The sequence below is a fragment of the Novosphingobium sp. B 225 genome, from assembly GCF_002198665.1.
Classification (GTDB): Bacteria; Pseudomonadota; Alphaproteobacteria; order Sphingomonadales; family Sphingomonadaceae; genus Novosphingobium.
In genome coordinates this window covers 1-46,649 of the sequence record NZ_MWLM01000066.1, presented here as the reverse complement: position 1 = coordinate 46,649, position 46,649 = coordinate 1, and the positions used below count along the sequence as shown (strand labels likewise).

Annotated in this window: 40 protein-coding genes and 1 pseudogene; 19 read left to right on the top strand and 22 right to left on the bottom strand. The window is 64.4% G+C overall.

Translation table 11 applies throughout. The features are described from left to right. The 11 genes from MNBBLIKP_RS14725 to MNBBLIKP_RS14675 all read right to left on the bottom strand — a co-directional run. Window positions 1–671, bottom strand: a 671-nt coding sequence (locus tag MNBBLIKP_RS14725) for a 4-hydroxybenzoate octaprenyltransferase (RefSeq protein WP_088311028.1), incomplete at its 3' end; no start/stop codon positions are given. Between the two features lie 318 nt (window positions 672–989). Beyond that, window positions 990–2,099 carry a ThuA domain-containing protein gene (locus tag MNBBLIKP_RS14720; protein WP_088311027.1) on the bottom strand — a complete coding sequence of 370 codons (1,110 nt, stop codon included), beginning with the start codon at window positions 2,097–2,099 and terminating at the stop codon, window positions 990–992. After that, window positions 2,099–3,790, bottom strand: coding sequence for a GMC oxidoreductase (locus MNBBLIKP_RS14715; protein WP_088311026.1), 1,692 nt, complete (start codon window positions 3,788–3,790; stop codon window positions 2,099–2,101). Before MNBBLIKP_RS14715 ends, MNBBLIKP_RS14720 begins: the two co-directional genes overlap by 1 nt. 1 nt (window position 3,791) lies before the next feature. Then, the gene (locus MNBBLIKP_RS14710) at window positions 3,792–4,409 is read right to left on the bottom strand and encodes a gluconate 2-dehydrogenase subunit 3 family protein (RefSeq protein ID WP_088311025.1); all 618 of its coding nucleotides are present in this window, start codon (window positions 4,407–4,409) and stop codon (window positions 3,792–3,794) included. Beyond that, window positions 4,409–5,266 carry a sugar phosphate isomerase/epimerase family protein gene (locus tag MNBBLIKP_RS14705; RefSeq protein WP_088311024.1) on the bottom strand — a complete coding sequence of 286 codons (858 nt, stop codon included), beginning with the start codon at window positions 5,264–5,266 and terminating at the stop codon, window positions 4,409–4,411. The genes MNBBLIKP_RS14710 and MNBBLIKP_RS14705 overlap by 1 nt, the downstream gene beginning before the upstream one ends. Next, window positions 5,263–6,552, bottom strand: coding sequence for an MFS transporter (locus tag MNBBLIKP_RS14700; protein WP_088311023.1), 1,290 nt, complete (start codon window positions 6,550–6,552; stop codon window positions 5,263–5,265). The genes MNBBLIKP_RS14705 and MNBBLIKP_RS14700 overlap by 4 nt, the downstream gene beginning before the upstream one ends. Window positions 6,553–6,678: 126 nt before the next feature. Then, window positions 6,679–10,014: a glycosyl hydrolase gene (locus MNBBLIKP_RS14695; RefSeq protein ID WP_088311022.1), complete on the bottom strand. Its 3,336-nt coding sequence runs from the start codon at window positions 10,012–10,014 to the stop codon at window positions 6,679–6,681. Between the two features lie 147 nt (window positions 10,015–10,161). Next, window positions 10,162–11,085, bottom strand: a complete 924-nt coding sequence (locus tag MNBBLIKP_RS14690; RefSeq protein WP_140420619.1) for an alpha/beta hydrolase — start codon at window positions 11,083–11,085, stop codon at window positions 10,162–10,164. Window positions 11,086–11,211: 126 nt separating this feature from the next. After that, window positions 11,212–13,578, bottom strand: coding sequence for a TonB-dependent receptor (locus MNBBLIKP_RS14685; RefSeq protein ID WP_088311021.1), 2,367 nt, complete (start codon window positions 13,576–13,578; stop codon window positions 11,212–11,214). A gap of 186 nt (window positions 13,579–13,764) precedes the next feature. Next, the gene (locus tag MNBBLIKP_RS14680; protein WP_088311020.1) at window positions 13,765–14,925 is read right to left on the bottom strand and encodes an alpha/beta hydrolase family protein; all 1,161 of its coding nucleotides are present in this window, start codon (window positions 14,923–14,925) and stop codon (window positions 13,765–13,767) included. Window positions 14,926–14,928: 3 nt separating this feature from the next. Then, complete coding sequence (locus tag MNBBLIKP_RS14675; protein WP_088311019.1) at window positions 14,929–15,831, bottom strand: VOC family protein; 903 nt, start codon at window positions 15,829–15,831, stop codon at window positions 14,929–14,931. A 261-nt stretch (window positions 15,832–16,092) separates the two neighbouring features. Here MNBBLIKP_RS14675 and MNBBLIKP_RS14670 point away from each other — a divergent pair, with 261 nt between their 5' ends. The 3 genes from MNBBLIKP_RS14670 to MNBBLIKP_RS14660 are packed head-to-tail and all read left to right on the top strand — an operon-like array spanning window position 16,093 to window position 21,565. Further along, entirely contained in the window at window positions 16,093–17,415 is a 1,323-nt protein-coding gene (locus MNBBLIKP_RS14670) for an MFS transporter (RefSeq protein ID WP_088311030.1), read from the top strand. Window positions 17,416–17,454: 39 nt separating this feature from the next. Continuing rightward, window positions 17,455–17,892 carry a hypothetical protein gene (locus MNBBLIKP_RS14665; RefSeq protein ID WP_088311018.1) on the top strand — a complete coding sequence of 146 codons (438 nt, stop codon included), beginning with the start codon at window positions 17,455–17,457 and terminating at the stop codon, window positions 17,890–17,892. 4 nt (window positions 17,893–17,896) lie between these two features. After that, window positions 17,897–21,565 carry a DUF4132 domain-containing protein gene (locus MNBBLIKP_RS14660; protein WP_088311017.1) on the top strand — a complete coding sequence of 1,223 codons (3,669 nt, stop codon included), beginning with the start codon at window positions 17,897–17,899 and terminating at the stop codon, window positions 21,563–21,565. A gap of 100 nt (window positions 21,566–21,665) precedes the next feature. Here MNBBLIKP_RS14660 and MNBBLIKP_RS14655 read toward each other — a convergent pair whose 3' ends face one another. Then, on the bottom strand, window positions 21,666–22,439 hold the full coding sequence (locus MNBBLIKP_RS14655) for a TIM barrel protein (protein WP_088311016.1): 774 nt from the start codon (window positions 22,437–22,439) through the stop codon (window positions 21,666–21,668). A gap of 2 nt (window positions 22,440–22,441) precedes the next feature. Then, window positions 22,442–22,840: a hypothetical protein gene (locus MNBBLIKP_RS14650; protein WP_140420618.1), complete on the bottom strand. Its 399-nt coding sequence runs from the start codon at window positions 22,838–22,840 to the stop codon at window positions 22,442–22,444. 242 nt (window positions 22,841–23,082) lie between these two features. Here MNBBLIKP_RS14650 and MNBBLIKP_RS14645 point away from each other — a divergent pair, with 242 nt between their 5' ends. Beyond that, window positions 23,083–24,096, top strand: coding sequence for a sugar phosphate isomerase/epimerase family protein (locus tag MNBBLIKP_RS14645; RefSeq protein ID WP_088311014.1), 1,014 nt, complete (start codon window positions 23,083–23,085; stop codon window positions 24,094–24,096). Window positions 24,097–24,210: 114 nt separating this feature from the next. Continuing rightward, complete coding sequence (locus tag MNBBLIKP_RS14640; protein WP_088311013.1) at window positions 24,211–24,588, top strand: C-glycoside deglycosidase beta subunit domain-containing protein; 378 nt, start codon at window positions 24,211–24,213, stop codon at window positions 24,586–24,588. Between the two features lie 121 nt (window positions 24,589–24,709). On the opposite strand, the gene MNBBLIKP_RS14635 is transcribed toward MNBBLIKP_RS14640, so the two are convergent. The 4 genes from MNBBLIKP_RS14635 to MNBBLIKP_RS14620 all read right to left on the bottom strand — a co-directional run bounded on the left by MNBBLIKP_RS14635 (window position 24,710) and on the right by MNBBLIKP_RS14620 (window position 29,067). Beyond that, window positions 24,710–25,708, bottom strand: a complete 999-nt coding sequence (locus tag MNBBLIKP_RS14635; RefSeq protein WP_088311012.1) for an aromatic ring-hydroxylating dioxygenase subunit alpha — start codon at window positions 25,706–25,708, stop codon at window positions 24,710–24,712. A 221-nt stretch (window positions 25,709–25,929) separates the two neighbouring features. Further along, the gene (locus MNBBLIKP_RS14630; protein ID WP_088311011.1) at window positions 25,930–26,889 is read right to left on the bottom strand and encodes a sugar phosphate isomerase/epimerase family protein; all 960 of its coding nucleotides are present in this window, start codon (window positions 26,887–26,889) and stop codon (window positions 25,930–25,932) included. Further along, window positions 26,886–27,941, bottom strand: coding sequence for a sugar phosphate isomerase/epimerase family protein (locus MNBBLIKP_RS14625; protein WP_088311010.1), 1,056 nt, complete (start codon window positions 27,939–27,941; stop codon window positions 26,886–26,888). Before MNBBLIKP_RS14625 ends, MNBBLIKP_RS14630 begins: the two co-directional genes overlap by 4 nt. A 10-nt stretch (window positions 27,942–27,951) precedes the next feature. Then, entirely contained in the window at window positions 27,952–29,067 is a 1,116-nt protein-coding gene (locus tag MNBBLIKP_RS14620) for a Gfo/Idh/MocA family protein (protein ID WP_176399785.1), read from the bottom strand. A 94-nt stretch (window positions 29,068–29,161) separates the two neighbouring features. Here MNBBLIKP_RS14620 and MNBBLIKP_RS14615 point away from each other — a divergent pair, with 94 nt between their 5' ends. From MNBBLIKP_RS14615 to MNBBLIKP_RS14605, 3 genes are all read left to right on the top strand, one after another. Further along, window positions 29,162–30,358, top strand: coding sequence for an MFS transporter (locus MNBBLIKP_RS14615; RefSeq protein WP_088311008.1), 1,197 nt, complete (start codon window positions 29,162–29,164; stop codon window positions 30,356–30,358). A gap of 91 nt (window positions 30,359–30,449) precedes the next feature. Next, window positions 30,450–31,124 (top strand): TetR/AcrR family transcriptional regulator, encoded by a 675-nt coding sequence (locus tag MNBBLIKP_RS14610; protein ID WP_088311007.1) that lies wholly within the window; start codon window positions 30,450–30,452, stop codon window positions 31,122–31,124. Window positions 31,125–31,129: 5 nt separating this feature from the next. Continuing rightward, on the top strand, window positions 31,130–31,996 hold the full coding sequence (locus MNBBLIKP_RS14605) for an alpha/beta hydrolase (protein ID WP_140420617.1): 867 nt from the start codon (window positions 31,130–31,132) through the stop codon (window positions 31,994–31,996). 177 nt (window positions 31,997–32,173) lie between these two features. On the opposite strand, the gene MNBBLIKP_RS14600 is transcribed toward MNBBLIKP_RS14605, so the two are convergent. After that, complete coding sequence (locus tag MNBBLIKP_RS14600; RefSeq protein ID WP_088311005.1) at window positions 32,174–33,169, bottom strand: sugar phosphate isomerase/epimerase family protein; 996 nt, start codon at window positions 33,167–33,169, stop codon at window positions 32,174–32,176. A gap of 14 nt (window positions 33,170–33,183) precedes the next feature. Further along, window positions 33,184–33,564, bottom strand: coding sequence for a C-glycoside deglycosidase beta subunit domain-containing protein (locus MNBBLIKP_RS14595; protein WP_088311004.1), 381 nt, complete (start codon window positions 33,562–33,564; stop codon window positions 33,184–33,186). A 121-nt stretch (window positions 33,565–33,685) separates the two neighbouring features. On the opposite strand from MNBBLIKP_RS14595, the gene MNBBLIKP_RS14590 reads away from it, so the two are divergent. From MNBBLIKP_RS14590 to MNBBLIKP_RS14580, 3 genes are all read left to right on the top strand, one after another. Further along, complete coding sequence (locus tag MNBBLIKP_RS14590; protein ID WP_088311003.1) at window positions 33,686–35,308, top strand: GMC family oxidoreductase; 1,623 nt, start codon at window positions 33,686–33,688, stop codon at window positions 35,306–35,308. A 101-nt stretch (window positions 35,309–35,409) separates the two neighbouring features. Further along, window positions 35,410–36,603 carry an MFS transporter gene (locus MNBBLIKP_RS14585; RefSeq protein WP_088311002.1) on the top strand — a complete coding sequence of 398 codons (1,194 nt, stop codon included), beginning with the start codon at window positions 35,410–35,412 and terminating at the stop codon, window positions 36,601–36,603. Beyond that, window positions 36,596–37,297, top strand: coding sequence for an SDR family NAD(P)-dependent oxidoreductase (locus MNBBLIKP_RS14580; RefSeq protein WP_088311001.1), 702 nt, complete (start codon window positions 36,596–36,598; stop codon window positions 37,295–37,297). Before MNBBLIKP_RS14585 ends, MNBBLIKP_RS14580 begins: the two co-directional genes overlap by 8 nt. 170 nt (window positions 37,298–37,467) lie before the next feature. On the opposite strand, the gene MNBBLIKP_RS14575 is transcribed toward MNBBLIKP_RS14580, so the two are convergent. From MNBBLIKP_RS14575 to MNBBLIKP_RS14565, 3 genes are read right to left on the bottom strand one after another with little or no spacing between them, the layout of a single operon-like run. Continuing rightward, window positions 37,468–38,217 carry an SDR family NAD(P)-dependent oxidoreductase gene (locus MNBBLIKP_RS14575; RefSeq protein WP_088311000.1) on the bottom strand — a complete coding sequence of 250 codons (750 nt, stop codon included), beginning with the start codon at window positions 38,215–38,217 and terminating at the stop codon, window positions 37,468–37,470. Further along, window positions 38,217–38,723: a cupin domain-containing protein gene (locus MNBBLIKP_RS14570; protein ID WP_088310999.1), complete on the bottom strand. Its 507-nt coding sequence runs from the start codon at window positions 38,721–38,723 to the stop codon at window positions 38,217–38,219. Before MNBBLIKP_RS14570 ends, MNBBLIKP_RS14575 begins: the two co-directional genes overlap by 1 nt. Further along, window positions 38,720–39,664, bottom strand: coding sequence for a fumarylacetoacetate hydrolase family protein (locus tag MNBBLIKP_RS14565; RefSeq protein WP_088311029.1), 945 nt, complete (start codon window positions 39,662–39,664; stop codon window positions 38,720–38,722). Before MNBBLIKP_RS14565 ends, MNBBLIKP_RS14570 begins: the two co-directional genes overlap by 4 nt. Window positions 39,665–39,827: 163 nt before the next feature. Between MNBBLIKP_RS14565 and hisD the strand changes: the two genes are divergently transcribed. The 8 genes and pseudogenes from hisD to MNBBLIKP_RS14525 form a co-directional block, all read left to right on the top strand. Beyond that, window positions 39,828–41,159, top strand: a complete 1,332-nt coding sequence (gene hisD, locus MNBBLIKP_RS14560) for a histidinol dehydrogenase (RefSeq protein ID WP_088310998.1) — start codon at window positions 39,828–39,830, stop codon at window positions 41,157–41,159. Further along, window positions 41,156–41,914, top strand: coding sequence for an SDR family NAD(P)-dependent oxidoreductase (locus MNBBLIKP_RS14555; RefSeq protein ID WP_088310997.1), 759 nt, complete (start codon window positions 41,156–41,158; stop codon window positions 41,912–41,914). Before hisD ends, MNBBLIKP_RS14555 begins: the two co-directional genes overlap by 4 nt. Before the next feature lie 20 nt (window positions 41,915–41,934). Then, complete coding sequence (locus tag MNBBLIKP_RS14550) at window positions 41,935–42,735, top strand: cyclase family protein (RefSeq protein ID WP_088310996.1); 801 nt, start codon at window positions 41,935–41,937, stop codon at window positions 42,733–42,735. A 5-nt stretch (window positions 42,736–42,740) separates the two neighbouring features. Then, window positions 42,741–43,925: a cytochrome P450 gene (locus tag MNBBLIKP_RS14545; RefSeq protein ID WP_217896698.1), complete on the top strand. Its 1,185-nt coding sequence runs from the start codon at window positions 42,741–42,743 to the stop codon at window positions 43,923–43,925. A 14-nt stretch (window positions 43,926–43,939) separates the two neighbouring features. Beyond that, window positions 43,940–44,983: an aromatic ring-hydroxylating dioxygenase subunit alpha gene (locus tag MNBBLIKP_RS14540; protein WP_176399784.1), complete on the top strand. Its 1,044-nt coding sequence runs from the start codon at window positions 43,940–43,942 to the stop codon at window positions 44,981–44,983. Beyond that, entirely contained in the window at window positions 44,976–45,380 is a 405-nt protein-coding gene (locus tag MNBBLIKP_RS14535; RefSeq protein WP_088310993.1) for a VOC family protein, read from the top strand. Before MNBBLIKP_RS14540 ends, MNBBLIKP_RS14535 begins: the two co-directional genes overlap by 8 nt. Window positions 45,381–45,470: 90 nt before the next feature. Continuing rightward, on the top strand, window positions 45,471–46,115 hold the full coding sequence (locus tag MNBBLIKP_RS14530; protein ID WP_088310992.1) for an O-methyltransferase: 645 nt from the start codon (window positions 45,471–45,473) through the stop codon (window positions 46,113–46,115). Further along, window positions 46,088–46,649, top strand: a pseudogene (locus tag MNBBLIKP_RS14525) (nucleoside hydrolase); the annotation flags it as partial. The gene MNBBLIKP_RS14530 and the pseudogene MNBBLIKP_RS14525, both read left to right, overlap by 28 nt.

The following is a 46,649-nucleotide window of genomic DNA, read 5'->3' as shown; positions in this document are numbered from 1 at the left end:
CCCCGCACCCGCCCGCCCAGTGACAATGCAGAGGAGCCGATCCCGACCATGGCATCATCCTCGCGGTCCTGGCAGGCGTAGATCGTGTCATAGCCGATGCACCACAGCACTGCCCCGGCATAGAGCGCGGCCAGCACGTCCAGCCGGTCACCGCGCAGCGCGATCCATCCCACCGGCGCGCCCCAGGTGAAGACCAGCCCCAGCCAGACCTGCGGCCAGCCGGTGATCCGCTTCATGAAAGGATAGGCCGCGACCAGAGCCAGACTGCCCAGGGCGACCAGTTGCGCCTGCCAGCGCAGCTGCAACAGCACCGCCAGCCCGATCAGGCACAGCGCCAGCAGCCAGACCCACGCTGCGCGCTTGCTTACCGCGCCGCTTGCCACCGGGCGAGCCATGGTGCGGGCGACTTGCCGGTCCAGATCGGCATCGACAATATCGTTATAGACGCAGCCCGCGCCGCGCATCGCGATCGAGCCCAGCAGCAGCCAGCCCAGCAGGCCCCAGCGCCCCTCTCCCCCGGCCAGCAGCAGACCCCAGGCGGCGGGCCAGAACAGCAGCCACCAGCCAATCGGCCGGTCAAACCGGGCCAGCAGCGCAAAGTTACGCAGCGGCTGGGGTAGCCGCGCGACCAGCCCCTTGTGCTCCGAATCGGGGACCACCGCGCCCTCCATCGTTCAGCTGACTCCCGCCCGGACTGAACGACTGGACACACTGGACACGGTCCTGTGAAAATTTGTCACGCTGCGAAACACGGTGCCATGCTGGCCTGAAACGGTAGAGAAAATGGCGCGGATCATGTCCCGTCCATGCCACATTGCGGGCTTGTAGGACAGCGCTCAACATCGCGGGGAACGAGCCAATCCCGATCCCGCTCATCCTAAGCCTGTCGAAGGACCCTCGCGCGCACGCAGCCTCTCCGCAACAGGCGGGTGCTTCGACAAGCTCAGCATGAGCGGTCTTTTGAGCGTGTGACTAAGTACGCACGCGCCCTACCGGCAGTCCCCCTTGCCCGCCGCCCAGGCAATCGCATCACGCATCAGCGTGACGTTCTGGTCCTGTGCATAGGTCGCAGGCAGGTGTCCGATTGCGGAGTAGAACATCCGGCCCTTGCCCAGACACTGCGTCCAGGCGAGCGGGTGATCTGCGCCCATGTCCAGCGGTTCACCGAACCGGCTCACCCGGGTATAGGTGCTTTCATCCAGCGTCAGCAGCACATTCGCGCCCACCGCGCGCGGGTTGGTCTTGAAGGAATACCACTCATCGGTCATCCGCCACTCGGCCGGCAGATTCGCCGCCAGCGGGTGCTGCTTGTTCACCGCGATCCGGGCTTCCTGGAATTGCGGGTCCATCGGGTGCCCGGCAAAGCGCGCGCCGATCAGCTTGTCGGGATACCAATCCCAGAAATAGACCGGATCGCCCGCGCTGCCGTGCAGGCCGACAAAGCCGCCGCCGCTCTGCAGGAACTGCTGGAACGCCTTGCGCTGGCCCAGCGTCAGCACGTCGCCCGAAATGTTGTTCCAGATCACCGCATCGAACTGCGCCAATGTTCTGGCATTGAACGCCCCGCCCTTGTCAGTCACCGCCATCCGCCAGCCTTGGCGCTTGGCCATCGCGGTCAGGGCATCGCGCGCGGCGTTGACCGAAGGTTCGTCACGAAAGCCATTGATCTTGTCGAACAGCAACAGGCGCGGCCCCTTGCCCTTCGGCACAGTCAGCTTCGGCACCACACTGTCGTAGCGTTCACAGCGCGCGACTTTGTCGGCACCGGTTACCGGGATCGTGCGCAATTTCGCATCGAGCGCGGGGAGCTTGGACAGATCACCCCCAACGAAGGCCAATGCTTCCTTGATTGTCAGAATCGCAGCAAAAGTAGGGGCCTTGGTGCCAACAAAGATCGGCGGACCCTGGGTCGGATCCTTGCCGGTCACGTCCTGCACCGCCTGCTTCGCTGCCGGATTGAGCAGCAAGTCCACGAATGGCGTATCGATCGAATAGGGCGCATCGCGCAGCGGGCAATCGAGCAACGGCGCACCCTTGGCCTGGGCCATGCCGGGCAGAGCCAGCGCGGCGGCGGCGGCGAGAACGAACGAACGCAGCATCACAGCTGTCCTTCCTTGAGCAACTGCACCGCATGATCCGCCGCGCGGGCCGACAGCGCCATATAGGTCAGCGACGGGTTCTGGCACCCGGACGAGGTCATTGCCGAACCATCAGTGATGAACAGGTTGGCCACTTCGTGCGCCTGGTTGAACTTGTTCAGCACCGAGGTTTTGGGATCGAGCCCCATCCGCGCGCTGCCCATTTCGTGGATGCCAAGCCCCGGGGTGGCCGGTTCCTTGGTTTGCAGGATCACCTGTCCGCCGGCTGCTTCCAGCATGGCGCGGGCATCGTCGAAGATGTGCTTGATCATCGCCTTTTCATTGGGGCCGATCGCATATTCGACATGGGGAACGGGAATCCCCCACTTGTCCTTGCGCGTGGCGTGCAAGGTCATGCGGTTGTCCGGATTGGGCAAGACTTCGCCAAACCCGGCGATCATGGCCGTCCAGGGGCCCAGGGTATGGGCGCGGGCCTTGATTTCGGTGCCAACCACGCCGGGCTGGAGCGCCATCTGCCGCCAGCCGACGCGTGAAACGCCGCCCTGATAGCCAAAGCCGCGCACATAGCCGTCCGCCGCTTCGGTAACGTTGCGGAAGCGCGGGATGTAGATCCCGGTCGGGCGGCGGCCATGGTAATAACTGTCTTCCGGCCCGGGGAATGCCGCCACCGTGGCCAGCCCGTACATATGATCCATCAGATTGCGGCCAACCTGATCGGAACCATTGGCCAGCCCACGCGGGTTGGCCTCGTTGGCGGAATTGAGCAGGACCTGCGCCGAACCCAGCGTGGAAGCGTTGAGGAAAAACAGCTTCGCTTCGTAGGTACGCCCTTCATTGGTCTTGGCATCGATCACTTTGACCGAGGTGATCCGCCCGGTCTTGGGGTCCTGCACCAGCGAATGGACAATTGCATCAGTCACGATCGTCAGGTTGCCGGTGCGCTGCGCGGCGGGCAATGATGAGGTGAGGCTTGAATGCATCGCCCCGAACCGGCAGCCACGCTCGCAGATCGAACGCGCCTGACAGCTGGTGCGGCCCAGTTCTTCATGCTGCGGCTGCGCCTTGGACAGATTGGCAACCCGGCCCGAGATCACCTTGCGGCCGGGGAATTTCTGTTCGACCGAGGCTTTGAACTGCTTTTCGGCATCGTTGAGTTCGAAGGCGGGCAGGAATTTGCCATCGGGCAATTGTTCCAGCCCCTCATTCGAACCGGCAACGCCGATAAACTCTTCGATATGATCGTACCAGGGCTTGAGATCGGCATAGCGGATCGGCCAATCGACCCCGTGCCCGTCCTTGGCATTGGCGCCGAAATCGATGTCCGACAGGCGATATGTCTGCCGCCCCCACATTACTGACCGCCCGCCCAGGTGATCGCCCTTGATCCACGCGAACGGCTTGTCTTCGGGTGTGGACAGCGGCTGCTCGCTGTCTTTCGCGAAGAACTTGCTCGTAGCCGCACCAAAGGCATAGCACATCGACTGCATCGGCCAGTGTTCGGCCACTTCGGCTTCCGGCATCTGGTTGTTGTTGGGCAATTCCCACGGCATCAGGTGATCCATGTAATCCTTGGCCGGATCGATCATCTTGCCGCGTTCGATCACCAGCACTTTCAGGCCGCGTTCGGTAAGTTCCTTGGCGGCGATCCCGCCGCTCATCCCCGAACCGATTACAATTGCATCGAATGCCATGTCAGAATGCTCCGAAAGTGACGGCAGGTCTGGTTTTTGGGGTGACCTTGACCGAACTGGTCCAGCCGCCGGGGACGTGTTCGTAGGCCAGCTCGGTCGTCAGCGCGGCCTGGGTGGTGTAATAGGTCACCGCCGTCAGCTCCTTGAGCTTGTGATAGCCATTGTCGGCCACAGACACGGGTGGAACGAAGGGGTTGCCCTTGGGCGCATCGGAAGGCGGCGGCACTTCGACCAATGCGGCCTTGTCATGCGCGGCCAGAAAGGTCTGGCGCTCAGCCGGGGTCAGTTCGGTGAAGCCTTTCTCCTTGGCCTTGCGCGCGCCCGCATCGATCCGGTCGAGTGCGCCGGTCAGGGCCTCGCGGGTCTCGTCCGAAGCCCAGTCATGATACATCTGGGTCAGCACCTTGGGCACGCCCGCCGCGACCGCGCCGGGGGTGTCGGTCTGCGGGATCAGGGTATCGGCAAAGGCGGTCAGCAGCTTGAAATGCTCGGCAGACAGTTCCTTCCAGGCGGCGGAACCGCCCAGCTCCTTGCATCCGGGCAATGCGCTCGCCCCCAGCAGTACCAGCGCCCGGGCCATCAGGCCGCGCCGGTCCATCGCCAGCAATTCTTGCATCATCACTCTCCCTCCCAGCACGACCGGATATACCGGTGGCCTTCGCTGTAAACTTCCTGTTCCGAGGCGAACAACGGCCGCCAGATCCGGGTTGCGGCGGCCAGATCGGGCACCGATCCGCCGAACGCCTCGATCGTCAGCCACTCGTCGTAACCCAGCGCCTTGAGCGCGTGGATCGTCTCGGCAATCCGCGCCTGCCCCTTGCCGGGGACCCCGCGATCGTTCTCGCTGATGTGGACGTGCTTCAGCTGGCCCCGGTTCCACGCGGCGGTCACGGCGGCCACGCTGTCGCGCTCCTCGATATGGGCGTGGAACGTATCGAAATGGATGCCGATGCCCGGCTCGCCCAGCAGGTCGAGATAGGCGCTGGCCTGATCGACGGTGTTGAGCATGTAGCATTCAAACCGGTTGAGCACTTCGAGGGCGCAAGTCAGTCCGGCGGCCTGCGCGCGCGGAACGATCCGGCGGTGGACCTCTGCGCAGCGTTCCAGCTCGCCCTGGCTCGCGCCCGTGCCGCTGAACACGCCGAGCGGCTGATACCATGGCCCGGCCAGCACCTCTGCCCCCAGCGCCGCGCAGCAATCGACCACGCGGGCAAGGTGATCATGCCCGGCCTGCCGCGCGGCGCGATCGGTGCTGGTGGGATCGTGCGCGGGGTCGGGGATGGTGGTCGTGACGGTGCGCGCCAGCCCCAGATCGTCCAGCAGCTTGCCCAGCCGCGCGTAGTGGCCGGGATCGGAAGCGTCGAAAATCGGCACCTCGACCCCGTCGAACCCGGTTTCCTTGAGCGCGCGGAATTGCGGCGCAAGCTCTTCGGTGACGTGCCCGGTCCACAGCAGCAGGTTGATGCCGACTTTCATTTGGTCTTGCGGCCCCGCTCAAACAGCCAGACCGCGCCGAACACGAAGAACAGCACCACCGGGATCACCGCGACGGTGCGGAACGAGACTTCGGCGGCATGGGCCAGCACTTCGTGGAGCTGCGGCGAACCCTTGGCCAGCGCGGCAAAGCCATCCTGCCCGCCGGCTTTGGCCAGCTTGGCCTGATCATAGATCTGGCCAAGCTTGGGCAGCACGAAATAGATCGCCAGCGCGCCCGCAAAGCCGACCAGCCCGATCCCCCACGGCCCCGAACGCGGGAACCGGCGCGATACGGCGGCCAGCATGGTCGGCCACATGAAGCACACCCCGAAGGCCCATAGCGTCGCGGCGACCAGCGCGGTGACCGGGCTGTTGGCGGTGCTCAGCAGGTATAGCCCGATCGCGGCAGGCACGGTGCAGAACCACAGCAGGCCCATATCGGAAAAACGGTGTTCCAGCGGCCCGGCAAAGTGCCGCATCACGAACATGATCGCGCTGACATAGACCAGCACCAGGATCCCCGGCATGCCCACCGTCTCGCTGAGCGTCACGTCGACCCAGGCCCCCGGCGCCAGCTCGGTCGAGGCGGTCAGGAACATGATGGCGAAGAACACCCAGAAGAACGGGCGCTTGAACGGTTCGGCCAGCATTTCGTTGAAGCTGACCCCTTGCGCAGCACTTTCGGTTTGCGGGAAGTCCAGCCGCGAGGCCATCAGCGCCAGCGCGGCGCCGGGCAGGATCGGAATGGCAATCGCCACGCGCCAGTCAAAGGCGAACTGCTTGAACAGAACCACACTGGCCAGCCCGCCCAGGATCAGTCCGAACGGCCACCAGGCGTGCAGGCTGTTGAGCTTGCCAGTCTTGTCATCGGGATAGAGCGTGGTGATCAGCGGATTGACCGAGCCTTCGGTCGCGCCCCAGCCGAACCCCCAGATAACCATCGCCACGTTAAGCAGCAGATAGACCGAGCTGCCAGCCGAAGCCGAAGCCAGCACCAGCAGCGGCCCGGCCACGAAGCAGGCGGACGCGAACAGGATCACCTTTTTCGCGCCGATCCGGTCCAGCAGGGGCGAAATCACCAGCAGGCTGAGCGCGAAGCCGAGGAACGAACTGCCCAGCACGGTGCCGATCATCTCGCCCGAATGATCGGGGTCGATCGGATCGAGCAAGGCGGTCTGCATCGCTCCCGATGCCCCCACCCGCAGCGAATTGGCCAGCGCGGCAGTGAACAGCGCAAGCACGCTTGCCCAATAGATCGACCGGCGATTGTCGGCAGGTGCAGGCATCCCATTCTCCCCCGCGCGGCTTGATTCCGCGCTGTATCGCGCAAGGCTTATCAGGCCTTTTGGCGAGCGAACAGACAGGAATGGCAATTTCGATCCGGCAAATCCCAGCCTATCGATTTGCCGGGATCACCGCGCCTGCACCTGCACGGTCACCGGCCCGATCAGCCCGCTGGGGCGCAGCGGGGCATCAGGGCGATAGCCCGGCGCGGCCAGCCTGGCGACCGGCTGCGCGCCCGGCTGGACATCGCCGATCAGGCGGTTGACCCATTTGTTGGCAACTTTCACGGCCAGCGCATTGCGCCCCGGCCGCGCCGCCGACCCCAGATCGATCCGCCACGGCGCGCGCCACAGCCCGCCCAGCTTCTGCCCGTTGAGCCACACCTCGGCCACATCGCCCACGCGGCCCAGATCGAGCCATAGCGGATGGCCAGCCTTCCACCCCCTGGGCGTGGTCAACGTGGTTGAATAGCTCGCCACGCCAGAGAAATAGCGCACCCCGGCCTCACTGCTCTGATCGAGCGGAGTCAGGCGGTCCATCTTGACCATTGCCGGTGCGCCGCGTCCCGGCTGGAACAGCACCTGCCACGGCCCGGTCAACGCAGTCGGTGCGGCCAGCCCAGGCTGAGGCACTTTCGCCGAAGTTTCCGCCGTACCCGCGCGAAACACCACGAACAGGGCGTCATCGCGGTTCAGGCTGAGCGGGACCAGCGTTTCGCCGCCCTCTACCGTATAGCTCAGCGCGCTGGCCTTGCCGGTTTCGGCGTTCCACAATTCGGGCCGCTTGCCCGTGACCGGGAAGCGCGCGGTGACTTGCACCGTGTCGCCGGGGTTGGACACAAAGAACAGCCGCCCCCCGTCAAACCGCCGTTCGACATAGCGCAAGGCAGCGCCCGGCCCGTCAAACCGCAGCCCCGGCGCAATCCCCGCCTGGGTCAGGCCCGCATCCAGATCGGCCGTTGCGATCACCCGCCCCTTGCCACTGTCACCGCCCCACAGCGCATCGGCCAGCCGCGCGAATTCGGCGGTGTCATCGGCCTTGCTGGGGCTGCCGGCGGGCTTGTTCCCGATCAGCGTCAGCCCACCGCGCACCAGTGCACTCAACCGCCGCAAAGTCGGCAAGGTCATCTGGTGCGAGGTGCCGCCAAGATACAGCGCCTGATACCGCGCGCCTGCCGCGCTGACCAGTTCGGCCCCCTCCCCCGTCAACGCATCACCCAGCATCGCCGCATTGACGAAGTCATAGGCGTGGCGGCTGGGTAGCCCCGGTGGCGGCGCATCGGCGAACAGCGCGGTCACCGGCGCTTCCTCGCCAATGAACCACGCCACTTGCGCTGCATTATGGCCCTGCTGCAGCAGGTAGGACGTGCGTGCGAGGTAATCGACCCAGGGCCGAGCCAGCGGCGCCCAGGCCTCGTGGCGATTGAAATACTGCCCGAAGATCGCAAGCGAGAGCCCCGGCTGCAGATCGTCGCGCGGCTGGTGAACCGACGTGTGGATCACCGGGCGGTTGATCCCGCTGGCAAATTCCAGATCGATCACCGGCTTCAGGTCATGCGGGGCAAAATCCCACGGGGCGTTGACCGAAGTCATCGATTCCGCCGCAACGAACCGCTGGCCATAAACATGCGCAACCGACGCAGCGCCCTTCATGTCGCCGACCAGAGTGGAACGCACCTGCTGCCCCTTGGGCCAGGTCCACAACGCCGCCATCGGCACATCGGCATGGCGGCGCATGGCAAGGTCATCGCCCAGCACCGGACGCTTGTCTTCCAGCGCCTCACCATAGAGCGTCAGGCCCTGTTCGCGGGCAACCTTGGCGATGGTGGCATAGTGCTGATCGGCCATCAGATCGGCCAGGGTCTGCCGCCAGTCGAACAGGAAGCGCTCGCTTTGCGCGGGCGATCCGATCACTGTCCCGGCCAGCACCGGCAGCCATGGCCGCAGGTCATAACCGCGGCGGGCCTTGAATTCGGCCTCCATTCGCGGGGTCCAGTTGGCCTTGCCGACCTCGATACTATCGGTCAGCAACGCGCGCAGTCCGCGCTTGCCGATCATGGCATCGCCCACCACCGCGCGGTATTTGCCAAGGTACGTTTCCAGATAGCGCCGCACTGCCGCGCCATCGAATTTGTCTACTTCCAGCCCGGTCGCCTCGGCAGTGGCGGGGTGATTGGTCTTGCCGGTCAGTGACCAGCCAAACCGCAGCACTTGCCAGTCGCTGCCTTTCGGCGGAGTCCAGTCAAGCGCGCCATCGGTACCCACGCGGCCCGTCAGGTCGATCACCTGCGCGTCGGTCAGCCCGGCCGCGGCCGCGTCGTCATCGGCGATTGCGGTGTAATCGAGCACGGTCTCATACCCGGCCTTCTCCTCCACCCGCGCCACACGCGGCTGGGCGAACAGCTGCAGGTCGGCCAGCTGCACCGCGGTGAGCGGCCCCTTGCTGAAGAAATCAACCGCGATTGCGCCAGGCGCAGCGGCCAGCAGGTCCTGATTGCCGTGATCGCCGCTGTCCGACAGCCGCAGACGGAATTCGCGCGCGGTGGTGGTGGGGACGGACTGGGTAGTCGCCACGCTGGTGATCGGCACTTGCGCCAGCACCTTCCACCCCGCCCCGTCCCGCACGTCCAGATCGGCACGCAGCGGCGTTCCCCGGAACGGCGGTTTCAGCCCCGGAATGAACAAGCGCAGCGAACGCACGGTGACCGCCTGCGGATAGGTGATCGTCACGGACGCATTCAGATCGCTGCCAAGCGGCACTTTCGCGCCACTGGCAAAATCGGCATCGGCCAAGGCGGCAGCGGGCAAGGCAGTGCCATCGGCAAGGGCATAGCCGGGCAGGGGCAGCGGCTTGCCTGCCAAGGGCACGGCCAGCACCGCTACGAGCCCGCCCATTTGTGGCACCTTGGCCACATCGCCCGAAATACCCGGCAATTCTTCCGCGAATGGCACGTTCTGATAGGGTCCGGTCACTGCAGGCGGCGCGGCCAGCTTGCCCTTGAAACGCTTCCCGCCGGGCAGTCGCGTTTCGGCCCAGACCAGCTTTTTCATCCCGTCCTGCGGCGGCACCCACGGTCCGCCGGTTTCGGACCAGCCCGGCGACGCCGCGATCGCCAGTTCCAACCCGTGCCGGTCTGCCTCATGCACAGCAAACCGGAACGCGTCCTGCCATTCGGGCGTCATGTAGGAGAGCCGCTTTTCCACCACTTGCGGGGTACCCAGACTGGCATCGAAATTCTGCACCCCGCCAATCCCGACATCGGCCATCCAGCCAAGATCCTTGGCAATCCCGTCCCGGGTGACATTGCCATTCATCCAGTGCCACCACACCCGCGGGCGGGCTTCACCCGGCGGATTCTGGAATGCCGCATCGCTGGGCGCAGGCTCTTCGGCCAGAGCCGCCGGAGCGACCCCGGCGCTGGAGGCAAGCAGGGCTGCAAGCAGCACGGCTGAGCGAATGGTCATTGTCTTCTCTCCCGAAAAGTCCCGTCAGGCCCTGGGATCTGGCGATCCCGGGTGCCAACTTTCACCCCTGCGCGGCGTAGTCCTCCTCCAGCGCATGGACTTCGCGGGCACTGGCATCGGCAAACGGATCAGCTGAAAACGGAAGCGTCATTTCGCAGCCTTGGGTTTGAGGAAGCCTTGCATCGCCAGCCAGGCGGTGAACTGATCAATCAGCAGCGTGGTGGTGGTGCCCGGCTTGCCCAGACCAAAGCCGTGGTCACCGGTCTGATAGCCGTGGATCTCGACCGGACGCTTGGCGGCAAGCCAGCCCGCCGCAATCGGAAAACCCTTGGACGGGAACAGACCGTCATCCAGCGCAATCGCATCGAACAGCGGCGGGGCATCGGCTGGCACTGGCTCCGCGTCTTGCGGGCCATAGATGTAGCCGACGAAATCGGGCCGCTCGCCCGCCGGGGCATCCAGCGCGACCCGGCGCGAAGTCATCGCCCCGGCCGAAAAACCGATGATCCCGACGCGCCTGGGATCGATCCCCCACTTCGCGGCATTGGCGCGGACCATGGCCAGCGCGGTGCGGGCGTCTTCGGGGGCCTTGCTCTGCTTCAGCAGTTCGCCCTCCATCGGGTGGCCGATTTCCTTCATCAGCATTGCGCCCATGAACTTACCGGCCTCGGCCTCGGCCACCGGGGTCTGGATCAGGCGGTACTTCAGCACGAAAGCAGTGATCCCGCGCGCAGCCAGCGCACGGGCGACCTGCCAACCCTCGTGATCGATCGCCAGCCCCATGAATGCTCCACCCGGCGCGACCACCACCGCCGCGCCGTTTGCCTTGCCGCGCGCGGGCAGCACCGGGGTCAGCGTGGGTCGGGTAACGTTGCGCACGCCCAGCACTCTGCCGCCCATCAGCCCCCAGACCTCGCTGCTGGCCGAACCTGGGGTCTGGTCACCATACAGCGGGATCGCGCCCGGTTCGGCCGGGGCCTTGGTCGGCACTGATACCGGCTGTGCGGCGGCGCAAAGCGGCATGGCCAGCAGAGCCAGTGCGGCGACAATTCCGGGCACTCGCTTCATCATCACTCTCCCAATTGCACCGCTGCCCGTGCGATGATCGCTGCTGCCAGGCCGTGGCTGATCGTCGCCTGAAAACGAGAAAAGGGGCGACGCGCAGGTCACCCCTTCCCCCCTCATTCCAATCCAGACCTAGAAGTCGACCGACACCCGCACCCCGTAAGTGCGCGGCGCGCCGAACTGCCAGTTGAAGATATCGTCCGGACCAGCCGACACAAAGCTACCGTAAGTCAGCGGACGGTTGTTTTCCAGATTGCGGGCGAACCCCTGGACGGTGAATTTCCCGTTTTCGGGCTTGTAGGTCAGGCTGAGGTCGGATTGTGAGAATGCGCTCTGCCGGCCATCGCGGTTGTTGTAGAAATCGGTGAAATACGAACTCTTGAAAGTCGTATTGGCACTGGCAGTCAACGTGCCGGCGCTGCCCATGTCGAACACATGGTCATAGCCCATGGTGATCACCCATTGCGGCGAGAAAGCCGGACGGTTGCCCGCAAAGTTCGGCTGCTGCACGCCCGGCGTAGTCGGGTCGAGATCGCCCACGCCGTTCACGTCCGCCCCGGTGCCCGGCACGGTATAGACGTTGAACTGGGCCAGCAGCTGTTTGTATTCGGCGTTGAGATAGTTGACCGAAGCGTGGAAGTTGTCGTTGTCGCTCAGCTCAAAATCGGCCGACGCTTCGATGCCCCAGATCTTCGCCTTGCCAGCGTTGAAAGTCTGGCCGCCCACCGTGGTATCCAGCAGCACCGATACCTGCAGGTCCTTATAATCATAGTGGAACGCGCCAAGGTTGAACTGGTGCTGCCCGGCCGGACCGAAGCTTTGCTTCCAGCCAGCTTCGATCGCCGTATTGGTTTCCGGGCGATAAGCGCCAATCGAATCGAACCCGCCGGCCTTGAATCCGGTTGACGCCTTGATGAAGACCAGCGTGTCTGAATTGGGCTTGTAGTTCAGCCCCGCCAGCCAGGTGACTTTATCTTCCCGCGCAGGGTTGAGATTGAGCGTCACCAGATAACGCATCGCCGAGAACGCCTTGCGGGCCGGGCCTGCGTTGAACAGGGTCGAATCCGGCGGGCCTGCCCCGAACGGCGAGGCATTGCGATAGATCGCCTTGCGATCACTATCGGTATAGCGCAGGCCGCCCACGGCGGTCAGCGTTTCGCCCAGTGGCACTTCGACCTGACCGAACAGGGACCGGCTTTCGCTGGTCACGTCGCGGCCGAAATAGGACAGGAACGTGCCATTTGGACCGATCGGCAGCATGAACCCGCTTTCACGGTCCTGCTTTTCGCGGAAATAGAAGCCGCCGACCTGATAGATCACACCGCCGATCTGGCCGTTCAGGCGCAGTTCGTGGCTGTGGGTCCGGGCTTCATCCATAAAGGTGTAAGACCGGTACGAGATTGGCAGAGTGCGATAGCTGTCTTCGTCACCCGAATAGCTCCGGAACCCGCCAGTATAGGTCAGGGTTGCTGCATCGCTGATTTCATAGGCAATCCGGCCGCGCACCGCATAGGTATCTTCACCCACAACCCCCAGACCAAAGCCGGGGGCGGCGAAGTTGGCGCGATTGATCGTGGACAGGAAGTTGGTGTTGCGCGGCGAGCACAGGGTCTGGGTGTAAGCTGGTGCAACGCGCACATAGCCCGTGTTCAGGCATCCGGCCCCGCCACCATTGCCAGCGCCGTTGAGATCAACCGCAGCGAAAGCCTGCGGCGTGAATTCGCGGCGGGCATATTCGCCCGAAAGGCTGATCGACAGGGCGTCGGTCGGGTCAAGCCGCAGCGAGGCGCGACCACCCCAGGACTGATTGTCATCCGACCGGCCGCCGCCAAAAGCGGGGAACGGACCGAACGCGGCCCGGGCTGGATGGCTGACATAGCCGTCACGCTCTTCATAGAACCCGGCAACGCGCAGGCCGCCCATGCCGCTGAGCGGCAGATCGACGCCACCATCAAGGCGCAGTGCGTTGTAGTTGCCATAGCTGGCCGTGGCATTGATCCCGAAATCGTTACCGGCCTTGCGGGTAATGAAGTTGATCGCGCCGCCGGTCGAATTGCGGCCATAAAGCGTCCCCTGGGGACCGCGCAGCACTTCTACCCGGTCAATATCGAACATGGCGATGCCAAGGACGTTCGGACGGTTGACGTATTCCCCGTCAATATTGACCACCACCGAGGTGTCCTGGGCTTCATCGTTGGACGAGGTGCCGACGCCGCGAACCGTGACCTTGACGGTGCCCTGATCCTGGTTGAGCTGAACCACCGGAGATATCTTGGCGATATCATTCATCCCGCCAAAACCGGATGCGGCCAGCTGTTCCTGGCTGATCACGTCAATCGCGATCGGCACGTCGTTGACGTTCTGGGTGCGGTTCTGCGCGGTAACGACGATTTCGTTGGTGTCGGCTGCTTCGTCCGCAGCCTGCGCAAAGGCGGGCGCGGAAACGGCGAAACTGCAGGCACTGGCCAGCAGGACACGGCGGATGGTGTGCTTGGTCATGACAGGTATGTCCTCCCCTCAAAAGGATCGCAAATGATCACCCGTTGGCGAGTTGATCATATTAGAATGCTTAAAACTAGAATGCTGATTTCATATATCATAGCAGCAAAGTCAATCCCATCGCATCGATTGCGCAGATGACTTCGATATTGATTGATCGATAGGTTGGGCTGGCGCGCGCCGCTGTCAGCTTGCCGCGCCGCCCAAAGTCTCGGCGAACCAGTCGGCGATATAGTCCCGTCCGAACGCCATGTTGTCCGCCCCGACATGCTCAACCCCACCTTCGCGCGGGGTGAAGATCTTGAGTTCAGCGCGCGGACTGTTCACCAGTTGCTCGTAGGCCTGGTGGGCGTATTTGACGTTGATCTGACGATCATTTTCGCCGTGGGTGACCAGGAACGGCACCTTGATCCGGTCCATGTGGCCATTGAGGTTTATGTCCTTGGTCTTTTCGAAGAAGTCATCCATGTCGCTCGCGCCGAACACCCACATTACGTGGCCCCAGTAATGCGGCACGGGGTTTTCGCCCTCGCGCTGGAGACGGCCGTACTGGACCTCGTGCCAGTTGTGGTTCGCGCCCCAGCAGGCCCCGCTGGCAAAGCGCGGTTCATAGGCAACCGCGCGCGGGGCATAGTGCCCGCCAAGCGAGATCCCGGTCATGCCGATCTTGCTGGCATCAACTTCCGGCTGCTGTTCCAGCCAATCGACCGCCTTGCTGGCCCATTCTTCCGAATGCGCGGTGGCAGGCAAGCCATGCAGCCGGATCGCTTCGCCCGTGCCCGGCTGATCGACGCACAGCGTGGAAATCCCGCGCCGCGCCAGCGCATGGGGCAACCATGACCAGTACAGCAGCTCCTTGTTGCTATCGAGCCCGTTGCAATAGACCACTGCGGGCTTCTTGCCGTCACCGGGTGCACGAACCCACAGCGCCGACATCACCGCACCGTTACCGAGCGGAATTTCCACCCGTTCGCAATTGCGCTGACCCAGCGCCATGCCGCGATCGAAGCATTCGCGCGCCCGCTTGAACGCATCCAGCCGCCCGGGCGAACCATGCGCCTGCATCCGCTCGCCATTGAGCAGGTAGAGCGCGGCGCGTTCCAGCTTTTGCCCGGCAGAGAAATTGCGGCCCCTGGCTGCGTCCTCGTCCGCCAGCCCGATCAGCGTATCGGCCTTGGCCATCCACGCCTGCATGAACGCCTGCGTCCCCGCATCGGCGCTTTCCCCGGCCGCGCTTTTGGCGGCGGCGATCACATCGACCACTTCGCCCATCTGCGCCCCGCTTTCCATCGCGATCGCGACCGACAGGTTCCAGATGTAGTTCGGAAAGGGTTCAAACAGGGCCATCGATCAAGCCTCCACGGCAACAAACAGCCCGGGATTGGGCTCAGGATGCGGCATGGTCTGCGGGCCGCCCGTGCCGATCCCCCACTGGTCCATCACCAGGGGGGCGGGGGTGTAAACCACCGGCTGGTGGCTTTCGAAATCGACTTCCTCCAGCTCGGCGGTGTATTCGACTGCGAAGCCGCCGGGGGTGACAAAATAGCTGAAGGCATTGTCGCCCGCCGTGTGCCGCCCGGGCCCCCACTGGATCGGCGTACCCTTGACCTTGAGCCGGTGCCCGCCGCGCATCATGCCGTCGATCCCGGTCATATCATAGGCCACATGGTTGAGACACGGCGGCCCCGGCAGCAAGGCGATGCGGTGGTGCGCCGAATTGCAGCGCAGGAACACCATGAAATCGCCCAGCCAATCCGACACCTTGAAGCCCAGCACATCGACAAACCAGGCGACCAGCGCGTTGTGATCGGGTGAATGGAAAACGATATGACTGATCTTGACCGGCAGCCCTTCCCAGCGTTCAACCGGGCGAGAGGCGCCGCGCGCAACGTCGCTGGAAATCTCGAACTGCAGGCCATCCGGGTTGAAGCAGCGAAAGCCATAGCCGCCGCCCGGCGTGGTCAGATCGCGCGGTTCGTGGACGATCCGCCCGCCCGAAGCGCGGACCCGTTCGCACAATGCTTCAACATCGGCGCGGCTGTCCGCCGCCAGCGCCACCACGTCGATCCGGTTTGCGTCCGCCTGCCGCAGCCGGACCACGTGATGTTCATCATGCCCCGGTGCCTTGAACCAGGCCATGCCATCGTCCGAAGGCACGGGTTCCAGGCCCCAGCTGTCGGCATAGAAGGCACGTTCACCTTCAAGGTCAGTCACGCCATAGCCGACATAGCGGATTTCGGTAACGCGGCTCATCCCCAGTTCCTTATCTCATATGCGCCGCTGCGGCGACGCTGCTTGCAATGCCCCATAGCAGAGTGTGCGCAAGCGGCTCGCCAAAGAGGTGGAGCGTTCCTATCCATGCCCTCGATAGGTCGGCTGATCCTCGCCAAGCGGCTTGACGCGATCATCAGCCAATGAGAATACATGTTCTAATAAAATAGCAGCAAGTCAAGTTGCCAGGCAAACGCAGCCGCCATGGGGCGGCGCGCGGGGCCGCGAACCGGGAGAGCGGCCATGGCTGGAACCGCTAGGGCGCTGAGCCTGAAGGAACGCTTGAGCTATGGCTTTGGCGATATGGGCTTCAGCCTGCCCTACAATATGGCGAGCGGCTTTCTGCTGATGTACTATGTCAACGTGGTGCGGCTTCCCGCGGCGGCGGTGGGGACGATCTTTCTGGTCGCGCGGCTGCTCGACGCAGTGATCGATCTGATGGTCGGCGTATCGGTTGATCGCACCCGCACCCGCTGGGGACGCACCCGGCCCTATTTCCTGTTTTCTGCGCTGCCCTATGCTCTGGTTTCGGTGGCAGTATTCATGGTCCCGCCATGGGGCCAGACCGCCCAGCTGGTCTATGCTTTCCTGACCTTCAAGGCGCTGGGAATCCTGATGAGCCTTGGCGCGATTCCCTATACCGCGCTGATGCCAATGATGACCACAGACCAGTCCGAACGGCTAAAGCTGGGGGGAATGCGATCGATCGGCACGGCCGTATCCGTGGTGTTGGGCACGGCAGCAGTTCAGCCAATCCTGGCGCAGTTCGGCGGTGAAAACGATCCGAAAGGCTACCGCGTGGCGGCCGCACTGTTTGCGGTGATCGGCCTGTTCGCAATCACCGCGCTGTATCGCAATTGCCGGGAACGAGTGGTGGACGAAAGCCCGCCGCACTTTGCCCTGTTGCCTGAAATCGGCCGGATGCTGCGCAACCGGGCCTGGCTGGTCACCTTTCTCACTTGCCTGCTCTATTTCGTGCGGTTTGGCGGGATGATGGCGATAACGGTCTATTTCGCGATCGACGTGCTGCGCCAGCCGTGGCTGATATCGGTAATGCTGCCAGCGGTCGCGGGTATGCTGCTGCTGTCCGCCTTCGTAGCACCGGCGATCCTGACGCGAACCGGAATCCGGCTGGGCACGGCTGGCGCATTGGCAATTGCCGCTGCGCTGTTTGCCGTACTGCCCTTGCTGGAAGCAAGGCCACCGCTGTTCCTGGCTGTCTACATCATCGCGTGCCTCGCCAATTCGATCACCATTACATCGGCCTTTGCGATGATCGCGCAGACCGTCGATTTTCACGAACACCTGTTCGGCACGCGCAAGGAAGGACTGCTTTCTGCCGGGATCAGTCTGGCGACCAAGCTGGGCATGGCGGTGGGCACGGCCGGGATCGCCTTTATGCTGGCCGCCGCGCGGTATGATCCGGGGGCAGTCAGCGACCTGGCCAGAAGCATGATCCGCTGGTCCTATTACGGCGGGGTAATGGCCTTGCTGATCCTGCAGATCCTGGTCGTGCTCTGCTGGCCAGAGAGCAACCTGACCCGGCCCAAAGCCATAAAATCTTAATCATACCGGACATATGGCTCTCCCGACTGGAGGGGATCCATGCTGCTGATCGACGAGGTTGGAGGTGAACGGCTGGTGCGCGGCAAGGCCCCGCTGCTGCGACCCAGCATTACCGTCCGCGAACTGATCCATGCCCGGGTCGATCTGGAACTCGAAGCTGCCACCGATGCACTCGAAGCGCGATTGATAGCCGCGCGCGCAGCAGAAGAGGAAGCGGCCAACGGCCTTTCGGGCAGCCGTGAATGGCGGCTCAATGGCCCTGAGAAAGGGCTGCGCGCCACGTTGTTCACACCCTGCAAGACCGGCACCCTGCCTCAGCGCGAGCGCCTGTTGGACGCCGCGGAACAGGGCTTTCTCGACAACAGCTTCTTCGTCCTGCTCGATGATCGGCAGGCCGATAGCCTGGATCAGGTAATCGAACTCGACCGCACCGGCGAGGCGACCTTCCTGTTGCTGACCCCATTGCAGGGAGGATGATGCGATGAGCTTTTTCGACAAGATTCTGGGCCGGATCAACGATGCCACGCAGCAAGCCTCCGGCCAGGCTCCGCGCCCGACCGGCGGGTTCGGCCGCCGCACGGCTCCCCCGCAGGTGCCGTCAGGCTTTTCGCAGCGGATGGAGCAGTGGGCCAAGGACGGCGCCGAACTGCGCCCCGCCCCGCCGCAAGCCCAACCGCAAGCCCAACCGCAACCGCAAGCCTTTGCACCGCCGCCAGCGCAGCCCCGTGCGGCCCCGCCGAGCCCTGAACCGGCATCCCAGGCAAAACCGCGCGAGCCCCTTGCCACCCGTCTGGCGGTGCAGGTTATCAGCCACTTTTCCGGTACCGCGCTGGCCAGCGGCTTTACCGCCGAACGGGCCGGCCGGGAGTTCGGCCAGGAACTGCTCAAAACACAGGCCCCGGCCCATCTTCTGTGCGAACTGGCTGCCAGCCTGCACGGGCTCATGGTCCCGCTGGTGTTCCGCGAAGCCCGCGAGCCGAACCTGCGCAGCGCCTATATCGGCGTGATGAATGCAGCTCTGGACCACCTGGACAAGCGCGCTGAGGCCGTCTGGCCTGTGACCGGTCAGCAGCTTGCGCTGGTGCTGGACAATTATCTGCGGATTGTTCCCCACCTGCGCATCGACCAGTGCTGGAGTACCGAATTCCTTGCCCTGGTGCTGCAGCACGCCGCGCTCGATGCGCAGCTGCGGCCCAAAGCGATCGAAATGATCGACGCGCTGTGCCGATCCGAAGCAAACGGCTTCATCAATATGCTGCGGTTCATCGACAGCGCAACTGCCGGGGCCGGGATCGACCGGACCGAAGTGCCGACAATGCGCAAATGGGATCGGCAGGGAACCGAAGTCACCGCGGTGCGCGCCGAACTGTTCGCGCAGGCTGGCCCCCTGCTTGGCCCGGCTCTGGAATATACGCTCGACGATGGCAAAGCCCTTTACGGCAACCGTGCCGCGTTCCCGCCGGCGCTGAAAACCCTGCTGGGCGGGGACAAGACCGAACGCGGCGCCGCGCTGTCATTCCTGCTGAGCTATATCGTGACGCCGCGCGGCTATGATAACCTGGCCTATCTCGGCAAGGTCGATGGCCGCTGGTCGCATTGCTATGGCGAGGGGAATCGCGGACTGCCCAAGCTGGACAGTCTGGCCTATGAATTGGCCAAAGGTGCGATCGAACTGCCCGATCCGGACCGCGATCATGCACGGCTGGTGTGGCTGCTGGGTAACGATGGCAAGCATCACAAGGAAACCAGCCGCCAGATCCTGCGCGAACTGATCAAAACCGTCAGCCGCTTTCCGGATGGGGCGACCGCTAAAGAACTGGCGCTGCTGGTTGGCCGGCCGGAGTATGCCGCCTGGGCCGGTGATGTCGAAACCGCAATCCGCGGCAATCCGATCGGCACCGCCGCAGCTCCTGTCGCGCCGGAAGCCCTGCCCCCACTGGATCTGCCACCGTTCGAAATCGGCTATTATCAGCACCTCGACAAGTTCGAACGCCATTTTGGCAACCTGATGGAACCCCGGCTCTACACCGGCCCGCACGATGCGCTGCTGGGCAAGCTCATCGCCATTGCCGATGCGGGTCAGGCCCTGCCCGAAGGCCCGGCGCGGAACCAGCTGGTGCTGCGGCTGCTGCGCGAAGGCGGGATCGCCAACAATTATACGGGCCAGGATGACCCATTTGCCGGTTCCTATCTGGGATGCTTCCTGGACCGGGCGCGGATGCTGCATGACAAGCGCGAAGCGCTGCGGCCGTTTGCTGAAACCCGGCCTGAAGTGCTGCGCCATCTGGCCGGACTGGCCCAGCAGATCGAAACCAAGAGCGAACCGCCCGCCAAATGGATCAAGGATGCCCGCGCCGTGTTCGCGCTGCTCCCGCCGGAACTGTGGGTCCAGCAGCTGGCGCGGATCACGGCAGTCAGCAGTCCCTATGCCGGAATGTTCGGCGTGACTGGCGAACAGCACATCCGCACGCTGATCTATATCGCGCACTTGCTGCCTGCCGATCAGGTTGGCAGTGTGCTGGCCGACTATGCGCTGAAGCAGTGCTATGTCACGCGCAAGGGCGCGGGGATCCGCTGTGAGAAGCTGGGCAATGCCTGCGTCTGGGCGCTGGCGAACCTGCCGGACGGGGCCGGGGTGCCCTATCTCGCGCGGGTGCTGGCGCGGACCAAGTATCCCAAGATCAAGGCCCGGATCGATGGCCAGCTCAACGCCGCTGCCGCGCGTGCGGGCATGTCCCGTGCCGAGCTGGACGAGATCACCGTGCCCACCCATGGGCTTGACCAGCAAGGCACGCGCAAGGTCGATTTCGAAAGCGGCCATGCGCTGCTGGCTGTGTCGGGCGCCGATGCAGAACTGCGCTGGTTCAATGCGGCAGGCACCGAACTGAAAGGTCCGTCCGCCGCAATGAAAGCGGAAAAGGAGACCTACAAGGAACTGCGCGACGATCTGAAGGACTTGCAGGCCGATCTATCGATCCAGCCGCAGCGGCTGCAGCAGCTGTACCTCAAGGATCGCAGCTGGGCCGCAACGCAGTGGCAGGCGCGCTATTTCGATCATCCGCTGACCCGCGCGCTGGCCCGCAAACTGGTGTGGTGGGTCGAAGCTGCGGACGGCACCCGCCGTGCGGCGTTGGCAGATGAAGCCGGTGAAGCTCTGCTGGACGTTGCTGGCCAGCCGGTTGTCATTGCCGGGGCGACGATCCGGCTGTGGCACCCGATGGACGATACGATCGAGGCGGTGGAAGCCTGGCGTGACCGGCTGGAGGTTCTGCAGCTGACCCAGCCGTTCGCGCAGGTCTGGCGCGAGGTCTATGCACTGACCAATGCCGAACGCGCGACGCGGACCTACACCAATCGCTGGGCCGCGCACATCCTCAAGCAGCATCAGGCGATGACCCTGGCGCGGATCAACGGCTGGAACGTCACCCACCGGATGTGGGTCGATGCGCCCAACGACAAGCCGTGGCACATCCTGATCCCAGAACATGGCCTGCTGGCCGAATATTGGGCCGAAGGCGCGGGCGGGGAATCGCCCGAGGTCAACGATAGCGCCGCCTACAGCTATGTCGCGACCGATCGGGTGTGCTTCTACCGGGTTGCCCCGGGGGCAAAGGATTCAGCGCAAGGCCCCGATCGCGGCGAACCGATACCGCTGGAACAGGTGCCCGCCGTGGTCTTTTCGGAAGTGATGCGGCACTGTGACCTGTTTACCGCCGTCACCTCGATCGCGGCCGACCCGCAGTGGCTCGACGGGGGCGAGGACGCGGCCCATCCCAACCAGTGGCGGCGCGGCGTGGCCGATGCCTATTGGCGGCACACCAACACCGCGAATCTGGTCGAATCCGGCAAGCGCCGCCGCGCCATGCTGGAACGGATCGTGCCCCGGCTGAAGTTTGCCAAGCAACTGTCACTCGAAGCCAATGCCCTGATCGTCCAGGGTACGCGCCATCGCTATGAGATCCACCTTGGTTCGGGCGCATGTTCGCGCGGCGGACGGCACATCTGTATCGTGCCCAAATCCTCCGTTGGCGCAGACCGCATCTGGCTGCCGTTTGAGGGCGATCGCACCTTGTCGATCATCCTGTCAAAGGCGCTGCTGCTGGCGCAGGATGACAAGATCACCGATCCGGTGATCCTCGCCCAGCTTTAGGTCCTGACCCTAGAATCGTGATCGACGAGCAACGCTGTCCACGGAGCAAAATCGGCCCGCCCCGCAGGGGTTGGACGGATCAATCTTATGCCATCAGGCTCTAGGCGCAAAGTCCGCGCAGGTAAGCCAGTGCGGCGACGGTATCTGGGCCGGTGGGGGTGAATTCCGCCCCGATCGGCCCCGCATAACCAGTCTGAGTGAGCAGGGCGAGCACCGCAGGCCAATCGATCGTGCCCGATCCCGGCTCGCCCCGCCCCGGATTGTCGGCGACCTGGACATGCGCGACATGCTTCGCGACCTGCGGGAGGATTACGGCTGGGTCCTCACCCTCCGTGACCGAGTGATAGACGTCGTAGAGCAGCTTCACGCTGGGGCTGTTCACCTGTTCGATCACCGCCACCGCGTCCTCGGTCATGCCGAACAGCACGCCGGGGTGGTCCTTGCGGGTGTTGACCGGTTCGAGCAGGATAGTGATTCCGTGTTCCTCCGCCACCGGAACGACGCTGCCGATTGCACTGGCCACGATTGCCAATTGCACCGGCCGCTTCATATAGGGCACCGCAGATCCCGAAGGGACGACCACTTGCGCCGCGCCCAGTTCCGCCGCTTCGGCTGCGGCCTTGGCAAACATCTCGCGAAAGGTTTCATGCTGGGCTTCCATCACCAGCTGGATGCGCGGGTCGGTGACGGTCGAAACCAGCGTACAACCAAAAGCGGCCAAAGCGACCTTCAAGCTGGCGACGTCGCGGTTCGCAGTTGTGAACATTTCCACCTTGCGAAACCCGGCCGCAGCCGCGGCGGCCATGCGATCTTCCAGCCGCTCGCCCGCTTCGTGGAACATGTATTCAAGGTTGACCGAAATTTCGAAGGGCATTGTCAGGCTCCGGCCGGAAGTGAGAGCAGGCGACGGCCGAGCAAAGCAATGGCCAGCAGCGCGGCGATCAGCAGGCTGTTCTGGCCAATCATGCCCAGTTCGCCATGGCGCCAGTGGATCAGCGAGGAAACGATCTGTTCAGCGGCCAGTGCCAGTGCGAACGAGATTTGCGTCCGGCGCAAGCGGCCAAAGATCGAACCCAGAACCAGCACCAGCGCTCCGGCCATTTCAAACCAGCCCAGCGCCTTGCCCAGCAGAACCGGCAGATGGATGGTAAAGGCATTGTGCGCGGCAAGGTCTGCCAAGGTGGCGAAAGCCTTGTACCAGCCGACAAAGCCGAAGAACGCGGCAAGCGGCAAACAGAGCGCCGCGATAAGCGCGCGGCACACAGCTGGTGGCATTCGCTGATTCTCTCCCCTACGGCGGTTCGCGCTTAACGATAATCATAATTCTAATTCTGTCAATGCGTGGCAGCAGACGGAATTCCGCCGCAAATTGCCACTTGACCCCTGTTGGCAAATATACGAATATTCATTCCAATTAGGGTTGTGGCCCCAGGGAAGATGCTGCCAACCGGGGCACCGGGCACGCCGCCCTTCCCGCTTCCGACAGACGTGTTGCACCCATGTGGAGAGGTGACCAAGTGACCAGTGCGATCAAGCGGGGCGTCAGCCTCTATTCCTATCAAAACGAGACTTTCCAGGGCAAAATGACCCTGGAAGACTGCATCCGCGTCTCCGCCGAACTGGGCGCGCGCGGGATCGAAGTGATCGGGGAGCAGAGCTTCTGGGGCTGGCCCGAAATCGGCGTAGCCCAGGCCGACATCGACAACTGGCACGCGCTGATCGCGAAGTACGATTGCGTGCCCGTCAGCCACGACTACATGCTCGATTACAAGCGCTACAAGGGCCGGCCGATGCCGTTTGACGAGCAGGTCGCCAGCGTGAAAAAGGACATCGATTTCGGCGCGATGCTGGGCATGCCCTATATCCGCAGTCTGGTCTCGATCGCCCCCGAAGTACTGGTCGCCGCCGCGCCCTTTGCCGAGGACAAGGGCATCAAGCTGCTGACCGAAGTCCACGCCCCGCTGCACTTCGATCACCCGTGGATCATCCGCATGGCCGAAATGTTTCAGAAGAGCGGCAGCCCGGCGCTGGGGTTTCTGCCCGACATGGGCATGTTCCTGCAGCACTTCCCGCCCGTCTGGGCTGAAAAGTTCAAGCGGCTGGGCGTTCCGCCTCACATCGCCGACTACATCATCAAGGCCTATGACGATCGGGTCCTGTCGGAATACGTCATTCTTGAAGTGCAGAACATGGGCGGCACCGGCCCGGCAATCGCCATGGCCGAAACGCTGCGCCACAATGCCGCGTTCGAGCCGAAGCGGATGCTGGATTACATGCCGATGATCCACAACGTGCACGGCAAATTCTATGAAATGACCGCCGACTATGTCGAACCCAGTATCCCCTATGACGAGATCGTCACGGTGCTGAATCAGGGCGGCTACACCGGCTACATCTGCTCGGAGTATGAAGGCAACCGCTGGATCGAGGATGCCGAGGAACCGGATTCGGTCGAACAGGTCCGCCGCCAGCAAGTGATGCTGGCACGCCTGCTGGGCGAAAGCGAAGTCCCGACGCTGAAGGCGGCCTAGCCATCAAACCCTGGCCCCGTTCGTGTCGAGCGTAGTCGAGACACCTGCGCGCGGCATCTCGACTGCGCTCGATGCGAACGGAGTCGGTTTAAAAAGCCAAAGGATACCGATCCCATGATGGACAAATTGATGATCGTCGAGGACAGCCTCGAAAACGTCGAAGGCGGCTTCGCCTTTCTGGGCCGCCTGCCCTATTACCGGGGCCTCGGCCTCTCGATGGTCGAAGACATTCAGGTCGCGATCGACGGCGAAGTGATCCCGCGCGAAAACGTCCGCTTTTCGGTGCGCGGCAAGACCTACACGCTCGACGCGATGGAAACGGTCTATGATGATCGCTGGAACTTCGGCGAAAAGGCCCTGATCACCGCGCTCAAGCCGGGCGGCCTCGCGCCGGGTCCGCACAAGCTGGAAATGGCTGTGCGCAACCGGGTCAGTTACCTGCCGTTCGTGCCGACCACCAAATGCGTCAAGGACGTGACGCTGGCGGCGTGACCCATCAGTATCCTCCCCCTTTGGGGGAGATGGCAGGCGCCGCAGGCGACTGACGGAGGGGGCCTTTTGCGTGCCCCCTCCGCCTCGCTACGCTCGGCACCTTCCCCACAGGGGGAGGATTTTATTCAACCTCCGCCTTCCGCAACTGCATCAGCTTGCGCCGGGCCAGCACGGCGGCCTTGTCGCTGGCCAGAATCAGCGGCTTGCAGTCCCAGAAGTCTGCGCCGCCCATCGCCTCGGCCTGCGCCGCAAGCATAGGTTCGTCTTCTTCGAGGAACACCCGCCGCGCCTGCGCCGCTTCTTCGGCACCCGGTGCGTGGGTGAAGAAGTAGTGGGTGGAGCGCTGCGTTTCCGGCGTCAGGATATGCGGGTTGGCCATTGGCGGCACCATCGGCGCGGCCTCGCCCGAACGGCGCATCGCGATGAACAGCGCAAGACTAGCAGGAGCGTGCCAGCGGATGTGCAGTTGCTGATCGACTGTGCCGCCCGGCCCGACCATCGCTTCGGCCCAGCCCGGTGGCGGTGCACCGGTCATGTCCCACTTGTTCCATACGGCGCCGCTGGCATCCTGCTCAACAGTCTGCGCGCCGTGGCTGAACAGCGATCCGTTGGTGCCGAAGCTTTCCACGTGCAGGAATTCGGCATGGCTGAGATCAAGCAGGTTGTCGGCGATCAGCTCGTAATTCACCCCCATGACATAAGCCGCGCGTTCGATTGGCGCACCGGCATCGATAAAGCTGAAGTCGGGGATCAGCGCGGGATTGGCCTTGTCCGCCTCGCCCGGCCAGAACCACAGCCCGCCGTGCGCTTCCACCACCGGCAGGCTCGCCACCCGCGCGCTCGGCGGCAGATCGCCACCGAACGGGTTGTGGACGCAGCTGCCCGTGCCGTCGAAGGTCAGCCCGTGATAGCCGCAGGCGATCCGTCCATCGGCAAACTTGCCCCGGCTGAGCGGGACAAAGCGGTGCGGGCAGCGATCCTCGATCATGGCCCAGTCGCCCGATTCTTCGCGCCAAAGCAGCCATTGACGATCCAGCAAGCGGCGCACCAGAAACCCGCCCTCGGGCACCTCTTGTGTCCAGGCAGCCATATACCACAAGTTCAGGACATAGGCAGACACGGCATTCCCTCCGATTGATGCGGGCACAGGAATGACTTGTGGAACAACGCATCCCCGCACCCACCGCGGGACTTGTCCCCGCGCAACGCTGTGGGGCCTGCAGCTGACGCCTTGCTTGCAAAGACGCCTGCCCAAACCGGAACATGCTGTCCGGTTACCAGGCTGTTGCCCGCTGTGACGGGCGGACTGTTGCTAAATTAGAACAATGATTCTTGTCAATCTTACAGCGCACTGGCCAGGAAGGCCGCTGAACGCCGGACCGCTTCGATCCGGGCAATCGCAAAGGGCGGTTCCTGTTCGATGTAATAGCGCCGCACCCCCGCTGTCTCTGCAGCGGCGAGGACCTGTGACCAGTTGGTCTTGCCGCTGCCGACTTCGGCCGGGTGCATGGTCAAGGCGGTGTTACGCGGGGTACTGGGCTTGAGATCCTTGACGTGGAGCCAGCGCACCCGGCCCTTCATCCGCCGCAGCAGCGCCGCCGGATCGAGCCCCGCGGCGGCAACCCAGCCAAGATCGACTTCGAACTGCACCAGCCGTGGGTCGGTTTCGGCCAGCAGCACCTGCCAGCCAGTCGTTCCGCCTACTGGCGCGAATTCGACATTGTGGTTGTGATAACCCAATGTGATCCCGTACGGCGACAGTGCCTGAGCCTTGGTACTGAGCAGTTCCGCGAGACGTTTCCACCCGTCCACTCCTGCCTTGGCGATGGCCGAAGCAAGGTCAGCCGGGCCGGTCTTGCCGGGCACGAAAGCGAAATCAGCAGGGAGCGGCGGCAATGGCAGCACCGCATCCGTAATGCCCAGGAAACCCAGCGTTTCCGCGATTTCTGCTGGGCTGGAGGCAAGCGAGATCCCACCCTGCCCCGGAACCAGAGCGGCAGGGAGATGGATCGAACTGAACCCCAGCCCTGCCGCATCGGCCTGCGCGCGCAGCTCGGCCGGATCCTTGCCTGCCAGTCCGGGCAGTTCCAGATCGCGCACGCCGATCCGGGCCAGTTCGGCAAAGGTGCCAGGGGTATCCTTCACCCATTCATCGCCCAGCGTGTACAGTTGCAGCCCGATGGCATTGCCGGTGCGGGCGAAGAACGGCTTGCGCGCTTTAGCACCAAGCGCGCTGGAGGTCAGGGCCATGGCAGTCATCCCGGTGAGCAGTTGGCGGCGATCCAGGGCAATGGTCATCATCCGATCCCCATCAGCTTCTTGTTGAGTTCGCGGTCGGTCCCGCCTGCGGCGAAATCGTCAAACGCATGTTCGGTGACGCGGATAATGTGTTGCGCGATAAACGGCGCGCCTTCTGCCGCGCCCTGTTCGGGGTGCTTGAGCGCGCATTCCCATTCCAAAACCGCCCAGCCGGGGAAATCGTACTGCGCCATCTTGGAAAAGATCGCGGGGAAATCAACCTGCCCGTCACCCAGACTGCGGAACCGTCCTGGTCGGTCGAGCCATGACTGGTAGCCGCCATAGACCCCACTGCGCCCGTTGGGACGGAACTCCGCATCCTTGACGTGAAAGCATTTGATCCGTTCGTGGTAGATATCGATGTAGGCCAGATAATCGAGCTGTTGCAGCACGAAATGGCTGGGATCATACAGGATGTTCGCGCGCGGGTGGTTGCCGACGCGCTCCAGAAACATCTCGAAAGTCACGCCGTCGTGCAGATCCTCGCCGGGGTGTATCTCGTAAGCGGCATCGACGCCGTTATCCTCGAATACATCCAGGATTGGCTTCCAGCGCCGGGCGAGTTCGTCAAAGGCATCTTCGACCAGTCCGGCCGGGCGCGCGGGCCATGGGTAGAAGTAGGGCCAGGCCAGCGCGCCGGAAAAAGTAGCATGGGCGTTTAGCCCCAGGTTGCGGCTGGCCTTGGCGGCCATGCACACCTGCTCCACCGCCCAGGCTTGCCGCGCTGCGGGATTGCCATGCACCTCAGGCGGAGCAAAGCCATCGAACTGCGCGTCGAACGCGGGGTGCACCGCGACCAGTTGGCCCTGCAAGTGCGTGCTGAGCTCGGTCACTTCCAGCCCTTTGTCGGCCAGCATGCCGTTCAATTCGTCGCAATAGGTCTGGCTGCTGGCGGCAAGATCGAGATCGAACAGGCTGCCTTCCCAGGTCGGGATCTGGATACCCTTGTAACCCAGCCCGGCGGCCCAATCGGCAATCGCGTGCAGGCTGTTGAACGGCGCCTCGCTCCCGGCGAACTGGGCGAGGAAGATGGCGGGGCCCTTGATGGTCTTCATGGCTTGATCCTCAAACAGTCAGCGCGGTCCACCCCGCCCCGGCCTTGCTGGCAGAAACAGCAGTGTCAACAAAGGTCATGCCGCGCAGGGCATCGTCGATGCCCGGCAGCAGCGGAGCAGCCTCGCCCCGCAGCACTGCCGCAAAATCGCGGTAGAGGTTGGCGAAGGCTTCGAGATAACCCTCTGGGTGGCCCGTGGGTGTGCGGGTGCGGTTTGCGGCGTCGGGGCCGAGCTGCGAACCGCCCGCGTGGATCACTTCGGTCCGGCCATCAAGGGTATGGAGCGTCAGCGTGTTGGGCACTTCCTGCTTCCACACCATGCCGCCCTTGTCGCCGTAGAGCCGGATGCGCAGGCCGTTCATTTCCCCGACCTCAATCTGGCTGGCGAGCAGCACCCCGCGCGCACCGTTTTCGAACCGCAGCAGCACGGTGCAATCGTCATCGACCGGACGGCCCGGCACCACCGCACCCAGATCAGCCAGGATCTGCGTGACTTTGAGGCCCGAGATGAATTCCGCCAGCTGGAAGGCGTGGGTGCCGATATCGCCGATGCAACCGCCGGGGCCGGACTTTGCCGGATCGACGCGCCATTCGGCCTGCTTGCCCACGGCTTCCCCGGCCAGCCAGCCTTGCGGGTATTCGACCACCACCTTGCGCACCGTGCCCAGTGCCCCCCCCGCGACCCGCGCGCGCGCCTCGCGCACCAAGGGATAGCCCGAATAGGTGTGGGTCAGGGCATAGGGCAGCCCGGCCTTTGCCACGCAGTCAGCCAGTTCGCGCGCCTCGGCCAGCGTTGCGGTTGCGGGCTTGTCGCTGATCACCGGCAGCCCCGCTGCCAATGCCGCGCGTGCGGCGGGCAGGTGGTGGTGGTTGGGGCTGACAATGCTGACAAAATCGATCCCGTCGCTGCGCGCCTGCTCGCCCGCGAACATCGCATCGAGCGAAGGGTAGGCCCGCGGGGGATCGATCCGGTAACTTGCCCCGGCCTCAGCACTGCGGCCCGCATCGCTGGAGAACACGCCTGCGACCAGTTCGATCTCCCGGTCAAGCTCGGCGGCGATGCGGTGGATCGGACCGATGAAGCTGCCCGGCCCGCCGCCAATCATCCCCATTCGCAACCGCCGCATCACGCTCTCCAACTCTGTATTTGTAATCACTGTTCTAGTTCGCTATCCTGCTGCAGGTCAAGCCGCGTGGCGGATCTGCGGCAAGGGAGAGAGCATGAACCGGATCGCCCAATTCTTTCGCGATTTGACGCTGCGCCCGCAAGGGGTGACGATCGTTATTGCCGCTTTCCTGCCGATCATCGCGATCGTCGCGATGGGCCCAGCGGTGCCAGCGATGATCCAGCATTTCGCCAACGATCCCGAAGCCCGCGCCAAAGTGCCCGCAATGATCGGCGCGCCGGGGCTGACCATGGCGCTGCTCGCGCCGTTTGCCGGACTGCTGGTTGACCGGTTCGGCCGCCGCCCGCTGCTGCTGCTGTGTACCGCGTTTTACGGCCTGTTCGGTGCGGCCCCGCTGCTGCTCAATGACCTTGACCACATCTATGCCTCGCGGCTGCTGCTGGGGGTATCGGAGGCCGGGATCCTGACCATCGTCAACACTCTGATCGCCGACTATTGGGATGACAAGGGGCGCAGGAACTGGCTGTTCCTGCAGGGGCTGCTTGGTCCGTTCCTGGCTGGAATTGTTGCACTCATGGTCGGCTATGCCACCAAAGCCCAATGGAACGGGGTGTTCTATGTCTATCTGGTCGCCTTCCCGATCTGGGCGGCGATGCTGGTCTGGCTGTTCGAACCGGCACGGCGGGCAGAAGCCTTGCCCGAAGCTGCTCTGACTACAACCTCCGGCGCATTCCCATGGCTGACATTGGCCCAGATTTCGGCCGTGACCTTTTTCAGCTCGCTGCTCTATTACGTGTTCATCATCAATGGCGCGCTGGTCTTCTCCGAAGTGGGCGTCACCGATTCGCGCGAATACGGCAAGATCATCTTCGTGCCGCAACTCTTCATTCTGGCCGGGGCGGTGTTGTTCCGCCTGCTCGCATCGCGCGGGCACCGGGTGCTGATCGGCACGTTCCTGCTGCTGCTGGGTGGCGGGCTGGCCGGGATCGGGCTGGCGACCACGCCTTCGGCAATGGCCCTGGCGCTGATCGTTCAGCAGACCGCTGCCGGGATGGGCGTGCCATCACTGATCAACTGGGCACAGAGCAAGTTCGACTATGCCCACCGCGGGCTGGGCATGGGGGTGTGGACCGCTTCGTTCTTCCTTGCCCAGTCGCAATCGCCGCGGCTGGTCCACGCGCTCGATTCGCAGATCGGATCGATGCAGGGTGCGTTCGTCGCCGCAGGCATGGCCGGCCTGGTCGCCGCGCTGATCGCTTTCGGCCTGCATCTGGCCGCACGGGAGAACTGACGAAAGTGGGCAAAACCCGGTTTACCTTCGCGCCAAGCTGTCGCACATGCGCAGCGCAACCGCGATCCCGCGACACAGCAGGTCATGCCGCATGCCGAGCCGAGTGAAAAGCAAGGACCAAACCCCCGCACTGGCGGTCGCCAATGTCAGCCGCAAGCCGCAACAGGGCCGCTCCAAGGCCTCACTGGAACGGATGCTGGCAGCCGGGCGCGAACTGATGCTGGAACGCGGCAGCGAGGAATTCACGCTGCAGGACGTCAGCGAACGCGGGCAGGTATCAATCGGATCGATCTATCTGCGGTTCGAAAGCAAGGACAACCTGGTGCGCGGCGTGATTGCCGAAGCGCTGGACGCGCTGGCCGCTGACGAAACAGCGCTGATGAACCGGCTGACGAGTGATTGCGCAGACCTGACCAGGTTCATGCCCGCCTATGTCGAAGGCTATGCCGAAATCCTGCGCCGTCATGCGCCCCTGCTGCGCCTGACGATGGAGCGCGCCGCGTTCGATCCGCTGGTTTCCGCCCCCGGCAAGCAGCACGCCCTGCGCGCCGAAGCGCAAAGCACCGAGGCGATGCTGGCGCACAGTGGCGAATTCGGCGGGAGCGACCACAAGGTCAAGGCGCAGTCCGCCTACCATATCATCTTCGCCACCCTGGCCCGCCAGCTGAGCCTGGGATCGAGCGGAGAGGCGGCGCACGATTACGACTGGAGCCTGCTGAAGCGCGAGCTTGGGCGGATGTGCCTGGCCTATCTGCGCGCGGAGTGAATCCGATGAAGACCTTCAAGACCCTGTTCGCCGCGCTGTCCGCGCTGGCGATGACCCCGGCTGCTGCCCAGTTGCCCCCACCCGAGCCAGTCCTGCCGGTGATGCGCCCGGCGATTCCGCTCAGTCCCGGAAAGTGTGACGGGGCAGAGCAGTGGGAGCGCATGTTCGAACAGACCAATGTCCGCAACGTTACCTGTCCCTCGCTCTATCCGGTGCTTCCCAAGAGTGGCAGGGCCAATGGCAAAGCGGTGGTTGTGGTGCCCGGCGGCGGATATCAATTCGTTTCGATCGAACAGGAAGGATTCCGCGTTGCCGATGCGCTGGCCGCGCGCGGCTATACCGCTTTCGTCCTGAAATACCGTACCGTCGAAACTCCGCGCGAAAACGCAGCCTTCATGGCCGCCATGGCCAAGCTGTTCGGCAACCTTGGCAAGGGCGAGCTGGCTGACAATCCGCCCGCCGTAGATGATCTAGCCGCCGCATTGCGACTGGTGCGCGATCAAGCCGGCCAGCGCGGGCTGGACACGGGCAAGATCAGCGCAATCGGTTTTTCCGCCGGCGCCCGTGCGGCGATCCGGCTGCTCGAACAAAAGGACGAGGCCCGGCTCGCTGAAAGCATCGCGCTGGTCTATCCGCCGATGACCCAAGTGGTAAAAACTGGCCCGCGCCCGCCGTTGTTCCTTGCCATCGCAGCCGACGACCCCCTGTTCGTGCAGGGCAAGCTGGGACTGGTGCAGGCATGGCTGGCAGAAAGCCCGAAAGTGGAGTTGCACCTCTATTCAGGCGGTAGCCACGGCTTTGGCATGGGGATCAAGGGCACCACCAGCGACCTGTGGATCGACCAATATATTGCCTGGCTTGACCGGCACTGAGGCAGCCAGTCTGCAGGCTAGGGTCAGAACCTATTAGCCGCGCCTTCGAGGTTTGAGTCAGAATGGTTCAGGGCTAGGAAGGAAGGCGCATGAATATATCGATATTTCAAGACTTCCTGACGAAGCGCTGGGCCATTCTGCCGCCTCGAAGGCGCGGTTAATAGGTCCTGCCCCTAACTACCCCGCCAGAATCTTGCGGCACATAGCCTGATGCCGCGCGACCTGTTCAAACCCGTCGGTGCCGAGATAGGCGTGGCCTTCCCACTCTGACACGATCGTCCCGGTGAACCCGCCGTCGCGGAACAGCGGCAGGATCGCGGCGTAATCGATCGCTTCCTCGACCAGATCTTCGCCCACGCCGTAGAACTTGCCGTGGATGTGGATCGTGCGATCAACCAGGGCAGCCCAGCTGGCCGGATCGTTGTTGGCCAGGATGAAGAACGCCAGGCTGGCGGCCTGGATGTGCGCCGGGGCGTGGCCGTTCGCCAGTGCCCATTCGCGCAGACGCCCGGCCTTTTCGTGGCTCATCCCCGGCTCCAGCCAGACCTCTTTGAGCTTGTCGAGCAGACCCTCCGGCGCCCCCGCCGCGCGGGCCGCATCCAGCATAGATTCCGGGATCCGGCTGGCGGTGCCGCCGAAGTCCGGAATCCAGCCAAGGTAAGGCGTGTTCAGCTTGTCATACATCTCGCCATAGGCCTGCACCGCCGGGTGTCCGGCCCACATCGGTGCATGGACTTCCACGCCCATGCGAATGTCCAGTTCCTCGGCATAGGGTGCGATCTGGGGCAGCAGTTCCACGGGCAGAGCAAACTGGTAGCGGACCAGCGAGAAGCCCATCTTCTTGGCGCTGCGCAGCTGGCGCTTGTGGTATTCGACCAGCGAAGCATCGTCGATCGGCTGCTGGCCGGGCCGCAGGAAGCGGTCGGAATTGATCGCGCAGCTGACCGGGTTGAGTCCGGTCTCGGCTATCAGATCCTTGAACCGGGCCGCGAAATCATCGGACACGTCCGGGAATTCCTTGAAGCTCTGAAATCCGATAATCTCGATATTCGGCCCCAACCCGCGCGCGCTAACTTCGTGCATCAGGCCGGGCAGGTCATATTGGCGGGTAAGCCATTCGTTGGTGAAGGAATAAAGCGTGACGCCCACTTGCGGGCCGGTTGGGATGGTCATCGTCTGGCTCTCCTTCACCGGGCAGTCAGCATTTCGGTCTGCGGATTGGCGCGGGTCATGCCGGGAATATAGGGCGGGCTAACAGTGACATTCAGCGCCACTTCGTGCGCGCTGCCCACCGGCAGGCTGCGTCCCGGCAGCACCAGATAGGCGCTGTCGCGCACGAACCAGAAGCTGTCGACCTGTTCGCCATTTGCGGCAAGCGGCCATGCGCTGCCATCATATTCGATCACGGCATCGGTAAGGTCCACCGGCTCGCCATCGATCGCCAGGCTGGCCACCGCAACGGTTGAGAACGGCAAGGATCGGTACCACGGCAGCCGCATCGCCAGCCGCAGGCCCTGCGGCGCGGCGCTCAGCCCCTCCTCCCCGATCACCCGCTCGACTGGCAGCATTTCGCCTCTCCGCATTAATTAGAACCATCGTTCTACTTACCGCTTGACAGAGGGTCAAGCCTCGTGCTGAAAAAATCGGAACAACTGTTCTAGAACGCATTCGCGCGGTGGGGAGCCCGGGGTGGCCGAATTCGATTACATCATTGTCGGCGCGGGATCGGCCGGCTGCGTGCTGGCGAACCGACTCAGCGCAGATCCGCGCAACCGCGTGCTGCTGATCGAGGATGGCGGGGACAACCAGCATCCGTTCATCAAGATGGCCGGCGGGTTCATCAAGATCATGGGCAACCCGGCCTATTTCCGGGCCTATCCGCTGGAACAGCGCCCCGGCATGCGGCCGGGCATCCACACCTATGGCCGAGGTCTTGGCGGATCGAGCGCGATCAACGGCACCTGGTATCTTACCGGCCTGCCGGGTGACTATGACGGCTGGGCCAAGGCTGGCCTGACCGGCTGGGGCTGGGACGAGATTTCGCGTTGCTTCGGCATCGTCGAGAGCTACCGCGATCCCGCCGCCCAACCGGGGCGCGGTCAGCACGGCGAATTGCAGATTACCCCCAGCACCTATCAATCCCCGTTGTTCGATGCGCTGGCGGCGGGGTTTGAAACGGCCGGCATGCCGTGGAAAGGCGATGTCACCACGCCGGGCGGTCCGGTGGCAGGCCGATCACAATATACCGTCGATCGCAAAGGCGTACGCGAAAGCACTTACAAGGCGTTCGTCATACCGGTGCTGGGCCGCCGCAACCTGACCGTGGTGCAGCACACGGCGGTGAAGCGCGTGAGAATCGAACAGGGCCGCGCCACCGGCGTGGTGACCGAGGCGCACGGGCAAGAGTGCGCCCACCTGGCCGCGCGCGAAGTAATCCTTTGCGCCGGGGTCTATGGCTCACCCCAAGTGCTGCAATTGTCGGGCGTGGGCCCCGGCGCGGCGCTGCAGGCGCTAGGCATTCCGGTGGTGAAGGAGCTGGCCGCGGTCGGGCAGAATCTGGCCGATCACCAGAAGTTCGGGGTCTCGTTCGACCTTACCAACCACCCCGGCACCAACCGCGAATTCTTCGGCTGGCGGCTCTACCGCAATGCCTTGCAATATTTCCTGACCGGCAAGGGCCACCTCGCCCGCGTCGGGATGCCGTTGACCGGCCTGATCGCGAGCGAAGGCACCGACCCGGCATGGCCCGACTTTCAGGTCGCCGCCGCACCGTTTGCAATGCGCACGATCAATGAAATGGCGGCGCGCCCGGGCAGTCCGCTGACCCCCAATCCGGGGCTGACCTTCAGCGGTTATCACTTGCGCCCGCGCAGCCGTGGCAGCATCCGGCTGACCGCACCCGATTACCGCACTAGTCCGACAATCGATGCGGCGATCTGGGCCGATCCCTATGATCAGGCGAAGGCGCTGGAGCTGTTCAAACTGTTCCGCAGGATCGCCGGGACCGGCCCGCTGAAACCTTTCATCGGCGCTGAGCGCATGCCCGGCCCGGCCGTGCAGGACGATGCGGCGATTGTCAGCGAACTGGCCAAGATGGTCGAAGCCGGGCTGCACGGCACGGGCACCTGTTCGATGGGCACCGATCCAGCCACTTCGGTCACCGATGCGCGCTGCCGCGTCCACGGGATCGACGGCTTGCGCGTGGTCGATTGCTCGATTCTGCCCACCCCGGTATCGGGCAATACCAACGGCCCGGTCATCGCCGTCGCCCAGCGTGCCAGCGAGCTGATTCTGGCTGACGTGAAAGTCTGAACCATCCCGCCCCGCCGATAGGTGCCTCTCCAAGCAATCGCATGGTCAGCCAGCCGCGCCGCGCATAGCATTCGCACCGGATAGTCAGCCAGGGGAGAACCATGGGCCGCCACCATCAACCGAGCAGAATGACCGGGATCGCGCTGCTGCTGCCGATCACGCTGTCAACCATGGCAATCGTGCTGCTTGCGCCGATCCTGCCGGGCCTGCTGGACGAATACAAAAGCGTGCCCAACTTCGATTACTGGGTGCCGATGGTGCTGACCGTCCCGGCGCTATGTGTCGCGCTGTTCAGTCCGGCAGCGGGGATGCTGGGGGACTGGTTCGGGCGGCGCAAGCTGCTGCTGTGGTCGTTCGGGTTCTATGCCCTGCTTGGGATCGCCCCGGTATTCCTGCACAGCCTGCCCGCCATCATCGCCAGCCGGATCGGCGTGGGGATCACCGAGGCGCTGATCATGGTGCTGACCACCACGATGATCGGCGACTATTTCGAAGGCGAAGCGCGCGACAAGTGGCTGGCCGGGCAAACGGCAATGGCATCGATGTCGGCATTGGTGTTCTTCAACCTGGGCGGGCAGCTTGGCCAGTTCGGCTGGCGCACGCCGTTCTGGGTCTATCTGTCCGCGCTGCTGATGCTCGCGCTGGTGCTGCGTTTCACCTGGGAACCAGCCGAAGGACATGAACTGGACGAGGCCGAAAGAGCCCCGCACCATGCCAGCTGGGCAGGCTTCCCGTGGGCGCGGATGCTGGGGATTATCGCGATCACTATCTATGGCTCGGTGCTGTTCTATACCGTCCAGATCCAGGCCCCGATCGGCTTGACCGAACTGGGGATCGCTGATCCGGCCAAGACCGGGTTCCTCACCTCCATAGCCAGCATCGGCGTGCCGCTGGGCACCTGGGTCTTTTCGCGGATCGGGCGCTGGCCAGTGGCGCGACTGCTGCTGATCGAATTCGCGCTGCTGACCGTGGGCTTCCTGCTGATGAGCCGCGCGGGTGCCCCGACCGGATTCCTGATCGGCTGCTTCATCAACCAGCTGGGCGCGGGGATGCTGCTGCCGACCTTACTGGTCTGGGCTATGAGCGGGCTGGCGTTCGAAATTCGCGGGCGCGGCGCGGGGCTGTGGACCGGGGCCTTCTCGGTCGGGCAGTTCCTGTGCCCTTTGGTGGTTACCACCTTTTCGCGCAGTCTGGGCGGGTTGCTCCCGGCGTTTGGCGCGCTGTCCGGAGCGGCACTGCTGGGGGCCGTGCTGGCGCTGCTGGGCCTGCTGCGCGGCAGGCGCGCGCATGGCTGACCGGCTGAACGGCAAGATCGCGGTCGTCACTGGCGTGGCGAGCGGGATCGGCCAAGGCTGCGCGGCGCTGTTTGCGGCCGAGGGCGCGACAGTGATCGGCATTGACCGCGACCAATGCGATCTGACCGAAGAGGCCGAAGTTCAGGCGCTGTTCGCGCGCATCGGTGCCGAGCATGGCCGGATCGACGTGCTGGTCAACGCCGCCGCCTTTGCAGTGTTCGATTGGCTCGAAGACCTGTCCTATGCCCAATGGAAAGCCACGCTGACCGGCGAGCTTGACATCGTGTTTCTCGCCACCCGCGCGGCCTGGCCGTGGCTGAAGGCGAGCGGAGCGGCGAGCGTGATCAACTTCGCCAGCGCCAACGCCCGCCATGCACTCGAAGGCTCCCCCGCGCTGGCGCACTGCGCGGGCAAGGGCGGCGTGCTGGCCATGACCCGCCAACTGGCGATGGAGGGTGCGCCCCACAACATCCGCGCCAACACCATCGCGCCCGGCTTCATCAAGACCCGGGCCACCACCGCGCACCTCGCCGCCGATCCGGGATTCGAAGCACAGGTGCTGGCCAAGAACATGCTCAAGCGGCTGGGCGAACCAGAAGACATCGGCTGGTGCGCGGTGTGGCTGGCCAGCGACGAGGCCCGCTTTGTCACCGGCGCGGATATCGCCGTGGATGCGGGTGCGACGGCGTGGTGAGCCACCAAAGATCCTCCCCATTTTTGGCGAAGGCCACAAATGGGGAGGTGGCAGACGCCGAAGGCGGCTGACGGAGGGGTAACGCGGNTCTTACCCCTCCGTCATTCGCTACGCGAATGCCACCTCCCCATTTGTCCCTGCGGGAAAAATGGGGAGGGTCTGCTTCGGCCTCAACTCCCGTCGGTAATCAGCGTCCCGCCATCGACCACCAGATTGTGCCCGGTCACGAACGCCCCCGCAGCCGAAGCGAGAAACACCGTCGCCCCCGCAACCTCCTGCGGCGTACCGGGGCGGCGCAGCGGTGTCATGGCCTTCCGCCGGGCCATAAACGCTTCGTCGGCCAGCAAGGGGCCAGACAGTTCGGTGGCGATGAACCCCGGCGAAATCGCGTTGACCCGCACGCCGCGCGGCCCCCATTCCACCGCAAGATTGCGCGCAAGCTGCGCCACGCCTGCCTTGGCCAGCGCATAAGCGTTGATCCGGCCATTGCCGCGCAGGGCTGAAAGGCTGGCGATCAGCACCGCCGCGCCGCCGCCGCGCGCCGCGATATGCGGCAGCGCCAGTCCGGTCAGCACCACCTGGCTGCGCAGGTTGATCCCCATGACGCGGGCATAGTCAGCCATGTCGATCCCGGCGAACGGCCCGGCCTGTCCGGTGATCCCGGCGTTGCAGACCAGAATGTCGAGCCCGCCGAGTTCGGCCAGTGTGAAGTCCACCAGCTGCGCCAGCATGGCATCGTCCGCCACGTCGCAGGGGCAGCCCGGCATCCCAAGCTTCGCCGCGACCCGCGCGGTGTCAGCGGCATCCTCGCTCGAAATCACCACCCGCGCACCCTGCGCAATCAGCGCCTCGGCAATCGCGCGGCCGATCCCCCGGGTCGATCCGGTAACCAGCGCAGCCTTGCCGGTCAGATCGAACATCAGTGCGGCTTGTCCTCTGGCAACGGCACGCCGTTGTGGAGATAGGCCGGAGCCTCGATCAGCACGAAGGCGATCCGGCAGACCTTGTCACTGGTGTTGCGCCACAGGTGGTTGGTGCCGCGCTGGACGATGATCCCGCCCTGCCCGACAGTGCGCTTGGCTCCGTCGTCCAGCTCCAGCTCGATCTCACCTTCCAGCACGATGCCATAGTCAATGGAATTGGTGCGGTGCATCGGGCTGGCCTTGCCCGGCAGCATGTCGACCACCCGGATCACCGATCCGCCTTCCAGCGTCAGCCCCGCCTCGCGGTGGCGGCCATCGACCTCATCGTTGTTGTCGGCGGGGACGGTGGCCGTGGTCCAGACCAGCAGGAAGCTGGCATCGCCGCTGGGGATCATGCGGGTCGGCGTCACGTCCTCGCTTTTGAACACCGCGCGGCCATTGGCATCGTGCCCCGTGACGACGCGCTGGATCGGGGGCAGGCCGCTGTCCGAAAGTTCGCTCATGCCTTGACCACCCGCGCTTCGATCGCACCGAACGGGGCGCGGCCATCGGGCGTGGTGCCCTGCATCCGCACCGTGTCACCGAATTTCATGAATTCGGTCTGCGGCGCGCCCTGATCGACGATTTCGATCCCGCGGCGCTCGGCGATGCACGAGCTGCCGCATTCGCGGAAATTCTCGTTCGAAACGGTGCCCGATCCGATCACCGTCCCCGCCACCAGATCGCGGGTGCGGCAGGCGTGGGCAACCAGTTCGTGGAAACCATAGCCCATCGGCGCGCCATTGGCCGCACCAAAGCGCTGGCCGTTCCAATCCACCAGCAGGTCAAGCTGCGGGCGGCCATCCTGCCACAGCTCGCCCAATTCGTCCGGCGTCACCGCGAACGGGGCCATGGAGCAGTGCGGCTTGGCCTGGACCCAGCCGAACCCGGTTTTCATTTCGGGGCCCGCCAGCGCGCGCAGTGACCAGTCATTGATCTGCACCACCAGCTTGATGTGCGCCATGCATTCGGCTGCCGGCGTGCCCATCGGCACCGCATCGACGATGATCCCGAATTCGCCTTCGAAATCGATCTGCAGCGCTTCGTCGGCCATCCGCACATCGTCGGTCGGGCCATAGAATTTGTCGGACACGCCCTGGTACATCAGCGGCCAGCTCACCGGCGGCTTGTCCACCCCGATCACTTTGTCCATCAGCGCGCCGTGGCTGGCATAGACCGAGCCATCGAGCCACTGCCACGCGCGCGGCAGCGGAGCCATGACCTGGCCGGGATCAAGCGGATCGGGGAAATTGCTGGCATTGGCAAGCTGCGGAGCGACGGTTGCCCAGTCTTCGAGCGCCTGCTGCAGGGTCTGGACCGGTGCGGGGGCGCAGTGGCTGCCATCGGGCGAAACCACCACCAGCCGCCCATCCTTGGTTCCATCGCGCAGGGTTGCCAGACGCATCGCATTCTTCTCCCAATCTGAAACTGTCATATGCGGTTAGCCACGGCTGGCCCGGCGGACAAAGGCATTCGGTCGATAGCGGACTATCGATACAATGCGATGGTCTCCCCCCGCAGGCTGGGGCAATTGGCCACCCAGATCAAGCTATCCTCAGGGGAGACATATGGCCCAGTGGCTCAAGCGCGGCATGGCTGCCGAGGCGAAGGCGGACGCCGACCGCAAAGTGCGCGACATTGTTGAAGCCGCACTGGCGGACATCGAAGCACGCGGCGACGTGGCCGTGCGCGAGATGAGCATCAAATTCGACGGCTGGGACCGCGAAGACTATCGCCTGACCCGGGCCGAGATCGACCGCTGCGTTGACAGCCTGAGCCCGCAGGAACGCAAGGACATCGAGTTTGCGCAGGCGCAGGTGCGGGGCTTTGCCCAGATCCAGCGTGAGAGCATGCGGGACGTCGAGGTGGAAACGCTGCCTGGCGTGGTGCTGGGGCACCGACACGTGCCGATCCAGGCGGCGGGTTGCTATGTTCCGGGCGGCAAGTATCCGTTGCTCGCCTCGGCGCACATGAGCGTGATCACCGCCAAGGTGGCGGGCGTGCCGCGCGTCATCACTTGCGCGCCGCCGTTCCAGGGCACTTTCGCGCGCGCAATCGTCGCGGCGCAGGCCATGGCGGGCGCGGACGCAATCTATGCGCTGGGCGGGATCCAGGCGATCGGGGCGATGGCGATCGGCACCCAGAGCATCGATCCGGTCGACATTCTGGTCGGCCCCGGCAATGCCTTTGTGGCAGAGGCCAAACGCCAGCTATTTGGCCGGGTCGGGATCGATCTGTTCGCCGGGCCAACCGAAACCCTGATCATCGCCGACGAGATCGGCTGCGACCCGGAAATGGCCGCGACTGATATTCTGGGCCAGGTCGAGCACGGGCCTGACAGCCCCGGCGTGCTGCTGACCAACAGCGAAAAGTTCGCCCGCGCGACCATGGCGGAGATCGAACGCCTGCTGCAGATCCTGCCCACCGCCGACCATGCCCGCAAGGCATGGGACGCTTACGGCGAAGTGATCGTGGCCGACAGCTATGAGGAAATGGTGCAAATCGCCGACCAGATCGCCAGCGAACACGTGCAGGTGATGACGCGCGACCCGGACTACTTCCTGAATCAGATGACCAATTACGGCGCGCTGTTTCTGGGCGCGCGGACCAATGTGTCGTACGGCGACAAAGTGATCGGCACCAACCACACCCTGCCAACCAAAAAGGCCGCGCGCTATACCGGCGGGCTGTGGGTCGGCAAGTTCCTCAAGACCTGCACCTATCAGCGGGTGCTGACCGATGAGGCATCGACGCTGATCGGCGAATATTGCAGCCGGCTGTGCGCGCTGGAAGGGTTTGCCGGCCACGGCGAACAGGCCAACCTGCGCGTGCGCCGCTATGGCGGGCGCAATGTGCCCTATGCCGGGCAGGCTGAGCCGAGCGCGGCGACACGGGCGTGAGCGACCTGCCCACCACCCCCTCCTTCCGCCTTGGCGGCAAGCGCGCGCTGGTAACCGGGGCGGGACGGGGGATCGGGCTGGCGGCGGCCAAGGCATTGGCCGATGCCGGGGCGGAAGTGACCCTGGCCGCGCGCACCGCAAGCGAGATCGAAGCCGCCGCCGCAGCGATTGGCCAGGGCGCGCGGGCCGCCGTGCTCGACGTGTCTGACCTTGCCGCCGTCAGCGCTTTCTTCGCGGACCGCGAGCCGTTCCACGTCCTCGTCAACAATGCCGGAACCAACCGTCCCATGCCGATGTGGCAGGTGACCGAGGCAGATTACGACGCGGTGCTGGACCTCAATCTCAAGGCCGCGTTCTTCGTGGCGCAGGCCTGTGCGCGGCGGTTGATCGAGAGCGGCACGCCGGGCAGCCTGATCCACATGGGCAGCCAGATGGGCCACGTCGGCGGGCCCAATCGCAGCCTTTATTGTGCCAGCAAGTGGGCGCTGGAGGGCATGAACAAGGCCTTTGCGCTCGATCTTGCCCCGCACCGGATCCGCTCCAACACGATCGCCCCGACCTTCATCGAAACACCGCTGACCGCGCCGATGTTCGAAGACTCCGCATTCAAGGCCAGTGTGCTGGCCAGGATCAAACTTGGCCGGATCGGTTTACCCGAAGATCTGATGGGCGCCGTCCTGTTCCTTGCAGGCGACGCTTCTGCCATGATGACCGGAACCAGCCTGGTCATCGACGGCGGCTGGACCGCTGACTGAACCACAAAGGGAGAGATCCGATGCCCCGCCGTTATGTTGACCTGTCGATGACGCTCGAAAACGATATCGTCAGCGATCCGCCGTTCCTCAAGCCGCACATCGAGTATGAGGTCCATGCCGATACCAAGCATGAGCTGGGCCATTGGTTCGATCCGGAACAGGCCGAAGGGATGCACGGCGGCCAGCCGTTCTGCGCCGCCGAACGGGTGCAACTGACCACGCACAGCGGCACCCATGTCGATGCGCCGTGGCATTATCACCCGACCCAGGACGCCGCCCTGCCCGGTGGTTCGCGTCCGGCCCAGACGATTGACCAAATGCCGCTCGAATGGTTCTTCAATCCCGGCGTCAAGCTGGACTTCCGCGACCGTCCGGATGGGCATGTGGTGACCGCGCAGGAAGTGGAAGACGAACTGAAGCGGATCGGCCATGTCCTCCAGCCACTCGACATCGTCGTGGTCAACACTGCGGCGGGGATGGCGCTCGCCAACCGCGATCCAAACTATGTCGGGATCGGTGCGGGGATGGGCTATGAAGCGACCATGTACCTGCTGGAACGCGGCGTGCGGGTGACCGGGACCGATGCCTGGTCGTGGGATGCGCCGTTCAGCCACACCGCCGAAAAGGTCAAGGAAACCGGCAATCCCAAGCTGATCTGGGAAGGCCACCGCGCGGGTGTGGACATCGGCTATTGCCACATCGAAAAGATGCACAACCTTGAGGTGCTCCCCAGCACCGGCTTCATGATTTCGTGCTTCCCGCACAAGATCAAGGGCGCCAGCGCCGGCTGGACCCGCGCTGTGGCGATCTTCGAGGATTGATCGCGGTGCCGGTGCCGGTCCTCGATTTCGATCCGTTCGACGAGGCGGTGCTGGCCGATCCCTATGCGCATCACGACCGGCTGCGCGATGCCGGGCCGGTGGTATATTTTCTCGCGCGCGGCTGTTTTGGCATGGCGCGTTACGGCGATGTCGCGGCGGCGCTGAAGGACTGGCAAACCTTTGGCTCCGGTCGCGGCGTCGGCCTGACCGACTTCGCGCTGGAGGAACCGTGGCGCCCTCCGTCGCTGCTGCTTGAAGCCGACCCGCCGCTGCATGATCGCACGCGCGGGCTGATGAACAAGGTGGCCAGTCTGTCCAGCCTGCGCGCGGTGATGCCTGAATGGCGCGAGACTGCGCGCACATTGGTTTCGCGGCTGGTCGGCGCGGGACCGTTCGATGCGGTCCCGGCGCTGGCTCAGTCCTTTCCGCTGGCGGTGTTTCCCCGGCTGATCGGGCTGGCCCCCGGCGGCGAGGAGCATTTGCTGACCTATGCCGCGACCGCTTTCAACGCCTTTGGCCCACGTAACCGGCTGCTGGAGCAATCCCTTGCCCAGGCAGCCGAGGCGACCGCGTGGGTCAGCGAAGCCTGCCGCCGCGAAAACCTGCTGCCGCATGGTTGGGGAATGCAGGTGCACGAGGCGGCCGACCGCGGGGATTGCACCGCTGACGAGGCCGACCGGCTGGTCCGCTCATTCCTGACCGCCGGGCTCGACACCACGGTCAACGGGATCGCCAATGTGGTCCACGCGCTGGCGCTGCATCCGGATCAATGGCAGCGCTTGCGTGCCGAGCCCGCGCTGGGCAAGCGCGCGTTTGAGGAAAGCCTGCGCTGGAACGGGGTGGTGCAAACCTTCTTTCGCACCACCACCCGCCCCGTTCAGGTGGGCGGGCATGAGCTGCCCGAAGGGGCGAAGGTGCTGCTGTTCTATGCCGCCGCCAATCGCGACCCGCGCCAGTGGAACCGGGGCGACATGTTCGACATCACCCGCAGCACCAGCGGCCACCTTGGCTTCGGGTTCGGCATTCATCAGTGCCTCGGCCAGATGGTCGCGCGGTTCGAGGCCGAAGCCGCGCTGGGCGCACTGATCGAAACGGTGGGCGAACTGCGTCTGACCGGACCGGTCGAACGTCCGCTCAACAACACGCTGCACCCGATCGGACGCCTGCCGATCGAACTGGTCGCGGCATGACAGAGGATCGAACGATGGAACGCTATCTCCGCAACGTCTGGTACATGGCCGCTTGGGCCGGGGAAGTGGGCGAACTGGGGCTGGCGCGCGAAGTGCTGGGGCGGCCCTTGTTCTTCTACCGCCTGGGCGATGGCCGGGCCGCGGCACTGCTTGACCGCTGCCCGCACCGCTTTGCCCCGCTGTCACGCGGCGGGCGGGACGGCGATCTGGTGGTCTGCGGCTATCACGGGCTGAAATTCGGTCCCGACGGCCAATGCCTGCACAATCCGTTCGGACCCAGGATTCCCGCCGGGACCACCGTGCCCGCCTTTGCAGTGACCGAGGCACATGACGCGATCTGGCTGTGGGGCGGCGATCCGGCTGCGGCCGATCCGGCGCTGATCCCGGACTTTTCCTTCATCCCCGATACGCCGGAGCAGCGTTCGGTGCGCGGCTACACGCTGATGCAGGCCAATTACGAATACGGCACCGACAACCTGATGGATCTGTCGCACATCGAATGGGTCCACAAAGGAACCTTTGCCGGTGACGGGGTAATCTTTGCCGGTGAGCATTCGGTCCGGCAGGAAGGAGACACCCTGCATTCGGACTGGTGGATGCCGAAAATCAAGCCGCCGATGGTCGCGCAGGGGCTGGTGGGCGCCGGCGAGACGGTCGATCACTGGCTGCGGATGCGCTGGAATGCCCCGGCATCGATGCGGCTGGATGTGGGTGCCTGCCCGCACGGCGCGCCCGAAAGCAAGGGTTTCGACATTCCCCAGGCCCATATCCTGACCCCGGCCAACGCGCACGAAAGCCACTATTTCTGGACCGCGAGCCGCAACCACGATCTCGATAGTGCCGAAGTCGACGCCTACATGCTGAACCTGTTCCGCGAGGCGTTCGATGTCGAGGACAAGCCGATGATCGAAGCGGCCTATGCCAATGTCCGCGCCAATCTTGAAGCGGGGGGTGATTTCTGGGCCGAAAAGCCGGTCTCGCTTGGCATTGATCAGGGCGGCACCCGCGCGCGGCGGCTGCTGGAAAGCCTGATCGCGCGCGAAGCGGCGCATGGCTGACTTCACTTTCCATCACGGCGGAGTTTCGGTCCCCAACCTGGACGCAGCGATTGACTGGTATGGCCGGGTGCTGGGCTTTGCCGTGGAAAAGCGTTTCTGGATCGAAGCCGCGCGCAGCCACACCGCGATGCTGCGCAAGGGCCCCTTGCGCTTCGAACTGTTCGAAGTCGAAGGGGCCGCGCCGCTCCCCGAGGAGCGCCGCCATCCGCCCAGCGACCTCAGAACCCACGGCAACAAGCACCTCGCCTTCCGCGTCGAGGATCTGGAGGCATTCCTGACCGAGATGGAAAGCAAGGCCGTGGACGTCGCCTTCGTGGTGCGCGAAGCGTTCGGCAAGGGCTGTTTCATCCGCGACTGTGCGGGCAACCTGATCGAATTTGTCGAGGAACCGGATTGACCCTGCCTTTGCCGTTCGTGTCGAGCGAAGTCGAGACACGTNGTGTCTCGACTTCGCTCGACACGAACGGAAGTTTGCTGGAGAAACTCGATGCATTTCACCGATCCCAAAGTCGCCGCAGTCTTTGCCCGCTATCAGGCACGCGAACAGGCGGACAATGCACGGATGCGAGAACTCGGCCCCGCCGCGTTCGAAATCCGCGACGAATTCCTGCTGCCCGTCGGCCCGGAAGTGGGCGCGTTCCTCCACGCGCTGATCCTTGCGCGGCGCCCCCGGCGCATCCTCGAGCTTGGCACCAGCTATGGCTATTCCACCCTGTTCCTGGCCGACGCCGCGCGCGCGGTGGGTGCGCAAGTGGTGACGATGGAACTGGCCGATTACAAGCAGGACTACGCTCGCGCACAACTGGCCGCTGCCGGGCTGGACGGCGTCGTCGAGTTTCGCCTTGGCGATGCGGTGGCGATGACCCGCGACGATCCCGGCACGTTCGATTTCGCACTGCTCGACATCTGGAAGGAACTGTACCTGCCCTGCTTCGAGGCCCTCTACCCCAAGCTGTCAGACGAAGGCGTGATCTGCGCCGACAACATGATTTCGCCCGAAGTCGCCCGCCCCGAAGTGCGCCAATACCGCGAAGCCGTGCGCGCCAGGGCGGACCTGCAGACCGCTTTGCTGCCAATCGGCCAGGGGATCGAACTCAGCGTGCGGTGGAGCGCCGGGAACACGAAGCTGTGATCACCCGGCGCGGCTCACTGGGCCTCAGCAGCGCGGCACTGGCTGCGGCGCTGCTGCCGCGCGCGGCTCTGGCCAAGCCATATCGCACGATCCCGCAGCGCCCGTCCGCGCGGGTTATCGTGGACAACGATTTTGCCGGGGATCCCGATGGGCTGGTGGCACTGGCGCACCAGTTGCTCAGCCCCAAGACCCGCACCGTGCTGATCACCGCATCGGCGCTGAACCCGCAATTTGCCGCAGGCGAGAGCAAGACCCGTTCTGCCGCGATCGGGCGCGAAGTCGCGCTGGAACTGATCCACCGTGCCCGGATCAAGGCCGCGCCGCCGGTGGTGGCCGGGACCGAACTGCCCGCCGCCGCCGACCCCGCAGCGAACTCCGCCGCCCACGCGATTGTGGCCGAGGCCCTGCGCGACGACAAGCTGCCGCTATTCTTCACTTGCGGCGGTCCGCTGACCAACCTGGCCGCCGCGCTGCGACTGGAGCCAGCGATTGCCCGGCGAATGACTGCGGTGTGGATCGGTGAAATGCATCGAG

Excerpts from the sequence above, each read along its gene's own strand:
- MNBBLIKP_RS14720 (WP_088311027.1), bottom strand. The coding sequence starts at position 2,099 with ATGCTGCGTTCGTTCGTTCTCGCCGCCGCCGCCGCGCTGGCTCTGCCC.
- MNBBLIKP_RS14715 (WP_088311026.1), bottom strand. The coding sequence starts at position 3,790 with ATGGCATTCGATGCAATTGTAATCGGTTCGGGGATGAGCGGCGGGATC.
- MNBBLIKP_RS14710 (WP_088311025.1), bottom strand. The coding sequence starts at position 4,409 with ATGATGCAAGAATTGCTGGCGATGGACCGGCGCGGCCTGATGGCCCGG.
- MNBBLIKP_RS14705 (WP_088311024.1), bottom strand. The coding sequence starts at position 5,266 with ATGAAAGTCGGCATCAACCTGCTGCTGTGGACCGGGCACGTCACCGAA.
- MNBBLIKP_RS14700 (WP_088311023.1), bottom strand. The coding sequence starts at position 6,552 with ATGCCTGCACCTGCCGACAATCGCCGGTCGATCTATTGGGCAAGCGTG.
- MNBBLIKP_RS14695 (WP_088311022.1), bottom strand. The coding sequence starts at position 10,014 with ATGACCATTCGCTCAGCCGTGCTGCTTGCAGCCCTGCTTGCCTCCAGC.
- MNBBLIKP_RS14690 (WP_140420619.1), bottom strand. The coding sequence starts at position 11,085 with ATGATGAAGCGAGTGCCCGGAATTGTCGCCGCACTGGCTCTGCTGGCC.
- MNBBLIKP_RS14685 (WP_088311021.1), bottom strand. The coding sequence starts at position 13,578 with ATGACCAAGCACACCATCCGCCGTGTCCTGCTGGCCAGTGCCTGCAGT.
- MNBBLIKP_RS14680 (WP_088311020.1), bottom strand. The coding sequence starts at position 14,925 with ATGGCCCTGTTTGAACCCTTTCCGAACTACATCTGGAACCTGTCGGTC.
- MNBBLIKP_RS14675 (WP_088311019.1), bottom strand. The coding sequence starts at position 15,831 with ATGAGCCGCGTTACCGAAATCCGCTATGTCGGCTATGGCGTGACTGAC.
- MNBBLIKP_RS14670 (WP_088311030.1), top strand. The coding sequence starts at position 16,093 with ATGGCTGGAACCGCTAGGGCGCTGAGCCTGAAGGAACGCTTGAGCTAT.
- MNBBLIKP_RS14665 (WP_088311018.1), top strand. The coding sequence starts at position 17,455 with ATGCTGCTGATCGACGAGGTTGGAGGTGAACGGCTGGTGCGCGGCAAG.
- MNBBLIKP_RS14660 (WP_088311017.1), top strand. The coding sequence starts at position 17,897 with ATGAGCTTTTTCGACAAGATTCTGGGCCGGATCAACGATGCCACGCAG.
- MNBBLIKP_RS14655 (WP_088311016.1), bottom strand. The coding sequence starts at position 22,439 with ATGCCCTTCGAAATTTCGGTCAACCTTGAATACATGTTCCACGAAGCG.
- MNBBLIKP_RS14650 (WP_140420618.1), bottom strand. The coding sequence starts at position 22,840 with ATGCCACCAGCTGTGTGCCGCGCGCTTATCGCGGCGCTCTGTTTGCCG.
- MNBBLIKP_RS14640 (WP_088311013.1), top strand. The coding sequence starts at position 24,211 with ATGATGGACAAATTGATGATCGTCGAGGACAGCCTCGAAAACGTCGAA.
- MNBBLIKP_RS14630 (WP_088311011.1), bottom strand. The coding sequence starts at position 26,889 with ATGATGACCATTGCCCTGGATCGCCGCCAACTGCTCACCGGGATGACT.
- MNBBLIKP_RS14625 (WP_088311010.1), bottom strand. The coding sequence starts at position 27,941 with ATGAAGACCATCAAGGGCCCCGCCATCTTCCTCGCCCAGTTCGCCGGG.
- MNBBLIKP_RS14620 (WP_176399785.1), bottom strand. The coding sequence starts at position 29,067 with ATGCGGCGGTTGCGAATGGGGATGATTGGCGGCGGGCCGGGCAGCTTC.
- MNBBLIKP_RS14615 (WP_088311008.1), top strand. The coding sequence starts at position 29,162 with ATGAACCGGATCGCCCAATTCTTTCGCGATTTGACGCTGCGCCCGCAA.
- MNBBLIKP_RS14610 (WP_088311007.1), top strand. The coding sequence starts at position 30,450 with ATGCCGAGCCGAGTGAAAAGCAAGGACCAAACCCCCGCACTGGCGGTC.
- MNBBLIKP_RS14605 (WP_140420617.1), top strand. The coding sequence starts at position 31,130 with ATGAAGACCTTCAAGACCCTGTTCGCCGCGCTGTCCGCGCTGGCGATG.
- MNBBLIKP_RS14600 (WP_088311005.1), bottom strand. The coding sequence starts at position 33,169 with ATGACCATCCCAACCGGCCCGCAAGTGGGCGTCACGCTTTATTCCTTC.
- MNBBLIKP_RS14595 (WP_088311004.1), bottom strand. The coding sequence starts at position 33,564 with ATGCTGCCAGTCGAGCGGGTGATCGGGGAGGAGGGGCTGAGCGCCGCG.
- MNBBLIKP_RS14585 (WP_088311002.1), top strand. The coding sequence starts at position 35,410 with ATGGGCCGCCACCATCAACCGAGCAGAATGACCGGGATCGCGCTGCTG.
- MNBBLIKP_RS14580 (WP_088311001.1), top strand. The coding sequence starts at position 36,596 with ATGGCTGACCGGCTGAACGGCAAGATCGCGGTCGTCACTGGCGTGGCG.
- MNBBLIKP_RS14575 (WP_088311000.1), bottom strand. The coding sequence starts at position 38,217 with ATGTTCGATCTGACCGGCAAGGCTGCGCTGGTTACCGGATCGACCCGG.
- MNBBLIKP_RS14570 (WP_088310999.1), bottom strand. The coding sequence starts at position 38,723 with ATGAGCGAACTTTCGGACAGCGGCCTGCCCCCGATCCAGCGCGTCGTC.
- MNBBLIKP_RS14565 (WP_088311029.1), bottom strand. The coding sequence starts at position 39,664 with ATGCGTCTGGCAACCCTGCGCGATGGAACCAAGGATGGGCGGCTGGTG.
- hisD (WP_088310998.1), top strand. The coding sequence starts at position 39,828 with ATGGCCCAGTGGCTCAAGCGCGGCATGGCTGCCGAGGCGAAGGCGGAC.
- MNBBLIKP_RS14550 (WP_088310996.1), top strand. The coding sequence starts at position 41,935 with ATGCCCCGCCGTTATGTTGACCTGTCGATGACGCTCGAAAACGATATC.
- MNBBLIKP_RS14540 (WP_176399784.1), top strand. The coding sequence starts at position 43,940 with ATGGAACGCTATCTCCGCAACGTCTGGTACATGGCCGCTTGGGCCGGG.
- MNBBLIKP_RS14535 (WP_088310993.1), top strand. The coding sequence starts at position 44,976 with ATGGCTGACTTCACTTTCCATCACGGCGGAGTTTCGGTCCCCAACCTG.
- MNBBLIKP_RS14530 (WP_088310992.1), top strand. The coding sequence starts at position 45,471 with ATGCATTTCACCGATCCCAAAGTCGCCGCAGTCTTTGCCCGCTATCAG.